The following is a 42,756-nucleotide window of genomic DNA, read 5'->3' as shown; positions in this document are numbered from 1 at the left end:
CCTGGCGATTAAGGGCGATCGCGTCCGCTTAAAAATACGCGGACACCATCGCCCTTAATGCTGGAGTTTTGAAGGTGACTTGGCCAGACGCTTACGCACGAGATTCGTTCGACATATCTGGACGGAGCCATCCGAGATCTTCTTGGTGAAGCTCGCAGTCGGGCAGTTACAGCGGCTGCTGAGACCCTTGCGAGCGATACGTTTGCGCCTTTCATCGTCAGAGTCTTGCGACAATGGCCTGAAGAGGAAGCAGCGATGTTGGGAGGTCTCGTTGCTCGACTAAAGTCAGAAGAAGGGCAGTGCTGGCCCCCTGTTCTTCATGGACTCGGTCTCGCAAGTGCGGATCGAGTTGCAGAAAAATGGCTGGAAATCTCTCGCTCAGCAGATATTGATGACCGCTTAAGCGGGTTCACTTTTATGTTTACTCTTGCGAGTGTGGATTTCGGCGATGAACCGATGTTTGCCAAACCGAAGATAGCGCACGCCTCCTTCTCGAAAGTTGATGTCGCCGATCTTCGTAAAATATTGATCGAGATGGCAAAAGACGCTTGGCCGACCCAACTAAGTGTTAGTGAGACAGCTGAGCTCGCGGCTACGCTGTTGCCAATTGCCGGTTGCAAATCACCGCCGTCTATCAGGTGTCTTCCAAGTGGTGACTTGTCTGAAGCGCCCCTGGAAGATCTTCTAACTCTTCTCATCACGCTAAGAGAAGTAGATTTAGATGCTGCGCGGACCGTAGTCGATATGTCCGGGGGTACAACCGCTCTTATTAGTCGTTTGTACAATGAGAGGCCTTGGGTAACTCGCCCTGAAATCGGAGAGTCCGACGGCATGCTCAGTGTGACTGGGTACGTCCGTTTCGTTCATCCAGAGGTTCAGCCAGATCTGAACGAGGAGGTCGTACGCCTTTGCACGGCCATGAGCGCTGTGATACCTGATGCCGAGCTCCTCATCGCAGACGCGATTTTCAGCGACGGCAGTCCCGTTGGATATGGTGAGCACTCTCAGAACTCCAAACGTATGCCGCGGCATGCAGTGATTGCTCCGGCACGTATTGCCTGGAATCAGGCTGAAATTCGAGCGATCAATCGTTTGGTTGCTGCGCCGACCGAAACCCAGCGAACAACGGACTTAGCCGTCGCTGTCAATGAGCTTGGAGTCAAGCTGAGGGAGGCGGGGGATTTCTACTGTCGGATGGAAACTCCGGGAGCGAAGTGGAAAATGCTTCTACAGATTCGGGACTGGCTCACCACGTTCATTCAACCTCCGAGTATCAATGAATCGCTCACTGGATCTCTATCGGTAGGTAACTTGAGTGAAAGTGACAAACTTCATGACTTTGTTACAGGTCTGCAGCGGCTGATGACTGAGCTCACTGACGGTGTTTCGGAAAAACCGAACCTTATGGCTGCCCGGACAGCTAGCCTGGTGCGCGACGCAGAGTTATTACACCGCCCAGAGTTATGGCGCATGACTAACGAGCCTCCGCTGGAAATGTTGGTTCAAATAGCCGATACGCTTCGGCAGATACGCGCTGTACTTGCCGACGCTGCTATGAATCCGGAGCAACGCGGTCTGTCTGCAAGCCGTTTTCGTACCATGAGTCGTCGCCACTCAGTTCTACGTCGCGCTGCGGAAGATGCGTTCCAAAGGGCTGATTCATTGACATCCGCTCGCCGAGAACAGATACGGCTCGCTATGGCGGACAAGGGGTTGGACGTCGAAGTGTATTCGCGTAGTCAGCCTGAAAGCAGTGGTGCTCAATGGCCAGATGCTGAGTTTGCTGTTCTCTTGAAGGTTGAGACCCTTTTTGATTGGTTAACCACGGAGGAGTCTTTCTCCGCAGTGGCAGCAGCACTATCGCCTCAAGTAACCGTTAGCTACGGAGCGGTAATCAATGGACGCTTAGCTCCTATGGGCATGACTTTCATAGTTTCGTTATTTCCCGACGCTACCTTCGCTGACAAATGGAAAGATAGCGTACCGTATTCTCCGATAATCGATGAAGACTTAAGGCTCTACGATGAGGCTTTGGAGGCCATCGGAGCTATGTCGGCAGCTTGCGCAGAATCAGGGCGTGAGATGAACGCCAAAGAGCTTGAGTTTGTAACCATCATGATGGAACGATGCGGGCGCAGTATGGAGTGCATAGCGACGAAGTTAGAAGGTTCTGCAGATGATGTACTTATCGACGTAGCAGGTTCTCTCAGTCGTGTGTTCAGTCGTTTTCAAAACGAGCTAGAAAACGAAGTGGCTGAAACAGTGGCGTCCGATTTGTCCGCTAGCCTTCGTGGGACGATGTCAGATCTGATGTATGAGGTTCTAGGCATTCGTTTAGCGCTTATGGAACGTGCTGCACTTCAATTAGGTAGCAGCGATGTTCAAAGCATTCGTTAGGGGGGGGTGAGCTCAGGCAGGGCTTTCATAACAGTTCCATCCAGACACATGGTTTAACATAATATACATTACACGTAACAAGATGTTTCAGGGTTAGCCCGGTTGCACGCCAGATTTCAATCCAGAGTTTTACCCTGAGTCCTCTTTTCAAAACCTCGGCCTTGCCTGCAATTGGCGACCTTCAATCAGCATCCCGCGTCAGTTTTTCAATCAGCATCCGGTGCTGTGGAAATTGCGCAATCAGTTTGCGTCGATCACCCATCTCCATATCCGCAAAATCAAATCCCGGCGACACGGCCTCGCTGATCAAGCCAAATCCATGTTCTCCCTCGAGCAGTCGCGAAGCTTTCCAGATTCCGCCAGGCACGTGCATTTGCAGATGCTGTGCCGCCAGAATGTCGTTGCCCATTACCAGCGTTTCCAGCGAGCCGTCAGCATGGATCATGCTGTACTCGATGGGATCGCCCAGATGGAAAAAATGCACAATGTCGGAATGATTGAAATGAAACTGGCCCACTGGTGATTGCTCGGTCAACAGGTAGTAAATCGAGGTCATCAGGTACCGTGGGCCACCGACGGTATCGAGCATCTCTCTATGATCGGCCTGATAGGTTCTGCGAAAATAACCGCCTTCCACGTGAGATTGCAGATCCAGCGCCTGAATCAAGGCCTGTGCGTTTACTGTGCGTTGAGACATGGTCTGCTCCGGTGGATGGCGGCTTATTTTACGATAGCTCTACTAAACGGCTATTTAGTGTAGTTAACAGTAGATCGCTGAATTTAGAAGATTTTACCCTCCTTTTAAGCGACCCTTTTATTCAAGAAAGCAATTCAGAAATCCACCGTTGCCGATAACAGATAAGTCCTCGGCGTCGAAAGCGTCAAACCGGGTTCGCTGTCATCTGATGCGCCTGCCGAACTCCAATAGCGTTTATCCAATACGTTTTCGACATTGGCGCGTACGGTGATGGCCTTGTCGTCCAGTTTAAAGGCGTAGCGCGTCCCCACGTCGAATCGCTCCCATGAGTCGATTTCCTTCTGGTTGGACTGATCCAGATACTGCGAACTCGAATAGATTCCACGGCCTGTCAGCGTCAGCCCCTGCATATTGGGTACATCCCACTCTGCGCCGAGATTGACGTTGTATTTGGGTGTCGCGGGCGCGCGGTTGCCGTCAAAGGTTCCATGGGTGGTCTGGGTCAGTTCGCTGTCGATGTACATCACGCCGCCGAGCAATCGGAACCCTTTGAACGGCTCGCCGAACACACTCAATTCCACACCATCGTTCTGTCGTTTGCCGTTCGGGCCGAAGACTCGTGTCGAGGCGTTGGTTTCATAAGCAGGCTGCTTGATCCGGAACACAGACGCTGTAAGCGCATACGAATCCGCGTCATATTTGGCCCCGACTTCGACTTGTCGGCTGATAAAAGGCGGGAAGATTTCATCCTCGTTGATCGACGTCGATGGCGCAATTTTCCCTTGGCTGAGGCCTTCCATGTAGTTGGCGTAGAGCGACAACTTGTCCGTCGCCTTGAACAGAATGCCGCCCGATGGCGAGAGTTTTTCTTCGTCATAGGCTGTGTCACCCTTCACATCATCGCTCCAGTCGTCGACTTGAACCCTTTGCCAGCGAGCGCCAAGGGTCAGCAACAGGCGATCATCGAAGAACCCCAGCGTATCGGACAGTGCGACGCCGCTGAAGCGGTTTTCCGTGTAGACCCTGGCGTCGTAGCGTGTTGGCGTGCGCGGCTTTGCGGTTTCCACCGGGTCATACAGATTGCTGCGCCCTGCTGCATACCGCGCGCCACCATTTTCGAAATCCATGTAGAAGTAGCTGGCCGCCAGATTGACCTCGTGGCTGACTGAACCGGTATGGAACCAGTTGCGTACACCCGCCGTGGCGGTCCGGACATTTTCGTCACGGGTGAAATCCCGCGGTTGAACACTGAAGTCGCCGACGTCGTTGGTCACCGACACCGCATGCCGAAGGAAATCGTGGTTACTTTTACGGGCGCCGACGCCGCCATACAACATGACCGAATCGCTGACGTCGAACTCGCCATTGAGCGTGCCAAACGTATCTTTGGTTCGCGCCTGGCTCCAGGGTTGCGCGTAGTTGTCGCGCACATCATCAGCATCAGGAACTTTCGCGTTTGCACCGACCTGCACACGTTCTTGCGGTGCATCGGTATCGCGCTCGGTGTGACCGATATCGGTGGAAAGCCGCAGGCGCTCACCGCGAAAATCCAGGCCCAGCACGGCCATGTCGCGATCAACGCTCTGGTGATCCCATTCGGTATCACCCGATTGTTTGACGCCGTTGAAACGCAGGCCGAACTGGTTGTCCTCACCAAAGCGACGGCCGATGTCGACGGCGCCGCCGAGCTGATTGTTCGAGGCGTAACTGGCCGTCAGCGATGTATTCGGCTGATCGCCGGCGCGCTTGGGCACCACGTTGATCCCCCCTCCTACACTGCCCCGCGGCGAAATCCCGTTGATCAGTTGGCTCGGGCCCTTGAGGATGTCGACGCGCTCGGCCATTTCCATGTCGATCGTGTAAGTGGGCAGAACCCCGTAGAGCCCGCTGTAGGAAACATCACTGTTGAACAGGCTGAAACCGCGGATGGTGAATTGCTCATAACGGCCGCCTGCCGGGTTGGTCGCACGCACCGAGGGATCGCTAGCGATCAGATCGCCCAGAGTGCGGGCCTGCTGGTTTTTCACCGTTTCGCTGGTGTAGGTGGTCATGCTGAACGGGGTGTCCATGAAATCCCTGGAACCCAGCAGTCCTTGCGAGCCTCGGCGCGCCACCTGGCCACCGGCAAAGACCTCGGAATCCGTGCTACCCGTCGATCCAAGAATCGAAGTAGGTGCCAGTTCCTGACTACCGCCGTCTGGCGCCGGAATGACTGTGTAAGCACGTTCGCCCGCCGGTTGCAGCTGTAGACCGGAGCCCAGCAACAACCGGGTAAAGCCCTCCTCCACGCCGAACTCACCCGACAAACCATTGCTGTTCCGCCCGCTGACCAGGGCAGGATCTACCGACAGATTGACCCCGGCCAGTCCGGCAAAACGGGTCAGCGCAGCACCCAGGCTGCCGGCCGGCACCTGATAAGCGCGGCGGTCGGCGCTTTCCGCCCAACTGCTGGGGATCAATACAGGGCTGGCACTCAGGCTCAACAAAAGGCTCAACTGCAACAACGGGCGTACACGACCTGGAAATACTGCAGGCATAGGAACAAGCTCTCGATTGGATTCACTTGCCTGGAATGACCAGCGAGGCGAAAAAAAGGGACAGGTATCAGGCTGTTTTTTTAGACTGAGAGGGTTTTCGCGGAACGACAGAGACCCAAAAGCGCGTGCGTTTCTGCACGTCGATCGGCAGGCTGGCCGCCAACAGCGAGAGCACTTGATCGGTGTTATCCAGGCGAAAACTGCCGGTGATGCGCAACGCCTCCAGCTCCGGGTCCCAGCGCAAAACGCCTGGGCGGTAACGGCTCAATTCGCGCAGAAAATCCCCCAGCGGCTGGTTCTGCGCCATCAGTACACCGTCGCGCCAGCTCGGCATCGAGACATCAAACACCCGGACAGAACCCGCGCCAGAAGCCAGCAGCCTGATCTGCTGGCCCTGATCGAGGATCAGCGCCGGCCCGCTTGACGGTTGCAACTGCACCGAGCCACTGACCACCGACACATTGCAGTCACGCTCATTGAGACGCACGCAAATCTCACTGTGACTGACGATGATCCGCCCGTACGGCACATTGATGATCAGGGCTGAGTTGCCTGGTACATCAACGGCCATCTCTCCCCGCACCAGCGTCAGCTGACCGGCAGCAAGATCCACATTGACGGCACTGTCGGTATTGAGCTGCAACGAACTGCCATCGGCGAGCGGCAATTTTTTGCGTTCACCGGTGCCCGTCTGCAAATCAGCGCGCCAGACGTCCAACGGCAGTTGCCGACTGAGCAGCCAGGCCGCCGGCACCAGTGCCGCGATGCCGAGCGCGCGTTTCAGCGCGGCCCGACGCGCAGCGTCCGGACGATCCAGCGTAGCCATGGCCAGCGCAGAAGGCAGAGCGGAAAACCGTTCGCGCAAGCGCTGGATTTTCTGCCACGCGTGTTCATGCCGGCTATCGCTGTTACGCCAGGCCTGCAATTGCGCATGATCGTCAGCGCCCGCTTCGCCGGACTCAATCAACGCCAGCCATTGCGCGGCGGCGCGGGCGACCTCGCGGGCTTCATCACTAGGGGCAACGCGCATCAAAGATCCACCAGCAGACAATGCTCGTAGGCCTGTGCCATGTAACGTTTGACGGTGCGCTCGGACACCTGCAAGCGCTCGGCGATTTCGCGGTAACCGAGGCCTTCAAGCTGACTCCACAAAAACGCCCGGCGCACTGCTCGCGGCAAACCATCAAGCAACTCATCCAGTGCTTGCAGGGTTTCCAGCAGCAGCCAACGCTGCTCGGGCGACGGCACGCACTCGTCCGGCAGTTGCGCGAGGGCTTCGAGGTAGGCTTTTTCCAGACTGCGGCGGGTGTAGAAGTTGCTCAGTAGACGCTTACCCACGGTCAGCAGATAAGCACGAGGCTCACGCATGTCGGCAATCGGTTGGGCGCTGCACAGCACGCGCATGAAGGTGTCCTGGCTCAGATCCGCCGCATCCCACGCATTGCCCATGCGTCGACGCAGCCAGGTTTCCAGCCAGCCTCGGTGATCGCGGTACAGCGCGTGCAGGCTCTGCTCAGATGGCGTGGCGGCTTCAATCATCTCAAGAGACCCTGCGCGAAGTTAGATTCAAATGAGACTGATTCTATTTAACTTCGCTTGGGACACAAAGATATTTTTGCCCGTTACTGCAATCTCTAGCGTTTCAGCGTCTCGCTCGGCAGCTCTTTGAACAGCGCCCGATAACTGCTGGAAAACCGCCCCAGATGCCAGAACGACCAGCGCATCGCCACCTCAGCCACGGTGGTTTCCGTGGGCCGGCGCTTGAGCAATTCGCGGTGTGCACTGTTCAGCCGGCGCAGGCGCAACCAGTGACTCGGTGTCATCCCGGTGTAGGCCTTGAACGCCTGCTGCAATTGCCGCAACGGCACCCCTGCAACCCTCGACAGTTCGAGCAGATTGACGGTGTCTTCCGGCGAATCTGCCGCCCACTCCCCTACTCGCTTCATGATCATCCGTTCTTCGCTACGCCGCTGTAATCCGCCGCGATCAAGACGGGTGTGTGCGTTGTCGAGGATGAACAGGCAGTCTTCGAGTAACTGCTGAGTCAGTGAATCTTTATCAAACGGATCAACAGCTTGCGACAACTTCGTGAGAGTTGAGCTTAACCAGCGACTGAACAAGGCGTTCTGCCCGCAGTTAAGCGGCGCCATGAACAATCCTTCGAGTCTCGCCACATCCAGACCGTGCTGACGGACGAATTCCGGGCCGAACACCACGGCAATTTCCTGGTAGTTCTCCGGGGTGATCCAGATGTTGCGGCTGTCTTCGTTGAGCAGATACAGCGCGTTATCGCTGCGATCGAAACAGAAGGCCAAGGCCCCCGATGGCGCGCTGAACGTCTGCTCGACGCGAGTGTTCATCTGTTCTTCGTAGACCTGCACACCCTCCAGGTCCAGATAGCGAATCTGCCCGGCGAAATGCCCGGGAGACATCTGCTGGTAATGCTGGACCCAACCCGGCGTGGCGCGGATCTGTTCGCTGACATCAGCGGTATTGAAAGCCTGAACCTGTAGCGGATTACACGTTGTCATGGGAGACCTTGCGCACTCTTTTGGTGCGCTTTGGTGCTGCTTAAAGTGGATAGATGGAACGGCAAGGCACGCCCAAGATAGTCGTCAACGCGCCACAGGGGAAGGGGCGGAAGATGAAACCCGCCCTCCCCGGCGTCTATAAAACCAATAACGAGGTCTTTATGAATGCCCCTTTCGATCAGCTGTTCACGTGGCTGAAAGATCACAAGATTACCGAAGTTGAATGTGTGGTCAGCGACCTGACCGGCATCGCCCGCGGCAAGATCGCACCGACCAACAAGTTCCTGCATGAGCGAGGCATGCGCCTGCCGGAAAGTGTGCTGCTGCAAACGGTAACCGGGGATTTTGTCGACGACGACATCTACTACGACCTGCTCGACCCGGCCGACATCGACATGGTCTGCAAACCGGTGAGCGACGCCGTGTATGTGATTCCATGGGCGATCGAGCCGACCGCCATCGTCATCCACGACACCTTCGACAAGTTCGGCAACCCGATCGAACTGTCGCCGCGCAACGTGCTGAAGAAAGTCCTGCAGCTGTACACCGACAAGGGCTGGAAGCCGATCGTGGCGCCGGAAATGGAGTTCTACCTGACCCAGCGCTGCGAAGACCCGGACCTGCCACTCAAGGCGCCGCTGGGCCGTTCGGGCCGGGCTGAAAGCGGGCGGCAATCGTTCTCGATCGATGCCGCCAACGAATTCGACCCGCTGTTCGAAGACGTCTACGACTGGTGCGAGCTGCAAGGTCTGGATCTGGACACGCTGATCCATGAAGACGGCCCGGCGCAGATGGAAATCAACTTCCGTCACGGCGACGCACTGGATCTGGCCGACCAGATCACCGTGTTCAAACGCACCCTGCGCGAAGCGGCGCTCAAGCACAACGTCACTGCCACGTTCATGGCCAAGCCGATTGGTGACGAACCCGGCAGCGCCATGCACCTGCACCAGAGCGTCGTGGAGATCGCCACCGGCAAGCCGATCTTCGCCAATGCCGACGGCACAATGAGCGAGCTGTTCCGCCATCACATCGGCGGCTTGCAGAAGTACATCCCGAAAGTGCTGCCGATGTTCGCGCCCAACGTGAACTCGTTCCGCCGCTTCCTGCCGGACACTTCGGCACCGGTCAACGTCGAGTGGGGCGAAGAAAACCGCACCGTCGGCCTGCGTGTGCCGACCTCCGGGCCGGAATCCATGCGCGTGGAAAACCGCCTGCCGGGCGCCGATGCCAACCCGTATCTGGCGATCGCCGCGAGCCTGCTGTGTGGCTACATCGGCATGGTCGAAGGCATCGAACCGAGTGCCGCCGTCGAAGGCCGCGCCTACGAACGCCGCAACCTGCGCCTGCCGATCACCATCGAAGACGCGCTGACGCAAATGGAAGAGTGCGACACCGTTGCCCGATACCTGGGCAACAAATTCGTGCGCGGCTACGTCGCGGTCAAACGCGCCGAGCATGAAAACTTCAAGCGCGTGATCAGCTCCTGGGAGCGCGAGTTTCTGCTGCTGAGCGTCTGATCCATCCCACAAAGCCCCTTCACCTTTGTGGGATGGGCTTTTGTGGGAGGGGGCTTGCTCCCGAAAGCGGTCTGTCAGTCACAGAAAATGTTGAATGTACCGGCCTCTTCGGGAGCAAGCCCCCTCCCACAGGAATTAGCTAACCACCTGAAAAATCCAAAAAATTCGAAGAGGTGTCGATATGCGTCTATTGAAATCCATGGTTCCCGCCGCATTGGCGCTGTTGTGCAGCACCGCAGCCCTTGCCGAGCCACAGGTCAGCGTCTACAACTGGACCGACTACATCGGTGAAACCACCCTCGCCGACTTCCAGGCCAAGACCGGGATCAAGGTGATCTACGACGTTTTCGACTCCAATGAAACCCTGGAAGGCAAGCTGCTCGCCGGCCGTACAGGCTATGACGTGGTGGTGCCATCCAACCACTTCCTCGCGCGTCAGGTGAAGGCCGGGGCGTTCCTCAAACTCGATCGCGAGCAGCTACCAAACTGGAAGAATCTCGATCCCAAGCTGCTTGAACTACTCGAAAAGAACGACCCGGGCAACCAGCATTCGGTCCCCTACCTGTGGGGCACCAACGGCATCGGCTACAACGTCGACAAGGTCAAGGCTGTGCTCGGCATCGATCACATCGATTCCTGGGCGGTGCTGTTCGAGCCGGAAAACCTGAAGAAACTCACCCAGTGCGGCGTGTCGATGATGGACTCGGCGGACGAAGTGTTTCCGGCGATCCTCAACTACATGGGCATGGACCCACGCAGCGAAAACCCGGAAGACTATAAAAAGGCCGAAGCTAAACTGCTGAGCATTCGCCCGTACATCACCTATTTCCATTCCTCGAAATACGTTTCCGACCTGGCCAATGGCGACATCTGCGTAGCCTTCGGTTACTCCGGCGACGTGTTCCAGGCGGCCAACCGCGCCAAGGAAGCCAAGAACGGGGTGAACATCGCTTACGCGATTCCGAAGGAAGGCGCCAACCTGTGGTTCGACCTGCTGGCGATCCCGGCCGACGCCAGCAACACCAAGGAAGCCCACGCCTTCATCAATTACCTGCTCGATCCGCAAGTGATCGCCAAGGTCAGCGCTTCGGTCGGTTACGCCAACCCGAACCCGGCCGCCAAGCAGTACATGGATCAGGCGCTGGTGAACAATCCCGAGGTCTACCCGTCGCAGGCGGTGCTGGACAAGCTCTACATCTCCTCTACCCCGCCCCAGTCGATCATGCGTCTGATGACCCGGTCCTGGAGCAAAGTGAAGTCGAACAAATGAATCAGTACAGCAAAGAACACGCCCGCTCCTACTACGCAGCTTCGGCCCGGGCCAGTACGCCCTGGCCGGCACTCGACGGTGATCTCAGCGCCGATGTCTGCGTGATCGGCGGCGGCTTCACCGGGGTCAACACCGCCATCGAACTCGCCCAGCGCGGATTGTCGGTGGTGTTGATCGAGGCGCGACGCATCGGCTGGGGCGCCAGCGGGCGCAACGGCGGCCAGTTGATTCGCGGCATCGGCCATGAAGTCGAAGGCTTCGCTCGCTATGTCGGCAATGACGGCGTGCGTTACTTGCAGCGCGCCGGGATCGATTCGGTGGATCTGGTGCGCCAGCGCATCACCGACAACCACATCGAGTGCGACCTGCGCTGGGGCTTCTGCGAGCTGGCCAACACCCCGACACAATTCGCGGCGTTCAAGGATGAACAGCTGGGCCTCGGTGACCTCGGCTACAAGCACGAAACCCGTCTGGTTGGCCCCGAGCAGATCCGTCAGCAAGTGGTCAACGCCGACGGCTACGCCGGTGGCCTGATCGACATGGGCTCCGGGCACCTGCATCCACTGGATCTGGTGCAGGGCGAGGCGCGCCTGGCCGCGTCCCTCGGTGTGCGAATCTTCGAGCAAAGCCCGGTGCTGCAGATCATTCATGGCGAAACCGTTGAAGTGCGCTGCGCCACCGGCAGCGTTCGCGCCGGCAGTCTGGTGCTCGGTTGCAACGCGCATCTGGATGAACTCGAACAGCAACTCAGCGGCAAGGTACTGCCGGCCGGCAGTTACATCATCGCCACCGAGCCGCTGTCCGAGGAACGTGCCGCGCAATTGATCCCGCACAACCTCGCGTTGTGCGACCAGAAAGTCGGCCTCGATTACTACCGGCTTTCAGCGGATCGACGCCTGCTGTTCGGCGGCGCCTGTCATTATTCCGGGCGCGATCCGGCGGATATCGCCGCCTACATGCGCCCGAAGATGCTCAAGGTCTTCCCGCAACTGGCGGACGTGCGCATCGACTATCAATGGGGTGGCAAGATCGGCATCACCGCCAACCGTTTCCCGCAGGTCGGCCGGCTCAAGCAGCAGCCGAACGTGTTCTACGCTCAGGGTTACTCCGGGCACGGCCTCAACGTCACGCACTGGTGCGCCAAGCTGCTGGGCGAAGCGATTCACGCCGGCCACAGTCAGGGCATGGATGTGTTCAGCGCGGTGCCGCACATGACCTTCCCCGGCGGGCCGGCCCTGCGTTCGCCGCTGCTGGCACTGGGCATGTTCTGGTATCGCCTGCGTGAAATCCTCGGCTGAGGCATCCACCACGTAACCATCTCCTCGCTTATTTGCTCTATCGCCAAGCACTTCTATATTGATGAAGTGCTTTTGCGTTCCTGACGCTCAGCATCCACCAAACCGAGGAGGACATGGATGAAGTCGTCAGCCGCCGATGAGCCACGAGCACCGGGCCAAGCGCCGATCAAGACGCGTCGCTTCAGTATTTCACTGGTGTGGATCGTGCCGATCGTCGCGGTGCTGGTCGGTATTTCGCTGGTGGTGCACAACCTGATGCAGGAAGGCCCGACCATCGTCGTCAACTTCAAGACCGGCAGTGGCCTGACCGCCAACAAGACCGAGGTCAAATACCGCAATGTGGTGATCGGTCAGGTGACTGACGTCGAGTTGAGCGGCGATCAGAAGAGCGTCGACGCCACCATCAAACTGGCCAAGCAGGCCGAAACCTTTACCCGCGAAGACTCGCACTTCTGGGTCGTGCGCCCGCGCATCGGCGCTGGTGGTGTGTCGGGCATCGACACCCTGCTCTCCGGCGACTACATCGGCGCCGACATCGGCCAGTCCGACAGCCGCGCCAAACACTTCAAGGGCCTGGAGAATCCGCCGCCGATCACCTACGGCGAACCGGGCAAGCGCTTCATGCTGCATGCGCCGGATCTCGGCTCGCTGGACATTGGTTCGCCGGTCTACTACCGCAAGATCCCGGTCGGTCAGGTGGTGACCTACACCCTCAATCCCGAGGGCAAAGGCGTGGACATCGAGGTGTTCATCCATTCGCCGAACGACGCGTTCGTTACTGAAAACACCCGGTTCTGGAACGCCAGCGGCATCGACATCAATGTCGGCGCCAACGGCTTTGCGGTGAAAACCGAATCGCTATCGACCATGCTGGTCGGCGGCATTGCCTTCCGCGCCCCGGATTACAGCCCCAACGATGTGGCCGCCGCCGACGACAAGGATTTCGAACTGTTCGCCGATCAGCAGACCGCCCTCGCCCCGCCCAATGGCAAAGCGCAATACATGGTGCTGCGTTTCGAGCAGTCCTTGCGCGGGCTCAAGGTCGATGCGCCGGTGGAATTTCTCGGCATGGAAATTGGCCGGGTGGTCGGCATCAATCTCGATTTCGACGCTAAAAAACGCAGCTTCCCGCTGAACGTCGGCATCGTCATTTACCCGCAGCGCCTCGGTCAGGCCTACAAAAAAATGCTCACCGAATTCAAGCACGATCCCGACGACGAAGCCGCCGGCATTCGTTTGCTCGGCACCTTCGTCGACAACGGTCTGCGCGCCCAGGCCCGCAGCGGCAACCTGCTGACCGGGCAGTTGTACATCGCGCTGGATTTCTTCCCGAAAGCCGAGAAAGTTGCGTTCGACGCGACGGCCCGGCCGGTGGTCTTGCCAACCGTGCCCGGCAGCCTCGAACAGTTGCAGGAAAAACTCGAAGCCGTAGTCGACAAGCTCAACAAACTGCCGGTCGAACGGATTGCCGGCAACCTCGACAGCAACCTCGTCGAGCTGCGCAAAGGCCTGACCCAGTTCAATGCGAAAACCCTGCCGAGCGTGCAGACCACCCTGGCCGACGTCAGCAAGACCTTGCAGTCCGCCAGCTCGACCCTGGCCGAAGATTCGCCGCAGCGCGAGAAACTCACCGAGACCCTCGACGAACTCGGGCGCATGTCGCGCTCGCTGCGTGAGCTGTCGGATTATCTCGGCCGCCATCCGGAATCGCTGATTCGCGGTCGTCCCGACAACGCGGCGCCGCTGGATCTGAAAGGACCGCCGCGCAATTGAGCACAGGAGCTCCCCCATGGCTTTACCGCTGAAGATCACCGTGCTCGCTGCGTTCATGCTGCTGGGCGCCTGCCGCAGCGAGCCGATCAACTTTCACACCCTGACCCCGGTGCAACTGCCGGCGTCCCGCTCGGGCGCGCAGATTCCGATCGAGGGGATTAGCGTGCCGCCGCAAGTTGACCGTCCGCAAATCGTCATCCGTCAGGGCAACAACGGCCTGGCGATTCTGGAAACCCAGTGGTGGGGGGCGAGTCTGGCGGACGAGTTGCGCAGTGCCTTGAACGATCAACTGAGCAATACCGGCGGTCGCGGCAATGTCTCGGTGCGCATCGATGTGCAGCGTTTCGACTCGATCCCCGGCCAGTACGGACTGATCGACGTCAAATGGCGCCTGCGTCCCAGCGGTGCGGCGGACAATGCTCTGCTGACCTGCCATTCAACCTTGCAAACTCCGTCCGGCCCGAGCATCGACGAACTGGTGGCCGCGCAACAGAACAACGTCAAACGCCTGGCTGCATTGATCAATCAAGCGGCGGGTAATTCTCGCGTCTGCCCGTCGGCCTCCTGAGCCGCCGACAGCGTGACGGTGAAACTGCAGCCGTTCGGTTCTCGAGTCACCAACTGAACCTGCCAGCGCTGATGGCTGCAGATCCGCTGCACCAGTGACAATCCCAGCCCAAGGCCTTCACCGCGCTGCTCGTCACCGCGCACGAATGGCTGGAACATCGCGTGGCGTTTCTCTTCCGGAATACCGATGCCGCTGTCCTCGACCACGAAGCTGTCCCTGAGCAGGGTCAAGCGGACAAAGCCCTGATCGGTGTAGTGCCAGGCGTTGCGCAGCAGATTGCCCATGACCGACTGCAAGAACGTCAGGTCATAACGCGTGGCGCCCGCCAGTTGTGGCTCGTAGATGAATTCCAGGCCCTTTTCACGAATGAGTCGCCCCCAGATTTCCACCTGGGCATCGGCGATCGATTTGAGTGTGCAGGTCGATTCGGTGCCAAGCTCTTCCGGCTTGCGTGCCAGCATCAAGAAGGTTTCGACCAGTTGGCGCATTTCAGCGCTGGCCCGGGCAATGCGTGTGACCTGCTGGGTGGAACGCGGATCCAGCGAAGGGTTGGCCAGCAACAGCTCGCAGGAGCTGGCCAGAATCATCAACGGTGTGCGCAGTTCATGACTGACATCACTGGTGAAGAGTTTTTCGCGGTTCAGGGTTTCGCGTAACCGGCCGAGTGTCTGGTCAAAAGACAGGGCCAACTCCCCTACTTCATCATCGGCGTAATCCGGATGCAGGGCCGGCGCCAGCGCGATCAATTGATCACGATGCCGCACCTGCCCCGCCAGGCGAATCACCGGCGCCATGACCTGCCGCGCCAGCAGCCTGCCGAGCGCGACGGCCAGCATGACGCTGAGGATGAACCCGACAATCACCACCACGAACAGCAAGTGCTCGCGCTGCTCGAAGCTTTCCTGATTGCGCAGCAGCACATACTTGCGTCCGCCGACCGCCTCGACCATCGCGTAGAAATCGTCACCGTTGAAGGTGATCTCCTGAAACCCCTGGGGCAGTGCTGCCAATTGCGGCGTCAGTGCCATGGGCCCCGGGCCGTTCTCGAAAAAAAACAGTTCGCTCTTTTCCGGCTCGTGGCGCCATTGATTGATGTCGTCCATCGCCAACAAGCGGCGCAGTCCACCGCTGAGGGCGGTCATGGTCAACTTGTGCTCGACGACATGCACCGTGGCCACAATGCCCATCGCGAAGACACCGGCCACCACCGCGCTCATCAAGGCGAACACAATCACAATCCGATTGGCGAGGCTTTGCTTGAGGTCCATCCGGTTCAATGACTCCACTGCTGATGTCAGGGCTGCAAGGGGCGGCGCGACGACGTTGACCAATATTCGCAGCTTCGCTTTGCCCGGCGTTGTTGTTAAGTGTTTAAAACAAACAAAACGGGTATTTGAGTTTGTTTATCAAATAGCCGTTTTAGTTAACACACGCCGGACCTCGCAAATTTTTCACATGTTCTTCACTGCTCCGCCACGACTCTGAGCGTAGTGTTCAGCAGCCATTCAAGTAGACCACCGTAAAGTAACTAACCTCCTGGAGCTTACGTTGCACTGTGCGTGTACTGAGTGGAACTCGGGAATGACAAGGGGCAACGTCGTGGTTGAATTAGTACACGTACAATCAGCGTCCAGGCGATGGGATCTGTCTCGTCCGCGCACCTGGGCAATCATTGCTGTCGGTTTGCTGTTGATTACACTGATTTGTGGCTTCGTCTGGATGCAACGTTCGCCCGCCAACCTGCGCTATGCGAGTGCGTCGGCTACCCAGGAATGGGTGAAGGCCTGGCAGGCCGGTGAGGTCGTCGCACTGGTGCGACATACCGAACGTTGCGACCGCTCGACCAATCCCTGTCTGGGGCCGGCAGACGGTATCACTCAGGCTGGCAGCATTGCTGCAGCCCAGGTAGGGCGTGGCTTTACGCAACTGGGCTTGGAAAAGACCCAGTTCTTCAGCAGCCCGTTGACGCGCACCCTGCAGACTGCGCATTACATGCTCGGCCACGATGCCGTGGCGGCGGAATGGCTGGAAACCTGTGGCCCGACGATGCGCGATGAGTTGGTGGTACACAAGACCCCGGGGCAGAACATGATTCTGGTAACCCACAGCGGCTGCATCGCCGATTTCGAACGGCAAACCGGTTACCCACGCGCGGTCGCCGCCGAATATGGCAGCACTGTTTTAGCCCGGATAGATGCGCAAGGAAAACTTGAAGTAATCGGCATCATGAATCCCGAAGGCTGGCAACGATTGGCCAAGTAATCATCAAACTTAGTCGAGAACAAACGGCTCGGCCAATGCTCTGGCACAGGGTATTGGCGTGTATGAAATTTGTAATAAGAAATGTTTTTTACTTTCCAGAACTGGAAATATTTCATTTTAAAGCTTGTCTTCCCGAGGAGAACTTAACGCTGGAAGCAGACCCGTTCTCTGAATGCAGGACACGCCCCTCGGCCGTGCTCGCCTCTGCATTCATTCAACCCAGTGCCGCGCCTGCTACGGAAATCGCCGGGCCGTCACTGAAACGCACACTTTGTACTGCACCAAGGTCCAGTCATGACGTCTGAGAACAAACCGCTGCACCATGCGGCGTTGAATTTGCCGCGCCTCCACCAGAGCTCCCTGATCGAACGCTTTGCGATACCCGGTCTGGTGCTGGCATTCGTGGTGTTTTATCTGCTGCCGCTGATGACTCACGGTCTGTGGATTCCCGATGAAACCCGGTATGGGCAGATCAGCCAGGAAATGCTGCAGAGCGGCAACTGGGTGGCGCCGCACTTCATGGGCATTCGCTACTTCGAAAAACCGATTGCCGGCTACTGGATGATTGCCATCGGCCAGGCGATTTTCGGTGAAAACCTGTTCGGCGTGCGCATCGCCTCGGCACTCAGCTCCGGGGTTAGTGTGTGGCTGGCCTACCTGCTGGCCCGGCGCCTGTGGAACAACCCGCGAATCAGCGCCGCGTGCGCTCTCCTTTATATGAGCTTCGGCCTGATCGCAGGACAAGCCGGCTATGCCAACCTCGATCCGCAGTTCACCTTGTGGGTCAACCTGAGTCTGGTGGCGATCTGGTTTGCCATCGACAGCAATACCCCGCGCGCGCGTCTGGGCGGCTGGGCTTTGTTGGGATTTGCCTGCGGCATGGGCCTGATGACCAAAGGTTTCCTCGCCCTGATGCTGCCGGTGCTGATCGCCCTGCCCTACATGATCTGGCAACGGCGCTTCGGTGAACTGGTGCGTTATGGACTGGTTGCCGTGGCGGTGGCCGCGCTGGTCAGCGTGCCATGGGCACTAGCCGTACATGCCCGTGAACCGGATTTCTGGCGGTTCTTCTTCTGGCACGAACACATCCGCCGCTTCGCCGCCGGTGAAGACGCACAGCACGCACGACCATGGTGGTTCTACCTGCCGCTGCTGTTTGCGTCCACCTTGCCGTGGGCACTGCTGTTGCCTTCGACGCTGCTGCGTACCTGGCGCGAAAAGCGTGATCCGAAAATCGCCTTCCTCGCCTTGTGGTTCCTGCTGCCGCTGGCTTTTTTCAGCGCGAGCAGCGGCAAACTGCCGACTTACATCATGCCGTGCCTGCTGCCATTGGCTCTGTTGATGGGCTACACCGTGATGAAGTGGATAGCTGACCAGAACGGTCGCGTCTTGCGCATCAACGGTGTGGTCAACGTGGTGCTGGCCATTGCCGCTCTGGTCGCGCTGATCTATCTGCAAGCGACCCGTGAAATTTACGAACACACCGAAATGTTCAGCCTGTCGCTGGGCTATATCGTGCTGCTCGGCTGGCTGATTGCCGGATCGCTGCAAGCCTTGCGCCCGCTGACGCTGTGGGCAATGCCGGCGTTGGGCATCGGCCTGCTCGTCGCATTGCTGCCGGCCGCGATGCCGGCGACCATCGTCAACAGCAAGATGCCGGATCAGTTCATTGCCGAACATCAGCAGGAACTGAGCGAAACCAGCTCGTTGCTGAGTAACGACCTGGGAGCCGCTTCCGCATTGTCATGGCGCTTGCGCCGCCCGCAAGTCGACCTGTTCAACACCGTTGGCGAGCTCAAGTACGGCCTCGATGACCCGGCCATGGCCTCACGCAAGGTCAGCCTCGACGGCGTAGGCGAATGGATGACCGAAGCGCGCAAAAAAGGCTCGGTGGGCGTGGTGATGCGCGTCAACAGCACCTCTGACGAGCAGCAACTGGAGCTGTTGCCAATAGACGGCAAGCACTACCGCGGTGGCCAGATCGAAATCCTCATCTTCAGCCAGAGCCAGCCATGACCCGGACCAGGACTGAACGGAGGCAATTGCTGCTTCTGCTGGCGGCGACTGCCCTGCTGTTATTGCTCGGCCTGGGCAGTCGCGAACTGTGGGGGCCGGAAACCCGCTGGGCCAATATCGCCTTGCAGATGCTGCAAAGCGGCGACTATTTCGATCCCTATCTCAAAGGCAGTCCTTATTACGACAAACCGCTGCTGTCGTACTGGCTGATCACCGCGACCTCCTGGTTCACCGGCGGACTGGGGCATTGGTCGTTGCGCCTGTCATCGGTGATTTCCGCGTGGTTCAGCGTGTGGCTGGTGTATCTGCTCGGCGAGCAACTGTTTCGCAAAGGCACCGGGCTGATCGCCGGCTGGATGCTGGCGACCACCTTCTATTTCGTGTTCTGGGCGCGAGTCGCCACCGCCGACATCCTCACCGTCTGCGGCGTGCTGGCGGCCGTCTGGTGGTACTGGCGCGGCCCGGATGACACCCGCTTCCGGCGCTATGTGGTGTTTTTCGGCTTGATGTCGCTGACCTCGCTGTTCAAAGGCCTGATCGGCTTCATCCTGCCGGGGTTGGTGCTGCTGCCGCACCTGCTCAGCGAGCACCGCTGGAAACGTCACCTGAACCTGCGACTGTTCAGCGCGATATTGATCGCCGGGGCGTTTTACATGGCGCCGTTCCTGTTGTCTCACCTCTACGGTGCGCCCAACTACGAACAAAGCGGCCTCGGTCTGGTGCTGCGTGAAAACGTCGTGCGGTTTTTCCAGCCATTCGATCAGTTCGGGCCGATTTACACCTACTTGATCTACCTGCCGGTTTACACCCTGCCCTGGGCACCGTGCTGGTTGATCGCCTTGTGGGTGGCCGCGCGCAACTGGAAGCACATCGAACCGGATACCCGCTGGCTGATTCAAGGGCTCGCGCTGCTGATGCTGTTCTTCACCGCCAGTGGCAGTCGCCGCAGCTATTACGTCTTGCCGCTGGTGCCCTTCGCGCAATTGCTGGGTGCCTGGTGGGTGACCCGGCGCATAGCCGCCCGCAACAGCGAAGGCCGGGGGCTGAAGATCGGCTTCGCTGTCACTACTGTGTTGCTCGCAGCGGTACTGGGTGTGCTTTACCCATGGACCAACAGCGGCGGCGGTGTCATCCGCTTCGGCGAACAGGTTCGCGAGCAGGCCAGTCAGCAGGCACCATTGAATCAATGGCGCATGGTCATGATCGAGGTCGACAACAAAGTGCCGATGTACCTGCAAACCGGTGGTGCACCGTTCTACTACGTGCCGGAAACGATCGAGGACTTCCCGCACAATGGCGACACCGCGACGCTGATCGCCTGGCTGGAAAGGACCAGCGGGGAACACTGGGATCCGCAACGCACGATTTTCGTCGCGCAATACCGTTCCGGTGACGCCGTGCCACTCGATGCGCTGAAGGCTGATCATCAGGTCATCACCACCACCCCGACCCGTGGCGAACAGGTATTCCACGGGCGTGCAGACCAGAGCGTGGCTTACATCCCCCACTCCTGAGCAATGACGTTAAGACAAAAGGAGAGAGTCGCGGTAAATTTGAATGGCAATGACAAGTATTAACGGCTTCTTTGACGTTTTTTTCTCATTTGCCACCCTACATTGCCGCGACTCGACACTTGCAAATCGTTCGCATTGTTTCCTGCGAGGGTTTGCTCATAACGTCTGAAAACAGGAGCTGCCCGAATGAATCCACGCTTTCCATCCTTCTTCAAGCGCGCATTGCTGGCCACTGCGTTGCTCGGCACCGGGCAGGCTTTTGCCGCCGATTCGGTGGGTCTGGTGGTCTACAACGCGCAGCATGAAACGCTCACCAAGGCCTGGGTGGCCGGCTTCACCGAGGAAACCGGCATTCCGGTGACCATTCGCAACGGCGATGACACCGAGATGGGCAACCAGCTCGTGCAGGAAGGCGCGGCCTCGCCGGCAGACGTATTCCTCACCGAGAATTCCCCGGCGATGGTGCTGGTGGACAACGCCAAACTGTTCGCCCCGTTGGCGCCGACAACCCTTGAGCAAGTCGATTCCGCCTACCGTCCGGCCCACGGCAATTGGGTCGGCATCGCCGCCCGTTCCACCGTGTTCGTCTACAACCCAAGCAAGTTGACTGAAAAAGACCTGCCCAAATCCCTGCTCGACCTTGCCACCCCGGCCTGGAAAGGCCGTTGGGCCGCCTCCCCGGCTGGCGCGGACTTCCAGGCGATCGTCGCCGCCGTCCTGCAACAGAAAGGTGAAGCTGCCACCCTGGAATGGCTCAAGGGCATGAAGACCAACGCCACGATCTATCGCGGCAACAGTGCGGTGCTCAAAGCGGTGAACGCTGGGCAGATCGACAGCGGCGTGATCTATCACTATTACAGCTTCGTTGATCAGTCCAAGACCGGCGAAAACAGCAAAAACACCAAGCTGTACTACTTCAAACATCAGGATCCGGGCGCGTTCGTCAGTACCTCCGGCGCCGGCGTGCTGGCCTCGAGCAAGCATCAGGATGAAGCGCAGAAGTTCGTCAAATACATCACCAGCAAGGAAGGTCAGGAAGTTCTCGAAACCGGCACCTCCTTCGAATACGCCGTGGGTAAAGACGCGCCGTCCAATCCGAAGCTGACTCCGCTGAAAACCCTCGACGCGCCGAAAGTCGATGCGTCGACCCTCGACAGCAAAAAAGCCGTCGAGCTGATGACCCAGGCCGGATTGCTCTAAGTGATGCCCGAAACCTTGCCTGCACCGGCCGTTGCGACGGCCGCCGCCAGCCTCATTCACCCGCCCCGCACGCTGGCCGGGCGTGGCAGTTCGTGGGTGGTGAGCTCGGCGGTGCTGGTGTCTTTGTTGTCCCTGCTGCCGATCGCGTTCGTCATCGGCGTTGCGTGGTACACCGGCTGGGCGACCATCGAAGCTCTGATCTTTCGCCCGCGGGTCGGCGAATTGCTGATCAACACCGTGCTGCTGGTGCTGATCACCCTGCCGCTGTGCATCCTGCTCGGAACCACCTTGGCCTGGCTGACCGAACGCAGCAACCTGCCCGGCCGCCGCTTGTGGTCAGTGCTGGCGGTCGCACCGCTGGCCGTGCCGGCGTTCGTCCACAGTTATGCGTGGGTCAGCCTGATTCCGTCGATCCACGGTCTGCCGGCCGGTGTGCTGGTGTCGGTGATCGCCTATTTCCCGTTTCTGTATTTGCCGATTGCCGCGACCTTGCGCCGTCTCGATCCGGCGATTGAAGACGTCGCGCAATCCTTGGGACTCAAGCCGTGGGCGGTGTTCTTTCGGGTGGTGTTGCCGCAATTGCGCTTGGCAATCTGCGGTGGCGCGTTGTTGGTCGGTCTGCATTTGCTGGCCGAGTACGGCTTGTACGCGATGATCCGTTTCGACACCTTCACCACGGCGATCTTCGATCAGTTCAAATCGACGTTTAACGGCCCGGCGGCCAACATGCTCGCTGGCGTTCTGGCGCTGTGCTGTCTGGCGATGCTCACCGCCGAATCTGCCGCCCGTGGCAACGCCCGCTATGCGCGAGTCGGTTCCGGCAGCGCCCGGGACCAGCGCAGCGTGCAACTGGGGCGTGGCGCGACAACTCTGGCGTTACTGTTGCAAACCCTGACCTGCCTGCTGGCCCTCGGTGTGCCGTTGCTCACGCTGGGCCGCTGGCTGGTGGCCGGTGGTGTGCAGGTCTGGCAAGGTGACGAGTTGCTGCCGGCGCTGCTGCAGACCTTGTCTTACGGAGTGGCCGGCGCATTGCTGACCAGTGTCGCGGCGATTCCCATCGCGTGGCTGTCGATCCGCTCGCCGGGCAAACTGCAGCGCTTGCTGGAAGGCTGCAACTACATCACCAGCTCCCTGCCCGGCATTGTCGTCGCGCTGGCGTTGGTCACTGTGACCATCCATTTCGCCCGGCCGATCTACCAGACCACCATCACCGTGCTGCTGGCTTACCTGCTGATGTTCTTGCCGCGAGCACTGGTCAGCCTGCGCGCCGGTTTCGCACAGGCCCCGGTCGAGCTGGAAAACATCGCGCAAAGCCTTGGCCGCTCGCCGATACGCGCATTGTGGCTGATCACCGTACGCCTGGCAGCTCCCGGCGCGGCGGCAGGTGCGGCACTGGTGTTCCTGGCAATCACCAATGAACTGACCGCAACCCTGCTGCTGGCGCCCAACGGCACGCGGACCCTCGCTACCGGTTTCTGGGCGATGACCAGCGAAATCGATTACGCCGCCGCCGCGCCCTACGCGTTCTTGATGATCCTGCTTTCACTGCCGCTGACGGCCATTCTCTATCACCAATCCAGGCGTACCGCTGGCCGATGAACGCTCTCGAACTGCTCAACCTCAGTAAAACCTTCGGCGCGCAGAAGGCGCTCGACGACGTCAGCCTCAACGTGCCGACCGGCAGCCGCACGGTGATCGTCGGCCCCTCCGGTTCCGGCAAGACCACGCTGTTGCGGATGATCGCCGGCTTCGAGTTTCCCGACAGCGGCAGCATTACGCTCAACGGCCAGACGCTGGTCGACCGCAGCCACGCAGTGCCGGCCTATCAACGGCAGATCGGCTACGTCCCGCAGGACGGCGCGTTGTTCCCGCACATGACGGTGGCGGCGAACATCGGTTTCGGCCTGGCCCTGACCGGTGCGGCCCGCACCCAGCGCATCCTTGAGTTGATGGACAGCGTCGCCCTCGACGCCAACATGGCCAACCGTTGGCCCCACGAATTGTCCGGTGGCCAGCAACAGCGGGTCTCGCTGGCCCGCGCTCTGGCGCAGCAACCACGGCTGATGCTGCTGGACGAGCCGTTCTCCGCCCTCGACACCGGTTTGCGCAGTGCCATGCGCAAAATGGTCGCGCGCCTGCTCGAAGACGCCGGCGTCACCACCATTCTGGTGACCCACGACCAGAGCGAAGCGTTGTCGTTTGCCGATCAATTGGCGGTGATGCGCAGCGGTCGGCTGGTGCAGTCCGGGCATCCGATGGATCTCTACCGCTATCCGCAGGATGAACAGACCGCGCACTTTCTCGGCGAAGCGGTGGTCCTGCCCGCGCGAATCGAGGCGGGTTGGGCGCATTGCGATCTGGGTCCGGTGGCGGTGAACAGCAACGGCTTCAGCGGCGCTGCACAGATCATGCTGCGTCCTGAACAATTGCAGATCGCCGAGGTGGCGTCTGACGGTCAAAGCTGCCCTGCGCTGGTCACCGACCGTGACTTTGCCGGCAACACCTGCACCCTGACGGTTGAACTGAGCTCATCCGCGACTCAGGATCCGCCCCGTTCGATTCTGGTGCGCAGCTCCGGCATGCACGCGCCGCCCGCCGGCAGCGCGGTGCAGCTGTCGGTACTCGGTGCGGCGCATGTGTTTGGTCTGAACTGATCAGAGATCGAAGCGATCCACCGCCCGCCGCCGCTCGTTGTCATCGCGCACATCGTAGTTGGCGGTGGTCTGGATGTTGCTGTGATGCGCCAGTTTCTGCGCGATCGACAGGTCGTGCTCCTCGATCACCCGAGTGATGAACGAGCGACGGAAATCGTGGGGCATGATCTTCACCCCGACCTGCGTGCCGCGCTGGCGAGCGATGTAGTAGATCGCATGCTTGGTGATGCGCTCGCGGGTGATGTGGCTGCCACGGCGAATGCGGTTGAACAGGAACGCATCGTCGCTCTCGCCTTCCTTGAGTTGTGAACGGCGCAGTTCGAGCCACGCGTCGAGCTTGCTGAACGCCCATGCCGGAGCATATTTGATCAACTGCTTGTTGCCCTTGGCGGTGACGCACAGGCTGCGTTCGCTGAAATCGACCTGATTCAGATCCAGGTCCACCGATTCCGACTTGCGCATGCCGGTGCCGTACAGCAACGCGATGATTGCCGCATCACGCAGGCCCTGCGGGCGTGGGTCGGCGGCGCAGACTTCCATCAATTCGTGAATCAGCGTGCGCTTGAGATTGCGCCCCTGAGACAGCCGCGTGCCGGCGATGCCCTTGACCGAACGCATCTTCAGAAGATGTTCCTGGCTGATCAGACTCATGCGCCAGGCCTCGTTCATCACTCCGCGCACCGCATTCACATACAACGAAGAAGTGTTCGGTGCGTAGTTGTCTGCGCGTAATGCAGCGACCAGCGCTACAACATCTTCCGGTTGCAAGGCATGCCAGGGAATCTCTTCGACATTCATGTCTTCAAAGCCCAGGCGATCGGCCGCATCTTGCAGCACGTAACGCATGGTCAGTTGGCTGGAAGGCGCCAAACGCGCGAGGTACAGGCTCATCGGGTTGGTTTTTGGAGCGTCGGGGGTTGCAGCAACTAAATCAATCAAACGTTAAACCTTGAGTAAAAAACGTACAGCACTACAACAACTAACAAATGCAATGTACTTGAAGTAAAGAAGGTACTTGAGCGGCACTGTCCGACAAAAAACTGCGATGGACGGCAGAAGCCTGAACAGCGGCTGTATAAGTGACAGATAAACGATTCGCCAACCGGTTTTTCATGTTCCTTTCACAAAAACCGGCATAACCTTAATTCCCATAGGTTCGGTAGTGGCTATGCCCCAACCTGCCGGGCAAATCGTGAAAAGTCAATCAATCCCCGACGTCATGCTTTTTTTGCCAAGTTATTGATGCAGGAGCGCTTTTCTGTGTCTACGCTGTGGTTGGATCCAACAGTTACGTGAGTCCATCCTTTTATTTTTTGCAATGAGGTGCCCATGAGTCAGGCGTTTCTCCCCTTCTCTCGCCCCAGTATCGGCGATGAGGAAATTGCCGCTGTCGAGCAGGTGTTGCGCTCTGGCTGGATCACCACGGGGCCGAAAAACCAGGCACTCGAAGAGCAGTTTGCGCAGTACGTGGGTTGCAAGCACGCAGTGGCCTTGTCTTCGGCCACCGGCGGCATGCACATCACGCTGCTGGCCCTGGGCATCGGCCCGGGCGACGAAGTCATCACCCCGTCGCAGACCTGGGTTTCGACCGCTAACATGATCTCCCTGTTGGGCGCCAAACCCGTGTTTGTCGATGTCGACCGCGACACGCTGATGACCGACGCTGCGCGCATCGAAGCGGCCATCACCCCGCGAACCAAGGCAATCATTCCGGTGCACTACGCCGGCGCTGCGTTCGATCTCGATCCGCTGTATGCCCTGGCTGACAAGCACGGCATCCCGGTCATCGAAGACGCCGCCCACGCCGCCGGCACCCGCTACAAGGGGCGCCACGTCGGTTCGCAAGGCACGGCGATCTTCTCGTTCCATGCGATCAAGAACATGACCTGTGCCGAAGGCGCGATGTTCGTCACCGACGACGAAGCCCTTGCCAGCCGCGTGCGCATGCTCAAATTCCACGGCCTGGGCGTTGACGCCTATGACCGTCTGACCGGTGGCCGCAAGCCGCAGGCGCAAGTGATGGAACCGGGTTTCAAGTACAACCTGGCCGACATCAACGCCGCGATTGCCCTGGTGCAGCTGCAACGTCTGGACGAAATCAACGCCCGGCGCACCGAGCTGGCCACCAGCTACCTGCAAAAATTCGAAGGCCTGCCGGTGCAACCGCTGGCCCTGCCCGCCTATGCCCAGCAACACGCCTGGCACCTGTTCATCCTGCGCATCGACAGCGAGCGTTGCGGCATGGATCGCGAAGCCTTCATGAAGGCGTTGCAGGATCAGGGCATCGGCACCGGTATCCATTTCATCGCCACCCACCTGCACACCTGGTATCGCCAGCGTGACCCCGACCTTTACCTGCCCAACACCGAATGGAACTCGGCGCGGCTATGCTCGATTCCGCTGTTCCCCGACATGACCGGTCAAGACCTTGACCGGGTGGTCGGTGCCATCGCTCAAATCATGGAAAAACGCCTGTGAAACCTTATCCAATCCGTAGCGTGTCGATCGTCATCCCGGTCTACAACGAACAGGAAAGCCTGCCCGAGCTGCTGCGTCGTACCGAGGCGGCCTGCCGCCAACTGAATCACGATTTCGAAATCGTGCTGGTCGACGACGGCAGCCGCGACGAATCGGCGAACATGCTCGAAGAAGCCGCCGGCCGTGAAAACAGCCCGTTCGTGGCGGTCATTCTCAACCGCAACTATGGTCAGCACGCGGCGATCATGGCCGGTTTCGAACAGTGCAAGGGCGACGTGGTGATCACCCTCGACGCCGACCTGCAGAACCCGCCGGAAGAAATCCCCCGGCTGGTGGCCGAAGCCGAAAAAGGTTACGACGTGGTCGGCACCGTGCGCGGCAATCGTCAGGACTCGGCGCTGCGCCGTTATCCGTCGAAGCTGATCAACCTTGCCGTGCAACGCTCCACCGGCGTCGCCATGAGCGACTACGGCTGCATGCTGCGCGCCTACCGCCGCACCATCATCGACGCGATGCTCGCCTGCCGCGAACGCAGCACGTTCATCCCGATCCTGGCCAACAGCTTCGCCCGTCACACCACCGAAATCGTCGTGGCCCACGCCGAGCGTGAACACGGCGACTCGAAATACAGCCCGATGCGCCTGATCAACCTGATGTTCGATCTGGTCACCTGCATGACCACCACCCCGCTGCGCTTGCTGAGCATCGTCGGCTTCGCCATGGCCGGCTTGGGCGTGCTGTTCGCGATTGCGTTGATTGTCTTGCGTCTGGCCTTCGGTGCCGGTTGGGCCGGTGACGGCATGTTCGTGCTGTTCGCCGTGCTGTTCGTGTTCACCGGTGGCCAATTCATCGGCATGGGCCTGCTGGGTGAATACCTCGGCCGCATGTACAGCGATGTGCGCGCCCGTCCACGTTTCTTCATCGAAAAGGTGTTGCGCAGCCAGCCGGCCGCTCCGGCCCCTGCCGTCACCGTTGATGGTCTTTCTTCTACCGCTACTTCTTCCACTTCCGATCAGGTTCTCTCATGAGTGCAAAAACTGTTGTCTTCGCTTACCACGATATTGGCTGCGCCGGCATTGAAGCCCTGCTCAACAGCGGCTATGACATTGCAGCAGTGTTCACTCACGCCGATGATCCGAAAGAAAACGCGTTCTATGCCTCGGTTGCACAGCTGTGCGCCAACAAAGGCATCCCGGTGCACGCCCCGGAAGACGCCAACCACCCGCTGTGGATCGAGCGCATCGCCAAGCTGGACCCGGAGTACATTTTCTCCTTCTACTACCGCAATCTGCTGAGCGAACCACTGCTGGCCCTGGCCAAAAAAGGCGCGTTCAACCTGCACGGTTCGCTGCTGCCACGCTATCGCGGCCGCGCTCCGGCGAACTGGGCGCTGGTCAACGGCGAAACCGAAACCGGCGTTACACTGCACCGCATGGTCAAGCGCGCTGATGCCGGCGCCATCGTTGCCCAGCAGCGCGTTGCCATCGACCGCAGCGACACCGGCCTGACCCTGCACGCCAAACTGCGCACCGCCGCCAGCGATCTGCTGCGCGACACCCTGCCGAACATGCTGCAAGGCAAGATCACTGAAACCCCACAGGACGAATCGAAAGCCACCGTGTTCGGTCGTCGCACCCCGGCGGACGGCAAACTGGTCTGGGCCAAACCGGCGGAAGAACTGTTCAACCTGGTGCGCGCCGTCACCCGTCCTTACCCGGGCGCGTTCTGCGCCGTGGGCGAACACAAACTGATCGTCTGGAGCGCTGAAGTCGTCAAGGGCAACGAAGGCCAGGCGCCAGGCCGCGTGATCAGCGTCGATCCGCTGCGCATTGCCTGCGGTCAGGACTCGCTGGTGATCAACGCCGGTCAGCGCAACGACAACGGCCTGTACCTCAGCGGCCCGCAACTGGCCAATGAACTGGGTCTGGTCGATGGCTCGCTGCTGCGCGGCGCCGAATCCGGTCGTGCGCCACGTCGTACTCGCGTACTGATCCTGGGTGTCAACGGCTTCATCGGTAACCACCTGTCCGAGCGCCTGCTGCGTGACGACCGCTACGAAGTATACGGTCTGGACATTGGCTCCGACGCCATCGACCGTCTGCGCAGCCACCCGAACTTCCACTTCGTCGAAGGCGACATCAGCATTCACTCCGAGTGGATCGAGTACCACATCAAGAAGTGCGACGTGGTCCTGCCGCTGGTGGCCATCGCCACCCCGATCGAATACACCCGCAACCCGCTGCGCGTATTCGAGCTGGACTTCGAAGAGAACCTGAAACTGGTTCGCTACTGCGTCAAGTACAACAAGCGCGTGATTTTCCCGTCGACTTCGGAAGTCTATGGCATGTGCCAGGACAAGAACTTCGACGAAGACAGCTCGAACCTGATCGTTGGCCCGATCAACAAGCAGCGCTGGATCTACTCGGTCTCCAAACAACTGCTGGACCGCGTGATCTGGGCTTACGGCGCCAAGGGCCTGAACTTCACCCTGTTCCGTCCGTTCAACTGGATGGGCCCGCGTCTGGACCGTCTGGATTCGGCCCGTATCGGCAGCTCCCGTGCGATCACCCAGTTGATCCTCAACCTGGTGGAAGGTACGCCGATCCGTCTGTTCGACGGTGGCGAGCAGAAGCGTTGCTTCACTGACATCGCTGACGGCGTTGAAGCCCTGGCGCGGATCATCGACAACGACAACGACGTGTGCAACGGCCAGATCATCAACATCGGCAACCCGGACAACGAAGCCAGCATCCGTCAGTTGGGCGAAGAGCTGCTGCGTCAGTTCGAAGCGCACCCGCTGCGTCACAACTTCCCTCCGTTCGCCGGTTTCCGCGACGTGGAAAGCAAGGCGTTCTACGGTGCCGGTTACCAGGACGTGGAACACCGCAAGCCAAGCATCGCCAACGCCAAGCGCCTGCTGAACTGGGAGCCGACCGTGGAAATGCGCGAGACCATCGGCAATACCCTGGACTTCTTCCTGCGTGAAGCCATGCTCGAAATCGCGGACAAGAAGTAATGCAGGCAGGTCTTCGTATCGATGTCGACACCTACCGTGGCACCCGTGAAGGTGTGCCACGACTGTTGGAGATGCTCGACGAGGCGCAGGTCAAGGCAACGTTTTTCTTCAGTGTCGGCCCGGACAACATGGGTCGACATCTGTGGCGCCTGATCCGCCCGCAGTTCCTCTGGAAAATGCTGCGCTCCAACGCTGCCGGCCTCTACGGCTGGGACATTCTGCTGGCCGGTACTGCCTGGCCCGGCAAACCGATTGGCCGTGATCTTGGGCACCTGATGCGTCAGGCCCGGGACGCCGGTCACGAAGTCGGCCTGCACGCCTGGGATCACCATGGCTGGCAGGCCAATGCCGGGCGCTGGAGCGACGCGCAACTGATCGAACAGATCCGGCGCGGCGTCGACACCTTGAGCGACATCCTCGGCGAAAAGATCCAGTGTTCGGCCGCCGCCGGTTGGCGTGCGGACGAGCGCGTGATCGAGGCCAAGCAGACCTTCGGCTTTCGCTATAACAGCGATTGCCGCGGGCAGAGTCTGTTCCGTCCGCTGCTGGCGGACGGTTCGCTGGGGACTCCGCAGATTCCGGTGGACCTGCCGACCTTCGACGAAGTCGTCGGCCCGCACGTGGCGGCCAAGGACTTCAACGCCTTCATCCTCGACCGGTTCCAGGCGCAAGCACTCAACGTCTACACCATTCATGCCGAAGTAGAAGGGATTCTGATGGCTCAGGACTTTCGTCAATTGCTGGCCGATGCACGCCAGCGCCACATTGACTTCAAACCCTTGGGCGACTTGTTGCCCGAGTTTTTCAACACTCTGCCCGTAGGCCGCGTGCAACGCGGTGTGCTCGAAGGCCGTGAAGGCTGGCTGGGAGTGCAAGGCGCATGACCAGACGCTGGGCACTGCCGCTGTTGGTCGGCCTCTGTCTGCTGGCCTATCTGTTGCCGTTGAGCACCCATGGCCTGTGGATCCCCGACGAAACCCGCTACGCACAGATCAGCCAGGACATGCTGCTCAGTGGCAACTGGGTGTCGCCGCATTTCATGGGGCTGCGGTATTTCGAGAAGCCGATTGCCGGCTACTGGATGATCGCCATCGGCCAGGAACTGTTCGGGCAGAACCTGTTCGGCGTGCGCTTCGCCTCGGCCCTCAGCACCGCGTTGAGCGTGCTGCTGGCCTACCTGGTCGCGCGCAGGCTATGGAACGATCCGCGCAAGAGCTTCGTCTGCGCCCTGCTCTATATGAGCTTCACCGTCGTCGCCGGTCAGGCCGGGTACGCCAACCTCGATCCGCAATTCACCTTCTGGGTCAACCTGAGTCTGGTGGCGCTGTGGTTTGCGCTCGACAGCAAAAGCACCGGGCACCGTCTGGGCGCCTGGGCGCTGCTGGGGCTGGCCTGCGGCATGGGTTTCATGACCAAGGGCTTTCTCGCCTGGTTGCTGCCGGTACTGATCGCGTTGCCGTGGATGCTCTGGCAGAAACGCTGGCGTGAACTGCTGGTGTTCGGTCCGGTGGCGATCGCCATCGCGATCATCGTCAGCTTGCCGTGGGCGCTGGCAGTGCACGCACAGGAACCGGATTACTGGCGGTTCTTCTTCTGGCACGAACACATCCGCCGCTTTGCCGGTGACGATGCGCAGCACGATGCACCGTGGTGGTTCTACTTGCCGCTGCTGGTGGCATTCAGTCTGCCGTGGGTTGGCCTGTTGCCGACCGCGTTCAAGCAGGCCTGGCAAACCCGGGCCCAGCCGAACATGGTTTTCCTGCTGTTGTGGCTGTGGCTGCCGCTGGGCTTTTTCAGCCTGAGCAACGGCAAGCTGCCGACCTACATTCTGCCGTGCCTGTTGCCATTGGCACTGCTGCTGGGTAATGCGCTGGCTGATCGCCTGCGTCTGGAACAAGGTCGGGCACTGGGGATCAACGGCCTGCTGAACCTGTTGCTGGGTGTGGTCACGCTGATCGCACTGGTTTACCTGCAATTGAACAAACCGGTGTACGACCACGAACTGCACAGCCTGGTGCTGGTGTTCATCGCCCTGATCGGCTGGATCATCGCCAACCTGGCGCAAGCGTTCCTGCCGCTGCAGTGCTGGGCGGCGCCGGCGTTGGGCAGCCTGTTGCTGGCGGGAATCCTGCCGGCGGCGTTGCCCAAGTCGGTGGTGGCCAACAAAACCCCGGATCAGTTCATCCGCCACCATGTCACCGAACTGTCCGGCGCCACGCATCTGCTGAGCAACGATTTGGGCGCGGCGGCGGCACTGGCCTGGCGCATGAAGCAACCAGAGGTCGCGCTGTACAACACGGTCGGCGAACTCAAATACGGTCTGTCCTACCCGGAAGGCGCTGAACGCCGACTCACCAAGGACAACGTTCAACAATGGGTACGTGAAGCGCGCCGCAGCGGCTCGGTCGGCGTGCTGATGCGCGTCAAGGGCCAGGATGAGCTCGAAGAGCTGGACCTGCTGCCCAAGGACGGTACCCGTTACGAATCGGGCAATCTGGTGATCATGGTGCTGCCCAAGGATCCGTCATGAGTTGGTTGCTGTTACTGACGGCGTGTCTGCTGACGTGCCTCGGGCAAGTCGCGCAGAAATTCGCCGTGGAGAGCTGGCGTGGCGTTGATTCGTCGTGGGCCGCCAAACTGCGTTCGCCGTGGTTGTGGCTGGCGCTGTTTTCACTCGGCAGCGGGCTGCTGGTCTGGCTGCTGGTGTTGCAACGTCTTGAAGTGGGCATCGCTTACCCGATGCTCAGCCTCAACTTTGTATTGATCACGCTGATTGCGCGGTTTGTCTTTCGCGAGCCCATCGACCGTCAGCATTGGCTGGGCGTGGCGCTGGTGATCGGTGGCGTGGTTTTGCTGGGGCAACAGTCATGAACCAGGCGCGTGGAATCGGTTTTGCTCTGGGCAGCGTAATGCTGGTCAGTGGCGCCCAACTGGGCATGCGCTGGAGCATGACGCGCCTGCCGCAACCGGAACAATGGCTGACGGCGCTGAGTGCCGGCAGTGTCGATCTGTCGGCAATGGCCGTGGTGGTGGCGGCGATTTTCGCCTACGCCCTGTCGATGCTCTGCTGGCTCGCGGCATTGCGCGATCTGCCGTTGGGCCGGGCTTATTCACTATTGAGCATCAGCTACGCGCTGGTGTACCTGCTGGCGGCCAGTCTGCCGCTGTTCAACGAATCGTTCAGTTTCACTAAATCGCTGGGCGTGGCACTGGTCATGCTCGGGGTCATCACTATTAACACTCGTCCGTCTCGTGCGCCCGAATTCAGGAGTGCTCCATGAAAATCACAGTATTTGGTAGCGGTTATGTCGGCCTGGTACAGGCCGCCGTGTTGGCCGAAGTCGGTCACGACGTCGTGTGCATGGACATCGATCAGAAGAAAGTCGAACTGCTGCGCCAGGGTCACGTCAGCATCTTCGAACCGGGCCTGTCGAGCCTGGTGCGCGAAGGCCTGGACTCCGGCCGCCTGCATTTCACCTCGGATGAAAAGCTCGCCGTACAACACGGTCGCGTGGCGTTCATCGCCGTGGGTACACCCTCCAGCGAAGACGGCTCGGCCGATCTGAAATACGTGTTGTCGGTGGGTGACGCCGTGGCGCGCCATCGTGAGCAGCCGCTGATCCTGGTGGAAAAGTCCACCGTACCGGTCGGCACCGGCGACACCCTGCGTGCACACATTCAAACCGCGCTGGACAAGGCCGGTCGTGAGTTGCAGTTCGATATCGTCTCCAACCCGGAATTTCTCAAGGAAGGTTCGGCGGTGTCCGACTGCCGTCGTCCGGACCGCATCGTCATCGGCTGCGAAGGTGACGAAGTGCGCGATGTGATGCGCGACCTGTACTCGCCATTCAACCGCAACCATGACCGCATCATGTTCATGGACCTGCGCAGCGCCGAGCTGACCAAATACGCTGCCAACTGCATGCTGGCGACCAAGATCAGCTTCATCAACCAGATTGCCGAACTGGCCGAACACCTGGGCGCCGACATCGAGTCGGTCCGTCAGGGCATCGGCGCCGACACGCGCATCGGTTACCACTTCATCTACCCCGGCTGCGGTTATGGCGGTTCGTGCTTCCCGAAAGACATGCGCGCGCTGATCCACAGTGCCGAACAGGCGCATTGCTCCAGCGACCTGCTGCAAGCGGTCGAAGCGATCAACGAGCGGCAGAAGCACAAGCTGTTCGACCGTATTAACGCGTTCTACAAGGGTGACCTGCGCGGCAGGACCTTCGCCCTGTGGGGCCTGGCGTTCAAACCAAACACCGATGACATGCGCGACGCACCGAGCCGCGTACTGCTCGATTCGCTGTTCGCCGCTGGCGCCAGCGTGCGCGCGTTCGACCCGGAAGCGATGCAGGAAACCCAGCATCTGTATCCGAACGAAGAAAAACTGATGCTGATGGGCACTCCGGAATCGGTGTTGGCGGGTTCCGATGCGCTGATCATCTGCACCGAATGGCAGCAGTTCAAGGCGCCGGATTTCGACCTGATCGAGCAACGCCTGAAAGCCCCGGTGATCTTCGACGGCCGCAACCTGTACGACGCCGAGCGTCTGGCGCGCAACGGCTTCAAGTACTTCCCGATCGGCCGTGGCGACTCGCGCAAACTGCCGATGCCGCTGCAGCAATGGTCTGACAAAGCGGACGTCGCTTGATCACGTTGTCGCCTGTCATCCGTCGGCAGTCCCTGATCGCAGGGCTGCTGGCACTGTTGCTGTTCATCGCCGGGGTTTACAGACAGGCGCCCATTGGCTTCGATTCACGTTTCGTACTGTTTGCCCAGGAGATGCTCCGGCACGGGCCAACGGTATTCCCGACCACTTACGGTGAGCCGTACGCCGACTATTCGGCGCTCTCGACGCTGTTCATCTGGTTGTTGTCGTTGCCCTTCGGCGCGATCAACACCCTGACGGCATGGCTGCCGAGCGCCATTGCCGGCGGCGTGATCGTGACGTTGATGTATCGCTTGCTGGCGGTGCATTCGCAACGCTGGGCGCTGATCAGCATCGCGCTGTTGATGCTCACCAGCACCTTCGTCACCGAAGTGCGCGCGGTGTCGCAAGACCTGATGCTCGCCGCCGTGGCGCTGTCGGTGTTTTATCTGGGCTATGCACACGACCACTTCGGCTCGCGTCGGCGCTGGCCGCTGATCTTTGTCCTGCTGTTGCTGGGCTTCGGGATTCGCGGGCCTATCGGCCTGGTGGTACCGACCGGCATGCTCTGCAGTTACTACCTGCTCAACCGTGAGTGGAAACGCCTCTTCGTGTTCGGCGTGATCGCTTCTGTGTTACTCGCAGCGTGTGTCAGCCTGCTGTTGTGGCTGGCGAAACTCAGCGGTGGCGAAGCCTTCCTGCAAGACGTGATCCGCATGCAGTTCATGGGGCGCATGGACGGCAGCGAAGGCGTCAGCGGTTCGCTGTATTACTTCACCAGCTCGATGGGCAATTACGCACTGGCGTATCCGCTGGCGATCCTGGCGTTGGCCGCGACCTGGCTGAGCAAGCCGCATCAGCGCGGGCCGGCCTTGCGTCTGGTGCAATATTGCGCCGCCGCCGGGCTGATCGTCATGGTCGGCTTGTCGATTCCACAGGCGAAGAAGGCGCGTTACCTGCTGCCGATGTTGCCGATGGCGGCGATCATCGCGGCGTACCCGTTTCAGGTGCTGCACGGACGGGTGTTCCGCGTATTGCGTGGGGTGATCCAAGGTATCTGGCTGGTGACGCCGGGACTGTTGATGGTGGCCCTGCTGGTTGCCAAACGCCGCTTCCCCGAGCAACTCGACGGCATCATTCTGGTGCTGATCGTGCTCGGCGTTCTGCAATTGCTCGCGTTGTCGCGTCTGATGATCCCGCGCTGGCGGGCCGAAGTGTTGGCGCTGTGCTCGGTGTTAGCCTTGTGGACGGTGTATGCCGCGGTGTTCGAACCGGTGGAGCGACGTCTGTACGACACGCAGGCCTTCAGTCGTGCTGCCTTCGCACAGGTGCAACAGAACCCGGCCCCAGTGGTGCTGCACGGCATGGGCAAAGACGCCAAAGCGATCAAGTTCATGGTCAATGTCGAGCAGGACCTGCAACCGCAGTTCACCGAAACGGTGCAGCAACTCGAAGCCCTCAAAGCCCCGGCCTGGCTGATGATGGACAGCAAGGACCTGCAATCGCTACAGGGCACCCCGCTGGCCAGCCTGCAACCGGTGCTGACCGGGCGTTTCGACAAGAACGATTACGTGCTGTTGTATCTGAAGCCCTTGTAGGAACTGATTGAGGCTGCGATCTTTTGTGCTTTCAGGAAAAAGATCGCAGCCTGCGGCAGCTTCTACAGGGACTGTTTACCATGAGTTTTGTTGTACGCCGGGCGCGGCAGAATGATGCCGACGCCCTCCCCGCCATCGAACGCTCGGCCGCCGAGCTGTTTCGCACAGATCCGACCCTCGCCTGGCTTGCCGACACCGACGTGGCAAGCGCCGCGCAACACCGCCAAGCCATCGACAATGCCTACGTCTGGGTCGCCGAAAACACCTCGGCGCAACTCGCAGGGTTTATCCGCGCGCTGGATTTCGACAACCAACTGAACATTGAAGAACTGTCGGTCAGCCTCGCGTTTCAGGGTCAAGGCGTGGGCCGTCAACTGCTGCTGGCCACGATTGAACATGCCCGCCGTGAGCAAATGCGCGCCGTGACCCTGACCACGTTTCGCGACGTGCCGTGGAATGCGCCGTTTTATCAGCGGATGGGGTTTGTGGAAGTCGCACCCGGTGAGCACGCAGCGCATTTGCTCGATGCTCTGCAGAAAGAAATCGAGCATGGCTTTGCCGCCGAGCGACGCTGCGCCATGCACCTGATATTGCCCTGACAGGACAAATCCCTTGTAGGAGCGAGCCTGCTCGCGATAGCGTCCTGTCAGTCAACTGGGTTGGCGCCTGACACTCGGTATTCGCGAGCAGGCTCGCTCCCACAAGGTTTCTCATCATAAAAATAAGGACATTTGCACTGCCGTGGCCACCTACTCCCGCCTGATCCGCCGACTGATGATCACCTCGCTGAGCATCGTCATCAGCCGTGCCCTGATCAGCCCGCTGCTGACCTTGTTTCTCAGCAACAAACTGGGCCTCAACCCGCAGGACGTCGGTCTGCTGTTGGGCATCGCCGTGTTCAGTGCCACGCTGTTGTCGCTGTACGGCGGCTACATCATCGATCGACTCGACAAGCGCCAACTATTGATCCTGACCATGCTTTCCAGCGGTGTCGGCCTGATGCTGCTGACCTTCGCGCAGAATCTGTACCTGGTCACGCTGGTGCTGATCATCAGTGAAACGGCGTCGGCGCTGTTCCTGATCTGTTCCAAAGCGATGCTCAGTGAAAACCTGCCGGTCGGCCAGCGGGTCAAGGCGTTTTCGCTGAACTACACGCTGACGAATATAGGCTACGCCGTCGGCCCGATGATCGGCGTGGTGATTGCCGGGGTTCAGCCTTCAGCACCGTTTATCGTCGCCGGGCTGATTGCCGCCGGCAGCGTTTTCCTGCTGCTGGGCGTGTCCCGCGAGGCCAGTCCGCTGTCGCAGGCCAGCCCCCCGCAGAGTTTCCTGAACACCCTGATCATCCTGAAAAACGACCGCACGATGATCCTGTTTACCCTCGGTTGCTTGCTCAGCACCCTGGTTCACGGGCGCTTCACCCTGTACCTGTCGCAGTATCTGCTGGTGACCCACACGCAGGAACAGACCCTCGACACCATGGCCGCCCTGCTCGCCTGCAACGCGATCACGGTGATCCTGCTGCAATACCAGATCGGGCGCTTCCTCAAGCGCGAGCACCTGCGGTTCTGGATTGCCGGCGGCACCACGTTGTTCATCGTCGGCCTGATCGGCTTTAGCCTGGCAGACAGTCTGGTCGGCTGGTGCGTGGCGATGTTCATCTTCACCCTCGGCGAGATGATCATTTACCCGGCGGATTTCCTCTTCGTCGACACCCTCGCTCCCGAAGAGCTGCGCGGCAGTTACTACGGCGCACAGAATCTCGCGGCACTGGGCGGTGCGCTGAGTCCGGTGATGTGCGGGTTTCTGCTGATGCACACGCCGGCGCCGAGCATGTTCTACGCCCTGAGCGCTCTGGCGGGGCTGGGTGGGTATTTGTGTTTTGTCAGCGGACGCCGCGTGGCGATAATTCAAAAATAATGCACTGAAACTGCATTTATATGAATTTGTCAGCATCGAATTTGCCCGGCACACTGTGCGCGTTCCTCCCCCAATAGCTGGAACGCTTCGAGGACTTTCCGAAACGGACAAGTCCTTTTTTTTGCCCCGAATTTACTGCAAGGACCCGATTCACATGCTCGTTCGCTGGTTGCCCGCCGCCATCAACACTCGCCCCACCGAATGGAGCCGCGCCGCGATCGGCATGGCGCTGGGCACTTTGTTCAGCGTCTGGGCGTGCAGTCAGGTGTTCGGCATCGAGGTCGCGTACCACCTGATCGGGCCGTTGGGCGCCTCAGCGGTGTTGCTGTTTGCCGTGTCTTCCGGCGCCCTCGCGCAACCCTGGTCGATCATCGGCGGCTACCTGTGCGCCAGCGTGGTCGCGCTGCTGGTGGCCCACGTCCTCGGCCGCACCTTGGGGAGCGCCTGCCTGGCGGCGGGCATGGCGCTGATCCTGATGTGCTGGCTGCGTTGCCTGCATCCGCCGGCCGGCGCACTGGCGCTGACGCTGGTACTGGCCGATCCGGCCACCATCGCCATGGACTGGAAAGCCATGGAACCGGTGATGCTCGCCGCCGCCTGCATGCTGCTCAGCGCGCTGGCCTACAACAACCTGACGCGCATCCGCTACCCGAAACGCCCGGCCGAGCCAGCGCCGGCACTGGTGCCGGTGGATAGCCAGGCCATTACCGCTGAGGATTTGAAACTGGCACTGGCCGACATGGAAGCGTTCATCGACGTCACCCCCGAAGACCTCGAACAACTGATCCACGCCAGCGAACTGCACGCCAAACGCCGCAGCATCCGCGAAGTTTTCTCCTGACATCCCACACTAGGAGCTGTCGAGTGCAACGAGGCTGCGATCTTTCAAGATCAAAAGATCGCAGCCTTCGGCAGCTCCTACATCAGCAGATAGCGATTTTCCCTAAGGCAAAAACGCAAACTCCCCCTGCACATATCCCGGTTGTACACGGCAAATTTGCACTGTTACGATCCGTCAACGCTCGCGCGCGAGCTTCTCGAATAAAGACAATAAAAGCAGGGAGTTAGTGATGACTGCTCAGGCTTCATCCCCGCGGACGCCGTCCATGGATGCCACGCCAGACGAAGTGCTGGCCGAGGTTCGCAATCACATCGGTCACCTGACCCTCAACCGCCCCGCCGGTCTCAACGCCATCACCCTCGACATGGTTCGTCAGTTGCAGCAGCAACTCGATGCCTGGGCGACTGACGCCAGCGTGCACGCCGTAGTGCTGCGCGGTGCCGGTGAAAAGGCGTTCTGTGCCGGTGGCGATATCCGTTCGCTGTACGACAGCTTCAAAAGCGGCGACACGCTGCACGAAGATTTCTTCGTCGAGGAATACGCCCTCGACCTGACGCTACATCACTACCGCAAACCGGTGCTGGCCTTGATGGACGGTTTTGTCCTCGGCGGCGGCATGGGCCTGGTCCAAGGTGCCGATCTGCGGGTGGTCACCGAAAAGAGCCGGCTGGCGATGCCCGAAGTGGCGATCGGTTATTTCCCCGATGTCGGCGGCAGCTATTTCCTCTCACGGATTCCCGGTGAACTGGGGATCTATCTGGGCGTTAGCGGCGTGCAGATTCGCGCGGCCGATGCGCTGTACTGCGGGCTGGCCGACTGGTTTGTCGACAGCAGCAAATTGCCGAGCCTCGACGAACAACTCGATCATCTGGAATGGCGCGACACGCCGCTCAAGGATCTGCAGGGCCTGCTGGCGAAAAACGGCGTGCAAACCCTGGCCGATGCACCGCTGGAGAAACTGCGCCCGGCCATCGACCACTTCTTCGCCCTGCCCGACGTACCGAGCATCGTCGAGCAACTGCGCGCGGTCACCGTCGCCGACAGCCATGAGTGGGCGACGACCACCGCTGACCTGCTGGAGACCCGCTCGCCACTGGCGATGGCCGTGACCCTGGAAATGCTCCGTCGCGGTCGTCAGTTGAGCCTGGAACACTGTTTCGCCCTCGAACTGCATCTGGATCGCCAGTGGTTCGAACGCGGCGACCTGATCGAGGGCGTGCGCGCCCTGCTGATCGACAAAGACAAGACACCACGCTGGAACCCGCCGACCCTTGCTGCGCTGGACGCCGGGCATGTCGCGAGTTTCTTTCACGGTTTTACTGAGAGCGGGAGCTGAGTCATGCACGATCTCGAACTGACTGAAGAACAAGTGATGATCCGCGACATGGCCCGAGACTTCGCCCGTGGCGAAATCGCACCGCATGCGCAAGCCTGGGAAAAGGCCGGCTGGATCGACGACGCGCTGGTGGCAAAGATGGGCGAACTCGGTCTGCTCGGCATGGTGGTGCCCGAGGAATGGGGCGGCACTTACGTCGATTACGTGGCCTATGCGCTGGCGGTGGAAGAGATTTCTGCCGGCGACGGCGCCACCGGTGCGTTCATGAGCATCCACAACTCGGTGGGCTGCGGGCCGGTAATGAATTACGGCAGCGAAGAACAGAAAAAGACCTGGCTGGCGGATCTCGCCAGTGGCCAGACGATTGGCTGCTTCTGCCTCACCGAACCGCAGGCCGGTTCCGAAGCGCACAACCTGCGCACCCGCGCCGAACTGCGCGACGGCCAGTGGGTGATCAACGGCGCCAAGCAATTCGTCAGCAATGGCAAACGGGCGAAACTGGCGATCGTGTTTGCGGTGACCGATCCGGATCTGGGCAAGAAAGGCATTTCCGCGTTCCTCGTACCAACCGACACCCCAGGCTTCATCGTTGATCGCACTGAACACAAGATGGGCATCCGCGCCTCCGACACCTGCGCGGTGACCCTGAACAACTGCAGCATTCCCGAAGCCAATCTGCTCGGCGAGCGCGGCAAGGGGCTGGCGATTGCCTTGTCCAACCTCGAAGGCGGCCGCATCGGCATCGCCGCGCAAGCCTTGGGCATCGCCCGGGCCGCGTTTGAAGCGGCGCTGGTGTATTCCCGCGATCGCATCCAGTTCGGCAAGCCGATCAACGAACACCAAAGCATCGCCAACCTGCTGGCCGACATGCACATGCAAATCAACGCGGCGCGCTTGATGATCCTGCACGCGGCGCGCATGCGCACAGCGGGCAAACCGTGCCTGTCGGAGGCCTCACAGGCCAAACTGTTCGCCTCGGAAATGGCCGAAAAGGTCTGCTCCTCGGCGATTCAGATTCATGGCGGGTATGGGTATCTGGAAGACTATCCGGTCGAGAAGTACTACCGCGATGCGCGGATTACCCAGATCTACGAGGGGTCGAGCGAGATTCAGCGGATGGTAATTGCGCGGGAGCTGAAGAACTACCAACTGTAAAAGCATCGCGGGCAAGCCCGCTCCCACGGGGAATTCTGTCGTTCACAAAAGTTGTGTACTCCAGAAAACCTGTGGGAGCGGGCTTGCCCGCGATAGCGTCAGTGAGGACGCAACATTACTTACCAGTAAACTCCGGCGTCCGCTTGGCCACAAACGCCGCCATGCCTTCCTTCTGATCCTGCGTGGCAAACGCCGCATGGAACACCCGACGCTCGAAACGCACGCCTTCAGTCAGGTTTACTTCGAACGCACGGTTGACGCTTTCCTTGATCATCATCGCAATCGGCAACGACTTGCTGGCGATCACTGCGGCGACTTTCAGCGCCTCGTCGAGCAGCTCATCACTCGGCACGATCCGCGCAACGATGCCGCAGCGTTCGGCTTCCACCGCATCGATCATCCGCCCGCTGAGGCACATTTCCATGGCCTTGGCTTTGCCCACGGCGCGGGTCAGGCGCTGGGTGCCGCCCATGCCCGGGAGCACGCCGAGGTTGATTTCCGGCTGACCGAATTTGGCGTTGTCACCGGCCAGGATGAAGTCGCACATCAGCGCCAGTTCGCAGCCGCCACCGAGGGCAAAGCCGTTGACCGCAGCAATGATCGGCTTACGGCGGTTGGCCACACGGTCGCTGTCGCTGAACAGATCATCCATGTAGATCTGCGGATAGGTCAGTTCGGCCATTTCCTTGATGTCGGCGCCGGCGGCGAAGGCTTTCTTCGAACCGGTGATGACGATACAACCGATGTCCGCATCCGCTTCCAGACCATCGAGGGCATGGTTCACTTCGCTGACCAGTTGCGCGTTCAGGGCGTTCAGCGCCTGTGGACGGTTGAGGGTGATCAGGCCGACGCGGCCGTGGTTTTCCAGCAGAATCGTTTCGTAAGTCATGGGCAAGATTCCTTGTCAGAGATTGCGCGAAATAACCATGCGCTGAATGTCGCTGGTGCCTTCGTAAATCTGGCAGACGCGCACGTCGCGGTAGATGCGTTCCAGCGGGAAGTCGTTGAGATAACCGTAACCGCCCAGCGTCTGCAACGCCATCGAGCAAACCTTCTCGGCCATTTCCGAGGCGAACAGTTTGGCCATCGAAGCCTCGACCAGCGCCGGCTGACCGCTATCGCGCAGGGCCGCGGCGTAATGCACCATTTGCCGGGCGACGGCGATCTGCGTGGCCATGTCGGCGAGACGGAAGGCCACCGCCTGGTGCTCGATGATCGGTTTGCCGAAAGTGTCGCGCTCACGTGCATAGTCGCGGGCCGCTTCGAACGCAGCGCGGGCCATGCCCACAGCTTGCGAGGCGATGCCGACCCGCCCGCCTTCGAGGTTGGCCAGGGCAATCTTGTAGCCTTCGCCCTCTTCGCCCAAGCGATTGGCGACCGGCACTTTGACGTCTTCAAACAGAATCTGGCAGGTGTCCGACGCATGCTGGCCGAGCTTGTCTTCGACCCGGGCGACTTTGTAGCCGGGCGAATCGGTGGGCACGATGAACGCCGTGATGCCGCGCTTGCCGGCACTCGGAT

Annotated in this window: 35 protein-coding genes (1 of these 35 cut by a window edge); 26 read left to right on the top strand and 9 right to left on the bottom strand. The window is 60.0% G+C overall.

Going from position 1 to position 42,756, the window contains the following annotated elements:
- The first annotated feature begins 255 nt into the window (after positions 1-255).
- Positions 256-2,397 (top strand): hypothetical protein, encoded by a 2,142-nt coding sequence (locus HDC30_RS22755; RefSeq protein WP_183785053.1) that lies wholly within the window; start codon positions 256-258, stop codon positions 2,395-2,397.
- Positions 2,398-2,578: 181 nt separating this feature from the next.
- Here the strand turns inward: HDC30_RS22755 and HDC30_RS22750 are convergent, their stop codons facing one another.
- The 5 genes from HDC30_RS22750 to HDC30_RS22730 all read right to left on the bottom strand — a co-directional run bounded on the left by HDC30_RS22750 (position 2,579) and on the right by HDC30_RS22730 (position 8,162).
- On the bottom strand, positions 2,579-3,094 hold the full coding sequence (locus HDC30_RS22750; RefSeq protein WP_183785052.1) for a cupin domain-containing protein: 516 nt from the start codon (positions 3,092-3,094) through the stop codon (positions 2,579-2,581).
- Between the two features lie 134 nt (positions 3,095-3,228).
- Complete coding sequence (locus tag HDC30_RS22745; protein ID WP_183785051.1) at positions 3,229-5,631, bottom strand: TonB-dependent receptor; 2,403 nt, start codon at positions 5,629-5,631, stop codon at positions 3,229-3,231.
- A 67-nt stretch (positions 5,632-5,698) separates the two neighbouring features.
- Positions 5,699-6,661, bottom strand: coding sequence for a FecR domain-containing protein (locus HDC30_RS22740; RefSeq protein ID WP_183785050.1), 963 nt, complete (start codon positions 6,659-6,661; stop codon positions 5,699-5,701).
- Entirely contained in the window at positions 6,661-7,170 is a 510-nt protein-coding gene (locus HDC30_RS22735) for a sigma-70 family RNA polymerase sigma factor (RefSeq protein ID WP_096796042.1), read from the bottom strand. Before HDC30_RS22735 ends, HDC30_RS22740 begins: the two co-directional genes overlap by 1 nt.
- Before the next feature lie 95 nt (positions 7,171-7,265).
- Positions 7,266-8,162, bottom strand: a complete 897-nt coding sequence (locus HDC30_RS22730; protein WP_183785049.1) for a helix-turn-helix domain-containing protein — start codon at positions 8,160-8,162, stop codon at positions 7,266-7,268.
- A 161-nt stretch (positions 8,163-8,323) separates the two neighbouring features.
- Here HDC30_RS22730 and HDC30_RS22725 point away from each other — a divergent pair, with 161 nt between their 5' ends.
- From HDC30_RS22725 to HDC30_RS22705, 5 genes are all read left to right on the top strand, one after another.
- Positions 8,324-9,682 carry a glutamine synthetase family protein gene (locus HDC30_RS22725; protein WP_027611935.1) on the top strand — a complete coding sequence of 453 codons (1,359 nt, stop codon included), beginning with the start codon at positions 8,324-8,326 and terminating at the stop codon, positions 9,680-9,682.
- A gap of 181 nt (positions 9,683-9,863) precedes the next feature.
- The gene (locus tag HDC30_RS22720; RefSeq protein ID WP_027611936.1) at positions 9,864-10,952 is read left to right on the top strand and encodes a polyamine ABC transporter substrate-binding protein; all 1,089 of its coding nucleotides are present in this window, start codon (positions 9,864-9,866) and stop codon (positions 10,950-10,952) included.
- Positions 10,949-12,250: an FAD-binding oxidoreductase gene (locus tag HDC30_RS22715; RefSeq protein ID WP_183785047.1), complete on the top strand. Its 1,302-nt coding sequence runs from the start codon at positions 10,949-10,951 to the stop codon at positions 12,248-12,250. Before HDC30_RS22720 ends, HDC30_RS22715 begins: the two co-directional genes overlap by 4 nt.
- 117 nt (positions 12,251-12,367) lie before the next feature.
- Positions 12,368-14,023: an intermembrane transport protein PqiB gene (locus HDC30_RS22710; protein ID WP_115989804.1), complete on the top strand. Its 1,656-nt coding sequence runs from the start codon at positions 12,368-12,370 to the stop codon at positions 14,021-14,023.
- A 16-nt stretch (positions 14,024-14,039) separates the two neighbouring features.
- A complete protein-coding gene (locus tag HDC30_RS22705; protein ID WP_183785044.1) occupies positions 14,040-14,591 on the top strand; it encodes a membrane integrity-associated transporter subunit PqiC in 552 nt (183 codons plus the stop codon).
- On the opposite strand, the gene HDC30_RS22700 is transcribed toward HDC30_RS22705, so the two are convergent.
- Positions 14,549-15,859 (bottom strand): HAMP domain-containing sensor histidine kinase, encoded by a 1,311-nt coding sequence (locus HDC30_RS22700; RefSeq protein WP_183785042.1) that lies wholly within the window; start codon positions 15,857-15,859, stop codon positions 14,549-14,551. The two genes, HDC30_RS22705 and HDC30_RS22700, sit on opposite strands and share 43 nt — an antisense overlap.
- Positions 15,860-16,310: 451 nt before the next feature.
- On the opposite strand from HDC30_RS22700, the gene HDC30_RS22695 reads away from it, so the two are divergent.
- The 6 genes from HDC30_RS22695 (at position 16,311) to HDC30_RS22670 (ending at position 24,237) form a co-directional block, all read left to right on the top strand.
- The gene (locus HDC30_RS22695; protein WP_260319955.1) at positions 16,311-16,853 is read left to right on the top strand and encodes a histidine phosphatase family protein; all 543 of its coding nucleotides are present in this window, start codon (positions 16,311-16,313) and stop codon (positions 16,851-16,853) included.
- Positions 16,854-17,147: 294 nt separating this feature from the next.
- Positions 17,148-18,869: a lipid IV(A) 4-amino-4-deoxy-L-arabinosyltransferase gene (gene arnT / locus HDC30_RS22690; protein WP_183785038.1), complete on the top strand. Its 1,722-nt coding sequence runs from the start codon at positions 17,148-17,150 to the stop codon at positions 18,867-18,869.
- Positions 18,866-20,383 carry a glycosyltransferase family 39 protein gene (locus HDC30_RS22685; RefSeq protein WP_183785036.1) on the top strand — a complete coding sequence of 506 codons (1,518 nt, stop codon included), beginning with the start codon at positions 18,866-18,868 and terminating at the stop codon, positions 20,381-20,383. Before arnT (HDC30_RS22690) ends, HDC30_RS22685 begins: the two co-directional genes overlap by 4 nt.
- Positions 20,384-20,569: 186 nt before the next feature.
- On the top strand, positions 20,570-21,583 hold the full coding sequence (locus HDC30_RS22680) for an iron ABC transporter substrate-binding protein (protein WP_098963999.1): 1,014 nt from the start codon (positions 20,570-20,572) through the stop codon (positions 21,581-21,583).
- Positions 21,584-21,586: 3 nt separating this feature from the next.
- Positions 21,587-23,182 (top strand): iron ABC transporter permease, encoded by a 1,596-nt coding sequence (locus HDC30_RS22675; RefSeq protein WP_097089857.1) that lies wholly within the window; start codon positions 21,587-21,589, stop codon positions 23,180-23,182.
- Complete coding sequence (locus HDC30_RS22670) at positions 23,179-24,237, top strand: ABC transporter ATP-binding protein (protein ID WP_183785034.1); 1,059 nt, start codon at positions 23,179-23,181, stop codon at positions 24,235-24,237. The genes HDC30_RS22675 and HDC30_RS22670 overlap by 4 nt, the downstream gene beginning before the upstream one ends.
- On the opposite strand, the gene xerC is transcribed toward HDC30_RS22670, so the two are convergent.
- Positions 24,238-25,128 (bottom strand): tyrosine recombinase XerC, encoded by an 891-nt coding sequence (gene xerC / locus HDC30_RS22665; RefSeq protein ID WP_027611947.1) that lies wholly within the window; start codon positions 25,126-25,128, stop codon positions 24,238-24,240.
- Positions 25,129-25,566: 438 nt separating this feature from the next.
- Between xerC and arnB the strand changes: the two genes are divergently transcribed.
- The 14 genes from arnB (at position 25,567) to HDC30_RS22595 (ending at position 41,235) form a co-directional block, all read left to right on the top strand.
- The gene (gene arnB / locus HDC30_RS22660; protein WP_103367174.1) at positions 25,567-26,715 is read left to right on the top strand and encodes a UDP-4-amino-4-deoxy-L-arabinose aminotransferase; all 1,149 of its coding nucleotides are present in this window, start codon (positions 25,567-25,569) and stop codon (positions 26,713-26,715) included.
- Complete coding sequence (gene arnC / locus HDC30_RS22655) at positions 26,712-27,743, top strand: undecaprenyl-phosphate 4-deoxy-4-formamido-L-arabinose transferase (protein WP_097089735.1); 1,032 nt, start codon at positions 26,712-26,714, stop codon at positions 27,741-27,743. The genes arnB and arnC overlap by 4 nt, the downstream gene beginning before the upstream one ends.
- Positions 27,740-29,731, top strand: a complete 1,992-nt coding sequence (gene arnA, locus HDC30_RS22650) for a bifunctional UDP-4-amino-4-deoxy-L-arabinose formyltransferase/UDP-glucuronic acid oxidase ArnA (RefSeq protein WP_183785032.1) — start codon at positions 27,740-27,742, stop codon at positions 29,729-29,731. Before arnC ends, arnA begins: the two co-directional genes overlap by 4 nt.
- Positions 29,731-30,615, top strand: a complete 885-nt coding sequence (gene arnD / locus HDC30_RS22645) for a 4-deoxy-4-formamido-L-arabinose-phosphoundecaprenol deformylase (protein WP_183785030.1) — start codon at positions 29,731-29,733, stop codon at positions 30,613-30,615. The genes arnA and arnD overlap by 1 nt, the downstream gene beginning before the upstream one ends.
- Positions 30,612-32,261, top strand: coding sequence for a lipid IV(A) 4-amino-4-deoxy-L-arabinosyltransferase (gene arnT, locus HDC30_RS22640; RefSeq protein WP_183785028.1), 1,650 nt, complete (start codon positions 30,612-30,614; stop codon positions 32,259-32,261). Before arnD ends, arnT (HDC30_RS22640) begins: the two co-directional genes overlap by 4 nt.
- Complete coding sequence (gene arnE / locus HDC30_RS22635) at positions 32,258-32,602, top strand: 4-amino-4-deoxy-L-arabinose-phosphoundecaprenol flippase subunit ArnE (protein ID WP_183785026.1); 345 nt, start codon at positions 32,258-32,260, stop codon at positions 32,600-32,602. The genes arnT (HDC30_RS22640) and arnE overlap by 4 nt, the downstream gene beginning before the upstream one ends.
- The gene (arnF, locus tag HDC30_RS22630) at positions 32,599-33,012 is read left to right on the top strand and encodes a 4-amino-4-deoxy-L-arabinose-phosphoundecaprenol flippase subunit ArnF (protein ID WP_183785023.1); all 414 of its coding nucleotides are present in this window, start codon (positions 32,599-32,601) and stop codon (positions 33,010-33,012) included. The genes arnE and arnF overlap by 4 nt, the downstream gene beginning before the upstream one ends.
- Positions 33,009-34,388 (top strand): UDP-glucose/GDP-mannose dehydrogenase family protein, encoded by a 1,380-nt coding sequence (locus HDC30_RS22625; protein WP_183785021.1) that lies wholly within the window; start codon positions 33,009-33,011, stop codon positions 34,386-34,388. The genes arnF and HDC30_RS22625 overlap by 4 nt, the downstream gene beginning before the upstream one ends.
- Complete coding sequence (locus HDC30_RS22620; protein ID WP_183785019.1) at positions 34,385-35,983, top strand: glycosyltransferase family 39 protein; 1,599 nt, start codon at positions 34,385-34,387, stop codon at positions 35,981-35,983. The genes HDC30_RS22625 and HDC30_RS22620 overlap by 4 nt, the downstream gene beginning before the upstream one ends.
- A gap of 80 nt (positions 35,984-36,063) precedes the next feature.
- Positions 36,064-36,582 (top strand): GNAT family N-acetyltransferase, encoded by a 519-nt coding sequence (locus tag HDC30_RS22615; RefSeq protein WP_183785017.1) that lies wholly within the window; start codon positions 36,064-36,066, stop codon positions 36,580-36,582.
- Between the two features lie 142 nt (positions 36,583-36,724).
- Positions 36,725-37,903 (top strand): MFS transporter, encoded by a 1,179-nt coding sequence (locus HDC30_RS22610; RefSeq protein WP_183785015.1) that lies wholly within the window; start codon positions 36,725-36,727, stop codon positions 37,901-37,903.
- Between the two features lie 154 nt (positions 37,904-38,057).
- Positions 38,058-38,744, top strand: coding sequence for an HPP family protein (locus tag HDC30_RS22605; protein WP_183785013.1), 687 nt, complete (start codon positions 38,058-38,060; stop codon positions 38,742-38,744).
- Between the two features lie 229 nt (positions 38,745-38,973).
- Complete coding sequence (locus HDC30_RS22600; RefSeq protein ID WP_096796062.1) at positions 38,974-40,080, top strand: enoyl-CoA hydratase/isomerase family protein; 1,107 nt, start codon at positions 38,974-38,976, stop codon at positions 40,078-40,080.
- Positions 40,081-40,083: 3 nt separating this feature from the next.
- A complete protein-coding gene (locus HDC30_RS22595) occupies positions 40,084-41,235 on the top strand; it encodes an acyl-CoA dehydrogenase family protein (protein WP_183785011.1) in 1,152 nt (383 codons plus the stop codon).
- Between the two features lie 115 nt (positions 41,236-41,350).
- Here HDC30_RS22595 and HDC30_RS22590 read toward each other — a convergent pair whose 3' ends face one another.
- Complete coding sequence (locus tag HDC30_RS22590; RefSeq protein WP_183785009.1) at positions 41,351-42,124, bottom strand: enoyl-CoA hydratase; 774 nt, start codon at positions 42,122-42,124, stop codon at positions 41,351-41,353.
- Positions 42,125-42,139: 15 nt separating this feature from the next.
- Positions 42,140-42,756, bottom strand: the 3' portion of a protein-coding gene (locus HDC30_RS22585; protein WP_183785007.1) for an acyl-CoA dehydrogenase. 511 nt of this gene lie beyond the right edge of the window; 617 of the gene's 1,128 nt are visible here — the last part of the coding sequence; its start codon lies off the right edge, out of view; the stop codon is at positions 42,140-42,142.

The sequence above is a fragment of the Pseudomonas sp. JAI115 genome, assembly GCF_014200835.1.
GTDB lineage: Bacteria > Pseudomonadota > Gammaproteobacteria > Pseudomonadales > Pseudomonadaceae > Aquipseudomonas > Aquipseudomonas putida_A.
Note: the sequence above shows the minus strand (reverse complement) of the source record. Positions and strands in the feature narration are given on the sequence as shown.

Coding starts and splice junctions, on each gene's coding strand:
- HDC30_RS22755 (WP_183785053.1), top strand. CDS start 256: ATGTTGGGAGGTCTCGTTGCTCGACTAAAGTCAGAAGAAGGGCAGTGC.
- HDC30_RS22750 (WP_183785052.1), bottom strand. CDS start 3,094: ATGTCTCAACGCACAGTAAACGCACAGGCCTTGATTCAGGCGCTGGAT.
- HDC30_RS22745 (WP_183785051.1), bottom strand. CDS start 5,631: ATGCCTGCAGTATTTCCAGGTCGTGTACGCCCGTTGTTGCAGTTGAGC.
- HDC30_RS22740 (WP_183785050.1), bottom strand. CDS start 6,661: ATGCGCGTTGCCCCTAGTGATGAAGCCCGCGAGGTCGCCCGCGCCGCC.
- HDC30_RS22735 (WP_096796042.1), bottom strand. CDS start 7,170: ATGATTGAAGCCGCCACGCCATCTGAGCAGAGCCTGCACGCGCTGTAC.
- HDC30_RS22730 (WP_183785049.1), bottom strand. CDS start 8,162: ATGACAACGTGTAATCCGCTACAGGTTCAGGCTTTCAATACCGCTGAT.
- HDC30_RS22725 (WP_027611935.1), top strand. CDS start 8,324: ATGAATGCCCCTTTCGATCAGCTGTTCACGTGGCTGAAAGATCACAAG.
- HDC30_RS22720 (WP_027611936.1), top strand. CDS start 9,864: ATGCGTCTATTGAAATCCATGGTTCCCGCCGCATTGGCGCTGTTGTGC.
- HDC30_RS22715 (WP_183785047.1), top strand. CDS start 10,949: ATGAATCAGTACAGCAAAGAACACGCCCGCTCCTACTACGCAGCTTCG.
- HDC30_RS22710 (WP_115989804.1), top strand. CDS start 12,368: ATGAAGTCGTCAGCCGCCGATGAGCCACGAGCACCGGGCCAAGCGCCG.
- HDC30_RS22705 (WP_183785044.1), top strand. CDS start 14,040: ATGGCTTTACCGCTGAAGATCACCGTGCTCGCTGCGTTCATGCTGCTG.
- HDC30_RS22700 (WP_183785042.1), bottom strand. CDS start 15,859: ATGGACCTCAAGCAAAGCCTCGCCAATCGGATTGTGATTGTGTTCGCC.
- HDC30_RS22695 (WP_260319955.1), top strand. CDS start 16,311: ATGCAACGTTCGCCCGCCAACCTGCGCTATGCGAGTGCGTCGGCTACC.
- arnT (WP_183785038.1), top strand. CDS start 17,148: ATGACGTCTGAGAACAAACCGCTGCACCATGCGGCGTTGAATTTGCCG.
- HDC30_RS22685 (WP_183785036.1), top strand. CDS start 18,866: ATGACCCGGACCAGGACTGAACGGAGGCAATTGCTGCTTCTGCTGGCG.
- HDC30_RS22680 (WP_098963999.1), top strand. CDS start 20,570: ATGAATCCACGCTTTCCATCCTTCTTCAAGCGCGCATTGCTGGCCACT.
- HDC30_RS22675 (WP_097089857.1), top strand. CDS start 21,587: ATGCCCGAAACCTTGCCTGCACCGGCCGTTGCGACGGCCGCCGCCAGC.
- HDC30_RS22670 (WP_183785034.1), top strand. CDS start 23,179: ATGAACGCTCTCGAACTGCTCAACCTCAGTAAAACCTTCGGCGCGCAG.
- xerC (WP_027611947.1), bottom strand. CDS start 25,128: ATGAGCCTGTACCTCGCGCGTTTGGCGCCTTCCAGCCAACTGACCATG.
- arnB (WP_103367174.1), top strand. CDS start 25,567: ATGAGTCAGGCGTTTCTCCCCTTCTCTCGCCCCAGTATCGGCGATGAG.
- arnA (WP_183785032.1), top strand. CDS start 27,740: ATGAGTGCAAAAACTGTTGTCTTCGCTTACCACGATATTGGCTGCGCC.
- arnD (WP_183785030.1), top strand. CDS start 29,731: ATGCAGGCAGGTCTTCGTATCGATGTCGACACCTACCGTGGCACCCGT.
- arnT (WP_183785028.1), top strand. CDS start 30,612: ATGACCAGACGCTGGGCACTGCCGCTGTTGGTCGGCCTCTGTCTGCTG.
- arnE (WP_183785026.1), top strand. CDS start 32,258: ATGAGTTGGTTGCTGTTACTGACGGCGTGTCTGCTGACGTGCCTCGGG.
- arnF (WP_183785023.1), top strand. CDS start 32,599: ATGAACCAGGCGCGTGGAATCGGTTTTGCTCTGGGCAGCGTAATGCTG.
- HDC30_RS22625 (WP_183785021.1), top strand. CDS start 33,009: ATGAAAATCACAGTATTTGGTAGCGGTTATGTCGGCCTGGTACAGGCC.
- HDC30_RS22615 (WP_183785017.1), top strand. CDS start 36,064: ATGAGTTTTGTTGTACGCCGGGCGCGGCAGAATGATGCCGACGCCCTC.
- HDC30_RS22605 (WP_183785013.1), top strand. CDS start 38,058: ATGCTCGTTCGCTGGTTGCCCGCCGCCATCAACACTCGCCCCACCGAA.
- HDC30_RS22600 (WP_096796062.1), top strand. CDS start 38,974: ATGACTGCTCAGGCTTCATCCCCGCGGACGCCGTCCATGGATGCCACG.
- HDC30_RS22595 (WP_183785011.1), top strand. CDS start 40,084: ATGCACGATCTCGAACTGACTGAAGAACAAGTGATGATCCGCGACATG.
- HDC30_RS22590 (WP_183785009.1), bottom strand. CDS start 42,124: ATGACTTACGAAACGATTCTGCTGGAAAACCACGGCCGCGTCGGCCTG.